The organism is Scandinavium sp. M-37 (genome assembly GCF_043558715.1).
GTDB lineage: Bacteria > Pseudomonadota > Gammaproteobacteria > Enterobacterales > Enterobacteriaceae > Scandinavium > Scandinavium vulneris_A.
The window spans coordinates 1-56,587 of record NZ_JBIGIN010000026.1 but is presented as its reverse complement, the minus strand read 5'-3'; the positions used below and the strand labels follow the sequence as shown (position 1 = coordinate 56,587).

Below are 56,587 nucleotides of genomic sequence, written 5' to 3'. Positions count from 1 at the left end.
CAGCCGCATCTCTAACGCCATCTTATAAAACACGGTCTGGTGCTGGTCAGCGGGTAAGTCATCCAGAACAAACTGCCAGAGATCGTTCCGGGTCCAGTCGGGCCTGCCGCAGACTTTCAGCCTCTGCGCGAGACTGTCCTGTCCGCTATTTTCCAGATGCTGTAACAGACATAGCATCCCGTAACGAAGCTCGGGGGCATACTCGCTGAATTCAGGTATCAGCGTCGGATCCAGCCCCAGCAGCGGCGTGGAGGCATCCGTGAACCCGTAGCGCCCCCAGAGTTCGTCAGGTGAATCGCTTGCCTGTAACATCTGCTCCATCGCGGCCAGCAACCGTTCAGCCACAGACAAATCGCGGCACTGACAGTCCTGTTTTGGATGCGCAACCAGGTCATACAGGCGATGACCGAATCGATCGGCGCCGCGGGTCATGACAGATTCAGCCGGGATTTTCATTACCGGGCAGCCTTTGGTAAAACTGAAGCCGGGATGCAGGGTCACCCCCTGTAGCTCGTCCGGCGTGAAGCGGCGATTAATACGGGTGGGCATCAGCGTATATTCGTACAACTCATCAATATTACGCTCAACCGGCGCGCGCATATAGACGTAGCGTCCGTCGGTAATATTGACATGACAACCATGGTAACCAAACAGCGCATGCTCGCGCACGGCGACGTCACTGATAATGGCCGGTTTCAGCGAAACGCCCTGCATATCAGCCGGTTTATCCAGCCCGAAGAAATCCAGCAGGGTCGCAGGGATATCGATGGTCTGCGCCAGTGCTTCCCGGGATTCGCCGGCCTGGCCACACTGCGGATGCCAGATGAAGAAGGGGATACTGGCGACCTCGTTATACAGCGGCATGATATTTTTGCCCCACCAGTCATGCTCACCCAGCAGGAAGCCATGATCGGTGTTCACGATAAGCATGGTGTCCTTCCACAGATCATATTCATCCATGTGATCGAGCACCTTACCGACATAGGCATCCACCATGGTCAGGAGCGCTTTGTAGTATTTCTGAATAACGCTCTTACGTTCTTCACTTTCCGTCACGAAGTAGTACGGCGGCCAGCCATCGAAAACGGAAGGATCGTCAATACCGTACATCTTCAGATATTTTTCCGGCACAAAGAACGGCTCATGCGGATCAAAACACTCCAGCTGGAGGAACCAGTTATCAGCAGACTGGTTAGTCCGGATAAATTCCAGCCCACTGTTAATGGTCCGCGCCAGATGGTGGTCATCCTCGTTTTTCATGAACTGTACATTGATCTGGTGCTGAGTCCGGCTGGTGATACGCCGCTGTTTGATTTCCTCCGGCTCGCCGGATTCATACTGATAATCCGGCTTATTGACCACCCCTTTCCAGGCATCCCCTTCCTGACCACGAATAAATTCGTAGGTGTTATAACGTGAGTGGTAGGTCGCGCCACCGTCGCGCCAGTAATGCTTGTGATCGGTCACCAGGTGGGTATGAATGCCGTGTTTTTTGAGGATCTCCGGCATGGAATCATCAAACGGCTCAAGCGGTGACCAGGAGCGGTGCAGGAAATTGTATCGCCCGGTATGGATTTCCCGTCGTGCCGGCATGCAGGGCATACTGCCCACATAGAAATTGTTAAAGCGAACCGTCTTTTCTCTCAGCCGCTTAAAATTGGGCGTAATGGTCTCATCACAGCCATAAGCCGACAGCATGTGCTTATTAAGTGAATCGAACATCAGCATGATGGCTTTCATATTTCTTCTCCGTCCTTCCGGTTAATGCTTCATTCAGGCCACAGCGATTTCTTTATCGTAACCGCGTACTTTTCCTGTGGCATAGGTCAGTACAAAGGCGGCCAGACACCCGACCAGCCAGGCAAGGATATACTGCAGATACTTGCCGTCTGCGATAAGTGGAAGGGCTGATAATCCAGCAGCCCCCACCCCGTTAGTCGTGACCCCCAGCAACACAATCATCATGCCGCCAAACCCGGCGCCAATAGAGCCGGTGATAAAGGCAAACCCCACGGGAATATTCACCCCAAAAATGGTGGGTTCACCCACGGCGAGGATGGAGGTCGGGATTGCCCCCCGGGCAATTTTTTTCATCATCGGATCTTTCGTCAGCAACAGAACGGCGGTTGCCGCACCCACCATACCGGCGTTGGACATAATCTGAATGGCAAACAGCGGCGCATGACCCGTGGCGTTGATCATCTCCAGATGGATAGGGAACAGACCGTGGTGCAGCCCCAGAGAAATCAGGAACGGGAATAATGCGGCCAGCACAAAACCGGCGGCCATCCCGCCCGTGGACAGCAGACCGTTCATACCATGCAGGATGGCATCTGACAGCACACCTGCGACGGGCATAATGGCGAACAGCAGTACGGCGGCCATCACGCTCAGTACAATGGTCGGCGTCAGCACAACGTCCAGAACATCAGGAATAAACTGACGCACCCGTTTCTCCAGCCAGCACATCAGCCAGACCGCAAAAATAACGCCAATCAGGCCGCCCTGTCCGGGAATGAGCCCCAGCTGTGGCAGCTGTGGGGCAATTGTGATGGCGCCCAGCAAGCCTCCCATCACGATGGTACCGTCAAACTCTTTGGCTGACGTCACCCCGGTATAGATTGCGAGGAAACTGAACAGCGCCTTCGAGACCAGGCCGAGGAATTCACTGATGCCCAGTAAATGGCGCTGATCCAGCACCACCTGTGCCGGAGATAAATCGCCGATTGCAGCAATATGGTGGGTCAGTGCAAAAGAGGCGGCCGAGTTAACCAGCACATTATTTATCCCCATCAGAATCCCCGCGGCAATCAGCGGCGGCAGAATGGGAACAAAAATATTGGCGATATGCTTCAGAATGGCTTTGACGGGCGTTTGTTTTTTCGCTTTTTCACGCGCCAGCTTTGCTTTCAGTTCAACTTCGCTCACTGGCGTCGCTGCCGGGGAACCTTTCATCAGGTCGTTGATGATGGTTGCCACTTTCGAGGATTTTCCCGGGCCGACGATGACCTGCAGGGTGTCGTCTTCCACGACCCCCAACACGCCATCAATGGCTTTCAACGCTGACATATCGACCTTTGAGGTATCGTCGATTGTCATGCGCACACGCGTCATGCAGTTCGTCACATGGACCAGGTTTCCCGGCCCCCCACAGTGCTTCACAATGGTGTCAGCAACAAGGTTGTAGTTCATTTTGATGTCCTGTGTTGTAGTTTTCACCTTTGTTATAACAATATAATGATATCATTAACGTGAGGGCGATCATACTCAGTAAAATGGAACAGTGGATACCCTGATTGCTAACGACTGTAGACAGAAGGGAAACAACGGGTGAATGTAATAGCTTAAAACGCTTGTCTTACACAGACATTATTAAATGGGGTAAAAATGCCAGACTGTGCTGGCATTGGTGTTATTAAATCTGATGATTTGATTGATGCCGGGCATTATAGTTCTGCGTCGGAGTGACTCATTCGTTCGGCCGGTACGGGCTGGTCGTGGTCATTTTTATAACGGTAGCTGTCCTGTCAGTAGCGCCACCACAATGAAAATGGCGAACATCGGCAGCGACCACTTAAAGAATTCCTTCTGATATTGCCCCAGCGTCATTTCGGTGCGGTTCATCAACAGGAACAGCCAGGCGACCGTCGGGCTGGCGTAGCGCAGGGCCTGCCCCATAAAAGAGGCTACGCCAATCTCGGTAGGCGTAATACCAAACGAATAGGCGACAGGCGCAATAACCGGCAGAATGCCAAAGTAATAGGCATCCACGGGCAGGGCGAAGCAGGCAAGGGCGCCAATAAAAGCAAATATCAGCGCGGTGTGGGTGCCCATGGACGGCGGAATAAGTCCGGCCAGGCTGTTGGCGACAGCCGCTGCCATGCCGCTGCCGTTGAAAATTCCCAGAAAGCAACCCGCAGCCATAATGATGGAGGCCACCGCAATCGCATCGCCGCCATTGGCCGTGATGCGTTCACGCTGCTCTGCTGCGGTATAGTTGACGGTCAGCGCAATCGCGGTTCCGGCAAGGAAGGTCAGCGCCCCGCTGGCCCAGCCCATCAACAGTGTTACCAGCAGCGTGGCCGTGAGGGCCAGGTTAAACCAGAACAGGTGCGGGCGCTTCAGTTCCTTTTCATGGTGACGGATGGCATCGGTCATCTGCCGTATCTGCGCCGGCGTGACGATGGCCTGCTTTCCGCGGACATATCCCAGGCGCTTGCGCTCTTTGATGCCCATGAAATATGCCATGCCGAAGACATAGATGAAGGACACGGCAAGAATGGGCAAGATTGCCACAAACAGGGCGTTCACCTCCAGATTGAGCACGGCTGCCGCGCGTGCCAGCGGGCCGCCCCAGGGCAGGCAGTTCCCCAGCCCGCAGGGCAGAATAATCAGCATGGCGAGATTTGAGAGCTTCAGCCCCATCTGTTTATACAGGGGGACAAAGGCGGAGGTGATGATGAGTATGGTGGTGGTGCCGTCACCATCCAGGGTCACCACCGAAGAGGTGAAGGCTGTCACCATCATGATTTTCAGCGGGTCACCGTTGGCCTTGCGGATAAGCCAGGTACAGAGCGGGTCAAAAAGACCGACATTCATCATCAGGCTGAAATACAGAATGGCAAATAATATCATGACGGTGGGGTTTATCGTCCCCAGCTTTATTTTTTCGTCGGCCTTATATGAATAAAACAGACCTTCCTTTATCCAGCCGATGATATTATCCAGCGGAATGTTACTGGTCAGGCATAATACGGTCCCGATGGCCAGTGAGACGATAATCAGTCCGCTGAAGGGCGAGAGTTTTTGCCGTATGACCAGCACCAGAAATGCAGCGATAAGCAGGTAGCCCAGAATTGTAACCATTCCGGTGTCTCCATAGTAATTATTGTGATTGCAGTGTGATTAAGGGGCGACAGTCGCCCCTGGATGATTATTTTTCGTCCGGTTTGCCGAAGAGAATATCGGTGACCCATTCCGGGGCGAGAGCCGGGAGGGGACCGCCGCACTCACGTCCCTGCTGATAAGCCTCAATGACTTCCCGGCGCTGAATTTCATAGGCGAGTTTTTCCTCGGCACTGACCAGCACTTCTTCCAGGCGGCGCCGGGGCACCACCACCACCCCATCTGAATCCCCGAAGACCAGGTCACCGGGGGTGACCACCACGCCGGCACACTGCACCGGGGTGTTGATTTCTCCACGCTTCTCCTTCACCGGTCCCCGAGGCATAAAGCCTCTGGCGTATACCGGGATATCCAGCCTGGCCAGCGCCTGCTTATCCCGCACGCATCCATCGACGATGAGGCCGTCAAGCCCTGTCGCCTGCGCTGCACCCGCCAGCAGGTCACCCAGGTACGCCCTTTCGGTATCGTTTCTGCCCGCCACCACCAGGACATAGCCGGGGCATCCCTGATAAATGGCGACGTGAACCGGAAAGTTGTCGCCGCCGGATGTCTCCACGGTGCAGGCGGTTCCCAGCAATATCTTGTTTTCATCCACGGGCACGATATCCGCATCCATACAGCCGTTACGCGCAATGCCACTGTTCTGCATCCCGTCACACAGCAGTGCCGGGCTGAGTCTGCGGATCCGTTCCAGCAGGTCAGGCGCAATTGGCTCCGGTAGCGGATGGTAATTTTTATTGTTCATCACAGACTCCTCGTTCATGTTTCACCAGACGGACAATGGTGTCCTGCCAGCCAGACGCGGCGCCTTCAGGCTCCAGGGCGGCTGCCACCCCATTGATATACAGGTCATTGAGTTTTTGCAGTGTTGCTTCTGACATGCTCGCGTCCACTTTCAGCGCATGCAGGGTGTCCACCACATCACGCATTTCGGCGCTGCGCCGTCCGGCGTGTATCACCGTGCGGGCGCAGAATGTCTGCGCGAGCTGCGCCACGGTTTTACCGTCGAGTGCCGCGCCAAGGGAGGCGACCAGTGCTTCCAGTGCGCCCACTTTTTCAGCTGCGCAGAAGGCTTCAATGAACAGCTGGGGTAACCCTTTCATCACCACGCTGCGCAGCATTTTGATGGCGGAAGCGGCACCCGGCTCTGCATCGAGTACCGTCAGGTTCATGCCACAGGGAGAAAGTGCCCGGGCGAAACCCGGTGCTGCACTACCGGCCAGCAGCACCGGGACCCGATGGCCGTGTTCAGGTACCGTTCCCATTACCGCCGCATCGCAGAACCCCACGTCTGCATGGCGGGGAAGAGCATTGATGGCCTGTTTGATAGCGGGGGAGGTGGAGTTCATGTCTATATAATGTTGCCCCTTGCCAAGCCGCGGGATAACCTGCTTCGCTACGGGCAGGGCGCTGTCTGCGCTGGTGAGACAGATGATATAGCGGGCCGTGGCGATGGCATCCGGTAACGTGCGATGAAGCGTCACGCCTGAAGCCTGCGCCCGGGCATGTAACGACGCACCCCGTTCAGGATGGTTATCATCCCGGTCAAAGGCGCTGAGTTTGAGTGTTTCACAGGCTTTCAGCCCGAGACTTATGTGGTACGCGGCTTCACCAAAGCCGATAAAAACAATTTCCATTCTTTCCTCCGTCAGATAGCGGGCAGGGAATAACATTCAGCAATGAGTGTCATGCTGAGCTGCTGTGCCAGAAAATAGTGGTGGTATGTATGACTGAAATAATGAAAATAAGACTTCATTACTTCATTACTTCATTACTTCATTACTTCATTACTTCATTACTTCATTATGTCTTTATTTCCTTGATTCAGTATTTCATGCATAAATGCAGCGCCGGCTATTTTATTTTTCCTGGGATATACAGGTATCCGGGAATGCACAGATTCACTTCTGTCAGCCGGGCAGTTCAATCGCGCCGGTTGTTATGGCGATGCCCAGCATCAGCAGAGCAACCGCCCAGATAGCCGGAAGTGAATAGCGGATATGCTGGCCGAGACTGACACCGCCCAGACTGCTCAGCAGCCAGGCGCTGCCCACCATCGGGCTGATGGAGAATCCAACGTTTTCCCCCAGCATCATGGCCCGTGCGACGGACTCTGGTGCAATGCCGTGTGCTTCACCAATGGCGGTGACCACGGGCATAATGCCGAAATACCATGGATCGGCCCCGAACATCATCCCGAGCGGCAGGGCCAGAACGCCGACGATCAGGTAGAGGTAACGTGACAGGGTTTCCGGCAGCAGCGCGATGGCCTGTCGAGTGACCTGATCGAGCATACCGCTGTGGCTCAGAATGCCGAGGAACACGGCAGCGCTGAACAGGATGGTGGCCAGCAGCAGCGCCTCCCCGGCATTTTCCCGGATGCACTGCAGCTGTGTCCGCGCGTCAGAAAAATTGATCACCAGCGCCAGAGCCAGTGCCACCATAAACACTAACAGACCGGGCAGGCCGCTGGTCAGCAGAACAATCACCAGCACGGTGGTCAGAAGAGCATTGCTCCAGTACCGCCAGCGTGGTGATGCGGTAACGGTATTCTCTGTGACGGCGGTATGCGAACGGGGGCCAGTGAGTTCCGGGCGACGATAACGCTGACCCCGCCACCATGCCATGACAAGACAACAGCCGATCCCCGCCAGCTGCACCGGTAATAACGGCTTCCACAGGAGTACCGGATCGATGTTCACCACGCTGGACGCACGCAGCACCGGTCCGGTCCAGGGGACGAGATTCATGATGCCGGCGGTACACCCGGTCAGCAGCGTCAGATGTAACACATTGATGCCCAGGCGCTGGTACACCGGCAACAGTGCCGTAATGGTGATCAGATAGGTGGTGGCCCCCGCCCCGTCGAGATGGGTGAGGGCGGTCACCAGCACGCTGATCATCATGATGCGGGTCGGGTTGTTTCCGGCAAGCGCCAGCAATCTGTCCACCAGGGGGTTAAACAATCCCTGCTTATGCATAATGCTGAAAAACAGAATGGCACAGATAAACAGGGCGACTACGGGGGCCAGCGTCGTGATCCCTTTGGTGATAAACCCTTTGATCTCCCCGACCGGAAAGCCGGCAAATAGTGCCGCTGCCAGCGGGATCAGGATCAGGGTGACGACCGGCGAGACCCGTCCGCTCATCAGGAGCACGACGCAGAGCAGCACGGTCGCGAGTGCAATGAGACTTAACATGTTCTGCTCCTTATCCGTCAGTGCCACGGTCCGGCAGGGACAGGCGTGAACGCAGCCAGGTTGTGACGCCTGCCAGCAGCATATCTGAGTTGTTATCCAGCATCAGGAAATGCGAATTACCATGAATATCCAGCGCCGGCAGATCCCGTTCATCCACCCGGGCACCGGCCAGACGTAGCTGCGAACAGTGTTTTTCCACGGTGCCGCGGTAATCGCGCCAGATCGCGTGTTCACTGAAGTGGTCTCCCCAGAGCACCAGGTGAGGTGGACAGAGGCGCGGGATCAGGAGATCATCTGGCGCACCTGATGGCTCCAGCGCAACCACGGCCTGTACATCCTCCGGACGCTGCATGGCAAGCCTCAGCGCAAATCCGCCCCCCTGGCTGTGGCCAATCACGATGGCGGGACCGGTTATATCCAGCAGGGCTTCATACGCTGCGGTGGTGATCGTTTCATGGCCGCTCCAGCGAGGCACCCACTGGCAGGCAAAATAGTCAAATTCTGCCACCGGAAAACGACTGCCAGGAAAAGCCCGTCGGCGGAGGGGATCCGTATGGTAACCGTCTGTGGGGCCAACACGAAACATCTGCCAGGCCTCGTTTTTGGTGCGAAACAGCGGGGGCTGTGACCAGACCTCGGGATACGGACTCCATCCTGCACGACCCCGTTCAACGGCGTCGCATACATACACATTCCAGCCGTCATTCGGCAGCCCCTGCAGCCAGCCGGGGCGCCCGTCAGGCATGGTTTCCCAGTTAACGCCGGTCATACCGCCCCCGTGCCAGAGTAAGACCGGGATATCAGAGCAGGGATTGCGCTGAATAAAGGCCTGGACATACATCTGCCCGGTCATGATGTCACCGTTCATATTGATATGCCGTTCTGTGGCACCCTGCGCCAGGCGCTGCCTGAGTACCGGTTGCCGGCGTAGTGTGACCGGGTTTCCGCCCACAAAAAAGCTGCGGATTTCTTTCAGATCCATAACATGTTCCGGTTTAGTTTCTGGCGTAAAGCTGCTCAGGGGTGAACGGGAAGCAGCGGATGCGGGGGGCCGGAGCCCGGCAGTGGCGGACGAGAGTGCCTTCCGGCTGCTGCATAAACAATGCCATCAGTTCACCGTCACGGTGTGTCTGGTGACGATATTTGACGTCGGCATACACCACCCTGCCCAAGGGGATTTTGCAGGTGGTCACCACCTGGATTTGAATATTTACAGGAGCCGCGTCAAGCAACTGAATACACAGGTAATGACAATCCTGCTGAAGCTGCTGAATATCGACTTCTGCAGACCCGCCGGAATTATCCGGTGGGAGGTAGAGTGTAATTACGGGCATAAAGCCTCCTCGTCAACTGAACTCGACATTATTTATGGTGGTGGTATTTCCCTGGCGTGGCGCTTTTCTGGAAAAATAGAATGCTGTTCACCTCCTGGAAAAACAGAGGCTACAGAATTGATTTTCACCAGATAAAAATACGATAAATTTATTTTAATTATATTTCAGTACAGATCTGTTACGTGCTTTTGTTATTAATGACATACCTCCTTGTTTTGTGTCATATGCTTTTTTATTTCCTGTAACGTAAAAAATAAATATCCTTCTTTATGTCATTTTTTGCATCAGCGCTGATTGCCCGATGGCACTGTTTTATAGTGTTGTGTGGTATTCATTTTTCGCTATCGTCAGCAGAATAATATTTTCGGCAGATATTCTGCTGACAGGGACTGGCATCATTACTGGCGGCGATACATTTACTTTCCGCCTGACATAATGCGTGACTGCTGATCCTGTTCTGCCTTTCTACGCTGTGTGACGTGTTCGGATGCCTCTTTTGCCAGCGCCAGGATCGTTGCCATTGCCCGGGGAGCCGCAACAGGATCGCGATTTTTCAGTGCCTGATACAGGACTTCGTGTGCTGGCACGCTCTGCGGCAGTACGCCTGCTTCATTGACTTCTGCAATGAAGGCGAGAAAATCGCCCCGGAGCGCACCGGCTGCCCTGATCCAGGCATTGCTGTGTGTGGCGGCAATCAGGGCAAAATGAAAATCGCATTCTGCCCGTGAGAAGACCGCCGGATCGTTCTGGCTGGCTTTCATTGCCTCCAGTGCTGCAGACATAGCAAGAAGATCGGCGCCTGTAGCTCTGTCGGCAGCCAGCGATGCACATATCAGTTCTATAGTGTGTCGAAATTCGAGCATGTCACTAAACTCCCCCGGTTCAAGTCGGATCACCAGGTTCAGATCATCCCTGAGCATATAAGGATGAAAATCTTTCGCGACCCATGTTCCACTCCCCTTTTCAGCTTCAAGGGCGCCTTTGGCGATAAGTTGTTTCCTGGCGTGATCATACGAGTTACGGCTGACATCATATTTCTGGCAGATTTCAGCCTCCGGAGGTAAACGTTCACTGGGTTTCCATCGTTCTTCCAGTAACCCGATGGAAAGTTGCCAGCGGATCCAGTTTGCGACGCCCATTTTCTCACGTTCATCATTCACCAGACCCGGGTTTTGTTGCCCTTCAGTGCCCTTTTTACTCATTACATTCACCCGGTTACATGCCTACAGAATTTCACTGTATAGCATTTAACACTTGCAGGTTAAAGCGCCTCTCCCTAGGAGTGTCGGGTTGATCCTGCAGGATTCATTCCGGTGATGTTCAGCCGTTGCCTGATGCAGTGAGCTCCGGTGTTGTCTGGTTCATACAGATTTTATCCTCTGAGGTTTAATTTAAATGTTAAATGCACTAGGTGTTATTTAAGATTGAAATGTAGCCATCCTGTTACGACACCGCAACAGCGGATAGACAATACCGGGATCAATATCACGGTAAGTCAGCAGGACGAAAGGGCGAGGAACAGCATGGAAGTCTGTTAACGTATTAATCGTTAACGGTTTTTATTGATATCTCTGCTGCCAATTTATTTATCCTCTCACCTGGGGATGTTTGCTTTCTGAACATGCATCGAATCAGACAGGCTTTTGAACAGAGGGAGGCGACTGCGGCGAAAGGCCGGATATCGGTACAGATAAGAGGTTACCGTACCGGGTTCATCATTGCAGAGGAAGTGTTTGTCAGCATGCGGGAGAGGTAAGGGGTGAACGCGCGTAAGTCCCGGGAGAAAAAGGGATTGATGTGCCATCAGGGATTGACTTTCGGGTAACCGGTGTATACGTTTTAATCAGTTTGCGGATTATTTATAGCGCAGATAAGCGACGTGCCGGTGTGCGCTAACACCCCGGCGCGCCTGACCACAAACCGTTATACGGAGTAACAGTTATGGCTGAGAAACAGCATACCCAAACTCGCCCCAAAGATCGCGGTTTTCCGTGTTTTACCTCACCGCCCGGTGCGGAGGTGCATCATACCTGACTCCGACAGCTGTCTGGCGGCGGGTGAGCCGCTGATCATGCCTGAGCCACTGGTCAAGGCGGATTCGCCGGAACGCGCCAAAGTGATGGCGGGGTATCACGCATCGCTGCTCGAATGTATACACATCATCAATACGCGCATGGACGAACCGCTGGGCGCCTGTATTCCCGATTTGATACATACTGCCAGCGGTCTCGCTGATTTACTGGACGACAGTGTGAACAGCATTCTTTCCCTTTATCATGATGCGCGATCGCATCCTTTTTGCTGCTGTCCGCCCCCTGCGAAGTACGCCGCCCGTGATTTCACACCACCGCCCCCGGAGCGCCGGACGGTGAACTATCATAACTCGCTGGAGCGTACTCTGCAGGTCGCAGCTCTGAACCGTTCGTTGCTGTTTTGTATCAGCGAAATTACCCGGCGTAAAAATGACCGACTGAGAAACTATCTTGATGATCTGATTGATATCGCCTGGGAAATCGCCCTGACACTCAGCCACTGTGTGGAGGAGAATATGGGGAGTGATGATCTGATTCCGGTCATCTGTAGTGAATGCAGAGGGGAAATCCTCCGTGGCTGATGAGGCCAGGCAGGTCCGGTAGGCTCTGCAGGGAATGCAGAGCCTAACTTTATGATGGCAAACGGTATTATCTGACATATCGCCAGACGTCTTTGGGCACTTTATCAAAAAAACTGCTTCATCACCATTTCAGTGCGACGGTGGTCCGCTGCCGCCTGCAATATTAAACCTTCATCAGCAGATAATTTACCGCCCATGTGGTCGACGACCCGTTCCAGATGTGTGGCATCATTAAGGCGACGCAGCTGTCGCCCATACTCCATCTTTGATTTCATGGCTTACTCCGTTGTTTCAGTCAGAAACAGTGCATCCGTGGCAAGGACTTTCCCACGAAGGTGAACGCAGAGAATAAATGTATTTTACTGTGCGAATAAAGACTGGCTTGAGTAGAGAGCCTGACGGGCCTGTTTTTCTGCCGGACGGCGCCAACACTATTGTGAAGGCGGTATTATCTCATAATGCCTTATCCTCCCTTTAATTGATGATATTCGTTGCGCATTGCCTTAAACAGGGGCGGGTATATCTGAAAAGGACAGTGTGCATTCCCCGCAATCTATAACATTTTGCCATGCCGTCAATAATTATCTGCAGGGTAATGATCAGGAGGCTATTAGTCAGGTGACTTATATCACATATGACTAATTATCACGGAAAATTTAACATTTTATTTTTGAAAACTGGCTATTTCTCATTTTAACTTTATGTCTGACAATACTGAGGAGCGGGATGCCTTGCCGGACGATTGAGCGTTTCTGAAAACTAGGATGGCGTAAAAATGCTGTTGTAGTCCGTCTGTTGACGAGAACAGGAACAATGGCAGGCACATATGTAACGGGTGGCCGCCCGTTACATATGCTGACCACAACCTGAATGAGAAAAAGTTATGGCTTATTATGATTCTATTAAGGATTTGAGTCAGTATTCTGATATGTATCAAAGAAAGGTAAGATTGCTTCAGCAATGGGGGCGCTCGTCACTGAAGAGGAGAGGTTGTTTATTCAGCATGCTGTTGTTGCTGATACTGATACCAGCAGTCTGTAAACTGAATTGTTGTTTGCCTCAGAACCTTATTGCATCCCTGGTTATTTCCTGGCTGTATCCTGTCTTCTCGCTGAATGATGAAATATTTCGGTACCATCCCGAGATTGTCTGGCTGATAATATTTTTTACCCGCGGGGTCGGAGATATACACACTCAGCTTATTTTCTGCAAAGGCATACCTTCTTTCATTCCCCCCCGGCGCTGGTTACGGCGTGGTTATCGCCGTCTGCATCAGGCAACCGAGCCCATACACTCTCCTGTCCGCTTAACTGAAAAATAAATTTTATTTTCAGATCAGAGTTTTTTATCGCGTCAGTTGATCGCCTCCTGAAGAATCGTCCATGAGCCGGAGCGGTGGCATTGATATGCACCGTTTCTTTCACTGACTGATGACAGGAGGATGCCATGGTATCCGATAAATTCCTGCGCCTGCGGCAGGTTATTGAAATTACCGGGCTGAAACGCGCACAGATTTACCGTTATATGCGGGCCGGGGAGTTTCCCCGGCAGATTAAAATCGGTCACGCCAGCGTGGCATGGCTGGCATCAGAAATCGATGAATGGATCATCCGCAAATAAAATCAACGCTGACTGACGTTATTTTTTGTCCGCTTATTAACGATGGAGCATCATTGTGAGTAATGACCAGAAAAAACTCATTTCACTGACGCTGGAAGCGCTCAGACCGTTTGATCTCAATCCCCGGATTAACCGTAATCCTGCGTATGATGAAATTAAAGCGTCCATTCGCCAGCGTGGTCTGGAACATCCTCCGGTTATCACCCGGCGGCCTGATGAACCTTTTTATATTATCGCCAGTGGCGGTAATACCCGGCTGGAAATCCTGAATGAGCTCTGGCTGGAGACGCGGGATCAAAAATTCTGGAATATCGATTGTTATTATCAGCCCTGGGACACAGCTAAAAGCCTGGATGAGGGAAACCTTGACTGTTTGCTGGGGCATCTGATTGAGAATGAAAAAAGGGGAGCGCTGACTTTTATTGAGCGGGCTTTGGGCGTGCAACGTGCAACTGATATTTACCGGAAGATCCATATTCATTGTTCGCAAAATGAGCTGACAATGATGCTGGTACAGCAGGGCTATTGTGTTTCACAGCCTACATTGAGCGTGATGATTTCCACCATCCGGTATCTTTTACCCTATATACCCGATCAGTTGTATGGTGGCATGTCACGCACCACCATTAATCAGCTTCTGGCGCTGCGATCGCTTGCTGAGAAGTTCTGGGATGCCTTTACAGAGGCAACATCCGCTCCCTCCGGCCAGCCTTACCCTCTGTTTGAGGATGTGTTTGCTCTGGCGCTTTTCCATTTTGGCGATCCGGCAGCGGGTTTTTCTGTGAGCCAGGTTCAGGACGAGCTCACCGGGCTGATAAGCGAGAAACTGAACCTTCATTACAATGTCGTGGCGCTGGAGCTGGACACAGGAGCGCACAAACGCCGCGCTTTTTTTGGCGCCGAACCCGTTCCCGTATTACCGGATATCAGTGAGCAACGTCCCATTGAACTCAGCCCGACCGATAAAAAGATAACTGAAAAAAACAGCGTGGCCGAGCAGGAGGCCGCTGACACGGATGATGGTTATGTTTCCCCAGTAGCGGAACCTTGCCGGGAAGACAGCAGTACGGGTATGGATGAGCCGCCGCCCACGCAGCCTGCAACGTCATCAGCCAGCCGGAAAGACGACCTGACTGAAATAACCTCCGTAGATATTGATTCTGTGGCTTCCCTGATTGACCAGATGGCCTGGGAGCTTGCTGAGCGGGCAGGACTTGAATTTTTGATCTCACCAACCGGGAATGGCGTGTTTGACATTGCCGATCCGCCGTCCGGGCTCACCAACGAAGACAAAATTTACTGGCAGGCCCTCGCGTTTCTCGCCGGAAAACTACCCGGAAGTGCGATTATCTGGCGTCAGATGTTGATCGGTTCACCTCAGACGCCAGCCGGATTCAGCGACGCTACGCTGAATACCTTTTTTCGGTTGCTTGGCAATATCCGTTATCTCTACACACTGCAACGGCCGGAGGAATGAAACTATGAGCCAGTCACTTAATTATGCGATCCTGAACGATGCCCTGAATGCACTGAAGGAGGGGAATCTTCGCCGGTGCGAAGCTCTCGGTTTTACGTTTAATGAGATTGAAGCCATACGGCGACTGTCGGTGGATGAACTGACTGTCCTCAGCGATACAACAACCGGATTTGTTGATGTCAGCGTTCAGCATGATGTTCTGAGCAGGATGCTTGCCCGGGCGGGCCAGAAGGTACTTGAGGACCAGAGGATCACCCGGGCGGTCAACCTTGGAGGATCGATTGAGCTTCTTGGGCATTTTTTTGGTTTATCATCGGGGGAAGTCAGTATCCGACGGCGGATCTGCGGTACACAGATCCCTCAGGGCAGAACACGAATCCCTGATGAGGAAACCGATAAACAGATCTGGCTGGAATGGATGTCGCGCCGTCCGGACAATCTGATGTCCGTTGACGCACTGGATGCGATGATGGATATCACGGAGACGCTGTCGTCTATGACCAGAAACGGGGCATTATCATTGACGGTAGTCTGGAACCGGATCATGGCCTGTGAAAAAGACATTTCAGAGGGTGAACAGTTGCACCAGTAGTGTTTTTTCCCTGCTGTATGCGCTCTTTACTTTCGTTTTTTTGTAATCAATTGAATTTTAAATAAATATCAACACTGGCAAAGAAATGGTTTTGACCATTGCTCATTTGAGCGGAAATTGCCGGTTTCTATTCAGGCCTGAATAGAAATCGGCTCTTTTATATCAACCCCCATCATTTGATTTGTTTTACCTATCAATCAGGAAGGGCTCAGGTTCCGTCGAAAGTGCCTGCGTTCGGACTGCCTGCATAACTGATAATCTCCAGCCCGTCATTCTGGTTTCATATTGTGAGTCAACCGCCCACTCACCATGATCAGCACTTCGTGTATCACAAACGGAGTGTAATGTATGAACGAGAGCGAACAACAATTTAGTCTGACCAGTGGTCCGCTACGTAGCTCCATCATTATTGAGCTTCATACCCATCATGCCACACAGGCCTGGGTGGGGCGTCTGCCTAATCGTGACGAGAATATTTACGGCATCATCGGGGTCCCCCGCTTTATCACCATCATGAATGTCATTCGCCTTGATGCCCTGGCGGACAATCCTTATGCCGACATGTGGATGCTTTTGCTTGAAGAGCGATTGCAGACCGCCCGTGAAGGGATGAATGCGCTGACCGACAGCATGCAAAGTGTGTTTGACAACGTACCGGAGATGATGACGGTGGAAGGTACAGCCAGTATTAAACCCGCCCGCTTTCCTGTTTTTGCCTCAACTCAGCTTGGTTTTATCGCCGTTTATCTTCTCACCGATTTTGACAGCCTGATGCGGAAGGCTCTGCTGGCACATCATATGGCCCTGCTGACACGCGCAGAGATGAATGAACTGCGCCAGAAAGCGGGTAATTTTTTGCGCAGCATTCTCGTACAGGCCCAGAAATACCGCCGGATTGCCGTTACCCGTCAGGATATTCGGGAAGGAAATGCGCGTGCTGTAGCCGCTGCGGAGCAGGCCGGACCCGTGCCGGAAGATATTCTGGATGGGTCACGGCGTGCGGTTTATGCACCACCCCTGCGGCTGAGCGACGACAGCCCGGTGGTTGCGGTGGATAACCTCGCCACGCTGTCCGATGGTGCACCTGTCGGAGAGGAGCGTGATGATGAAGGCATTGCCTGAAAGCGGTCCTGGTTACCGTCCTCTGTCACCCAGAGACTGGCTTGCTTACGAAAGCTCGCTAAAAGGCCTTTTAAGGGTAAGGGAGCCGCAGGCTCTGGCGCGTTATGCGACAGAGGCGGAGGCGACCCTGCACCAGATACAGACGCTGATCCTGCATCGTTCCTGGCGCTGGCCGCTGCGATATCTTCCCCTGATGTTATGTCGTGGGCCAGCCCGATCTGGTGCAAACTTTCTGCGCTGGCGCAATCAGCAGAATACGCGTTCAGGCACGATGGCCTGGATGTCGCTGATGGAGATGCCGGACTGTCCGGCAGCAGTACGTGAGGCGCTGCATGCGATTGAACGTGACAGGATCATGTTCAACATGCAGATGTCGGTAATGACCTTTATTTTGCGCCAGATCCGGGAATGTCGCGCAAAAATGACGGATGCCCGCCTGGTAATGGCATCGGTATCTGCCTGCAACAGCAACAGACGAGGTACATGAATATGGCCCAGCGTGGTTTAAATAAAGTCTCCCTGATTGGCTTTGTCGGTCAGGATCCGGAAGTGCGTTACACTCAGGATAAGCAACCTGTCGCCGTTTTTTCCGTGGCAACCGGGGAGTCCTGGAAAGATAAAGCGACGGGAGAAACCAAAGAACGGACACAATGGCACCGGGTGGTGGTGTACAACAGACTGGCGGAGATTGCGGCAACCCATCTGAAAAAAGGGACACAGGTCTATCTTGAGGGGCGCCTGCAAATCCGGAGGTGGACAGATAATCTGGGAGCTGAACGGCAGTCAACGGAAGTGGTGGTGGATATTAATGGCACATTACAAATGCTGGGCACTAAACCGGTATCAGAAAATACAGCTGAGCCGGAATTACCTTTTGGGGATAATGAACCGGCTGAATAACCGTTTATTCATCACGACATAATATATCAAAGGGTGCCTGATTTCATCAGGCACCCTTTTTTTAAATCTCACAAGTGAGTCAGGAATAAATCCCTGTCAGTGAAAGTGTTTTTTGTGGAAAATATTTTATGGTGGCATGCCTGGAGGCGGCGGTATTTACTGTGCTGGCATATGTACCATTGTAAATGGTGCCTGGTAATGCAGGCTGAGAGTTACCCACGGTATTACTGTGATGCCTGACCCTTTAAACACCTGTGACGACTGGAAACAGGTAGTGCAGACAATATTGCATCTGTCATTATGGTATTAACGTCTGACAGGATAACTTTATGAATTATGCAAATAATGAGGTATTGCGGCAGGATATTGCCCAACTCAGTAATAGTATGAAGGCACTGGAACTGCAATTGAAAAGACTCGAGCGAAAATATCGCTGGAACAGTGACAATTTATCATAGGCACTGGCAGGGCAGTTATTACGCCAGGCGGTCAGTCAGTACCAGACTGTGTATAAACAGATATGGGAACTGGACCTGATCTTTTTTGACTGACCCTTCCCGCTAACGTCAGGGGATTTCGCCATTCACTGAGGATTATGTTATGCATCATGAAATTAGTGTGCTGTTTATCGCCGAAACACTTATTCCTGTTATTCAGGAAGCACGTCAGAATAGGTGTGATATTTACCTGGTCAAAGATGATGGCCTGTATATGATGGCTGAGGAGGGGGAGATCCTTCCGGATACCGGACGACGACGGGTGGCCTATGCTGTTGGCTTTAATCCGGCGATTGTCGCATTTGATGAGTGGTATCACTCACTGCACGATATTTGTGGCGGCGATGATTTTGCTGAGACGCTTCAGGCAGACTCACGGATATTCGATCTGGTGGTAAAACACCATATCAATCTGAAGATTGAGTTTACGCCGGAAGCCTTCAGTATCATCCCTGTGACGCCCTGATAAAAATCCCCTGTGCAGTTCTGGCAGGGGATTTTTTTTATTGTATATAGATGAAAATTTTCCCTGAAATAAATATCGGTACAAATTCTCTGTTTTTCGTTTTTCTGACGAAAACAGTTTTGCCTGTCAATACATATCCAGCTGTTATTTACTGTGCCGGCTATATCCATCCGTGTGATGGCCTTTTAGACAGCCTGGCTGAAAGTTGTCCACACTGCGGTGTGATGCCTGCCCTTTGATCCCCGAGACGACTGAAACGGGGACTGTACCTGAGGTACCTGTCGTAATGATTACATCCTTTTTCATTCATCCCGTCGGGAGCGTTTCCCTCCCGGGAAGCGCTCCGTATCTTATATTCCGGAGATAATCATGAATACTGAACGTTCATATTTTGATCTGCATACCCGTGGTATTGGTTATGTCAATCGTCTGCGTACCGTCACGCCTAAAAAGAGCAATCCGTTTATGGCCTGTACTATTGCGGCATTGCACGGGGAAACCCGTGCGCCGGAATACACGTATATCGATGTTCGCGTGTATAACGACAAAGCCTGCGAATTACTGGAAAGATGCCAGGAGGCGCTGGAAAATAAGCAGAAAGTGCTGATCGGTTTTACTGTCGGTGATATTTATCCCGAGAGTTTTACCTATGAGAAAGGTGAGAAAAAAGGGTTGACGGGCTGCAGTATTAAAGGCCGTCTGATCAGGATCTCGATGATTAAAATTGACGGGCACGAGGTGTACCGCGAAAACGCGGCAACACGTCAATCCGCTGATACCAACGCCAGCGCGGATGCTGCTGCTCGTACTGAATCAGAGGCTGGAGCCGACGCCTGACCCCTCTTTTGATCTCGCCGGAGAAGAATGCCCTTGGGCATATATTCTCCGACTTCTCTTTTTCTGGCTACAGGATGCAAACCCATGACAGCAACAACTCAATCGCCGGTTATTCTGCCCGGTAAACTGGTCATTAAAACCATCAACGGACGCAATGGTGCGTTCAATGTCGGTCTGCTGGAAACATCCATTGGTAGTTTTTCAGTCAAAGACCGGGAGCTGGAGCAGTACTCTGCCGGTGTTTATCAGGGGCAGTTCGTTATCGGTCGCATTTTTATGCATGCATGGACCTATGGTGCCAATTCGGGTACGGAGATCCGCGCCCGGCTGGATGCAATGACCATCGAAACCAATGACTCGCTGAACCCGGGAGATGAACAGAAGCTGGTGCCGCCCGTGCATGATCCTCTTGATGAGGAGGTCGGTGTGACCGAACAGCCTGTATCAACCTCACCGTCCACGACTTCTGCCGTAGCAGAGGGCAATAAGGCGACATCTGTTACACCTGCAGTCCCTGAAAGGGGTAAACGCTCTCCGTATCCGTTTACGGTGCCGACCCCTGCTGAGCAGGAAAGCGGCGACCAGGCGCTGTTCAGTGAGCTATGGCCGCTCGGTGATATCGTCAGACTTGATGCGACAGCACCGCGACAGGTGTTACGTCAGCAGAAGGCGCGTCTGAGCCAGTTGGGTTATGGCTTTAACGCACAGGAGCAGCATTTCGTCAAAGCCGACGGCGTGGCATTGCCTGAGCCAGAAGCGGAGCCTGTGCTGCACTAATGTACTGATTTCATTCACCCACTGTCGGGTTTTCCCGGCAAGGAAGCCCGCCTTTACCAGAGGTATTTTCAATGAACTGGGCTTATCTGCATCACTCTCGTGCTGCCCTTATCCGGCTGCTGACGGAAACTGAAGACAATGAACATCTTCGTTTTGAAACGTTACGGTACGCACTGCGTGACAACGTTTTGTTGTCCGTGGTGCGGATCACCACAAAAGATGAGACTTCCACGTCTGGTGCAGGTGCAACGGTTACGCTGCTCCAGTGTTATGTGCTGTGTCAGGCTGAAAAAAAAATGGGGATACAGGGCGATGAGCGAAAGCGATGGTCTTTTACATTATACCTGCCCGCTGTGCTATCTGCGTCTGGCACCGGAACGTTCTGCTGTCTGGCGTGAACAGGTGCTGAGATGTCATCAGGCGAATGGCAGCCGATAATGATCAACAGGCTGTGTTCTGAACTGAACCCATAACCACACCATCACCACCCGCTGCCGGGTTTTCCCGACAGAGGAAAACCCGCATGCATTACATGAGGAGTTTTCCATGGGCTGGTCGTTTACATATATATCACGCGATGATCTTGTCCGGTCGCTGATCGCACCACAACAAAACAGATATCTTCATCGCAGAGTGCTGACTTACGCTCTGCATGACAATGTTTTGTGGCTGCTGGTGCGTATCACTGCCAGAGCGGATACGCCAGTACTTGCTGCCGGTGGTTCTGTTACACGGATCCATTGCCACGTACTGCAATGTGCTTCGGGGATGTGGGGTTACAAACCGCTTCGTGAAACCGATGCGCCGCACTATTACACCTGTCCGATGAGCGCACCACTGCTGTCTGTTCTGTGGCATTCGCATACCCGATTGATGGGACTGGCGCGGGAGGTTATGGCATGAATACCCTTCTGACGCTGACTGATGTTCCCAACATTATGGCCGATGGCTATCTTTGTGATGAGCGTCGCTCGCTGCTGTTTCTCTCCGTCTGGGGCAGGGATACAGCCATTCAGGAATTGCTGGGCAGGTTGTCGCTCAAAAACGACGAAGGGTTGTCGCAGCTCATGCTGATGGATGATGCGCTTCATGAGCATCTGCTGTTTCCGGGCGATACGGATAATCTCGACAAACGCACTTCGCGCCATCAGCGAACCCGCTTTGGCACCCTCATCCATCTGTGGTTGTTTGATAAGCGCTGCCTCACGCCTGACAGGGCGAACGGGCAGGCGTTTATGCTGCCACCACCGGATGATCCTCACTGGCACGACAGGGCCTGGACTCTGCTCAGGGAGACCACCTCATTGCCGTTGCTCGATCACTGGCAGGAGAGGGTTCTGGCCTATCTTGATACCGCACAGATGCTGACTCCGGTGCATGGCTTCGGTGCACTCACCGGCTGGCAGCTATCACTCGACACGCCCGCGCTGACGGACTTTATCAGTCGTTCAATCAGAACGGGTGAGCTGCGTATTGTGGCTCAGGCATCCGGTGTTAATGCTTACCCGCGTGTCGCCTGACACCGACAGCACGGACGCATCCCTCGTGGATGCGTCCGGCATTTTCTCTAAAGCCAACTCTTATAAGGAGTATCCCTATGGCGCTGATGTTCCCCCGCCTTGCGCGCAACTTTGTGCGCAACGGCTATTTCCCGACCGATGAATCCACGTTACTTCGCATCCTGGCGGCACTGACCCCGGATGTACCGGGAGAGCTTCGTATCCTTGATCCCTGTGCGGGTGAAGGCGTGGCGGTAACGGAAATTGCCTGTCATCTGGGCAATGAAGCCCTGGCGTATGCCGTTGAGTATGACGCAGAGCGCGCTGCGCCACTATGGCTGATGTGACGCTGCACAGTGACCTGATGGATACGGTGATGTCGCAGCAAGCGTTCTCTCTGCTGTTTCTCAACCCGCCTTACGGTGACCTGGTTAAAGGCAACAGCACTGACCGGGAAGAGAAAGGCCGCGGTCGCCTGGAAAAGCAGTTTTACCGGCGCGCCGTGGACTGCCTCATGTACAACGGCATTCTGGTGCTGGTTATTCCGTACTACACCCTGGATAAAGCATTTTGTGGCTGGATCGCAAACGGCTTTACCGATGTGCAGGTGTTCGCCGCTGAAACCGACCAGTTTAAGCAGGTTGTGATTTTTGGCCGGCGGATCCGCCAGCATCAGCAGAAGGCTGAAGATATCAGGGATGTTTTTCAGACCCTGATGGCAATTGGCAGGGGCGATGAGACTGCGGTGTCACTCCCTCATATCTGGTCGCTGCCGTATCGCGTTCCTGTGGTGCGTCAGCCGCTGAAACACTTCTACCGGGTCACGCTAGAGCCATCGCAGCTTGCGGATGAAATCCGCCAGGTGCAGGGACTCTGGCCCGTCCTCGCTTCAACGGTGGGCGTTCAGCCTCAGTCTCCCCGTCCGCCAGCCCGACGTCTGTCACGCTGGCATCTTGCGCTGGCGCTGGCTGCAGGTGCGATAACCGGGGTGATCATCTCACCCGGAGGTCGCGCGTTGGTGGTTCGGGGTGATACCTACAAGGTAAAAGACCGCAGGACCACCTTTACCGAAGACGACGACGGCAATATCAGCGAAACCATCGTTCTGACCGATCGTTTTGTACCGGCGATCTCCGCCTGGGACATGACGCCGGATTCGGCGACGTTTGGTGAACTGCTGTCCATTCGCTGAGCTGAACATAACTGTCGTTCATGACTGAACAGGAGAAATACCATGACGAAGAAGACGATCCACATCACACCCGCAGTGGCGTTACTGATGGCGGAAGGGCTTGATTTGACTCCTTATTTGATTCGCCACTTCGGTGGTGACCGGGGGGAGGTCACGGAGGCGGAACAACGCAAAAACCGTGAGTCACTTCGCACCGACCAGGTGCTGTCGATCTATACCGTCACGCCCCGTATCACGCTGTGGGTAACCACCCGGGCGGGTAAAACCCTTGTGATGCTGTCGCAGGCATAAGCTTCACTTCTCTTTCTCACCCATGCGGGACAGCCTTCCCGCCGGGGAGTGGTCTGTCCCTTTTTTAAGGAATAAGACCATGACTGATACTTTCGCTCCTTCCTCAGCGCCGGTTTCCACTGCGGACTTTCTGCCCCTCAATGATTTTATTGAGGAGTTTGGCGACAGCCTGCTGGAGACCCTCAACCGTTCCCTGCCGCCGGTGTATGACGGCACCCCGGATTTGCGCCGCCAGGCGGTGATGGAGGCGCTCACGCGCAAACCCTTTGCTGCTCAGGCTGAGGTCATTCAGGCGGTGGCAAAATTGCTGGTTGACCGCAATGAACATGCCGCCATCATCAACGCGGAAATGGGGACGGGCAAGACGCTGATGGCGATTGCCACGGCTGCCGTGTTGTACCCCGAAGGCTACCGTCGCACACTGGTACTCTCGCCGCCCCATCTGGTGTACAAGTGGCGGCGTGAAATCCAGCAGACGGTGCCCGGTGCGCGGGTCTGGGTGCTGAATGGCCCTGATACGCTGCTCAAACTGATGCTGCTGCGTGAACAACTGCATGTTGCCGCCACCGGTCCGGAGTTCTTTGTGCTGGGCCGGGTCAGAATGCGGTTGGGTTATCACTGGAAACCGGCCTTTGCGCTACGGCGGCAGGGGGCATTTCACTTTGGTGTCTGCCCGGACTGTGGGCAGCGTATCCGGGATGCGGACGGTAACTGGCTACCGGCAGAATCGCTTCGTCATGAAGAACGCCCGCGCAAATGCCCGGATTGTGGTTCGCCATTGTGGGCGCTGATGCGCCCGCATACGGTCTCCGGGGATTTGCAGTCGGTGATGGTCAGCAAGGCACTGAAGCGGATCCCGACCATTGGGGATGCGACAGCAGGCCGACTGAAATCCACCTTTGGCGATGCCTTTCTGGCCTCAATGCTCGGCGATAACGTCCATGAGTTCATCAATCTGATGGATGGCGATGGTGAGCTGGTGTTCTCTGACCGCCAGGCACAGCGCATGGAGCGGGCAATGGGCAACATGGAGTTTGGCTTTGGCGAGGGAAATTATCAGGCCAGTGAATTCATCAAGAAATATCTTCCCAGAGGTACCTTTGACCTGATGGTGGTGGATGAATCGCATGAGTACAAAGGGGGCAGTTCGGCACAGGGGCAAGCCATGGGCGTACTGGCCTCACAGGCCCGCAAGGTTCTGCTGCTCACCGGTACGCTGATGGGCGGTTATGCTGACGATATATTTTTCCTTTTATTCCGTGTTCTCACGAAGCGGATGCTGGAGGAAGGGTATTGTCCGGGGCGTAACGGCAGTCTGAATGCCGCAGCCATGCAGTTCATGCGTGACCACGGTGTGCTCAAAGAAGTGATGTCTGAGCATACCGGCGATGCGCATAAAACCGCAAAGGGCAGAAAAACCTCGGTGCGCGTCTCAAAGGCTCCGGGTTTTGGCCCGGCAGGTGTGCTGCGCTGCCTGCTCCCCTGGACGGTGTTTCTCAAACTGAGCGACCTCGGGCACGGCATTTTACCGTCGTATACCGAAGAGTTTCGTGAGGTGGAGATGACGCCTGAGCAGCAGGGGGAGTTCCGTTCGTTGTCGGATTCCCTGACCACAATACTGCGCCAGGCACTGGCAAAACGCGATACCACTCTGACAGGCGTGGTGTTGAATGTGCTGCTGGCCTGGCCGGAGTGTTGTTTTCGTGCCGAGACGGTAAAACATCCGCGTACCCGCGAAACGCTGGCCTTTGTGCCTTCGATGTTTGGTGATATGCAGCCGACGCCCAAGGAAGCAGCGCTGACCGCGCTGTGTCTGGAGGAGAAAGCCGCAGGCCGTAAGGTACTGGCTTATTCCATTTACAGCGGGACGCGGGACACCACCTCCCGACTGAAAAATCTGCTGACACAGGCCGGGCTGAAAGCCGCAGTTCTGCGTGCCAGTGTCTCCCCGGAACAACGAGAGGACTGGGTGGCAGAGCAGGTGGGCCGGGGTGTGGACGTGGTGATCACCAATCCGGATCTCGTTAAAACCGGACTCGATCTGCTGGAGTTTCCGACCATCGTGTTTCTTCAGACGGGTTTCAACGTCTATACGCTGCTGCAGGCGGCCCGCCGTTCGTGGCGTATCGGGCAGACAGAGCCGGTCAGGGTGATATTCCTGGGCTATGCCGGCAGTTCACAGATAGCCTGTCTTGACCTGATGGCCCGAAAAATCGCGGTAGCGCAAAGCGCTGCCGGGGATGTCCCGGAGTCGGGGCTGGATGTGCTCAACTCGGACGGGGATTCGGTGGAAATTGCGCTGGCGAAGCAACTGCTTGCCTGAGCATGCCGCATTTCCTGTTTTCCTTTCTTCCTGCATTCATGAATGACCCACTCATGGCGGTTTCTGCTCAGGCAGAAACCGTCTTCATCACATCTTAATCTGTATCGATTAATGAGGAGCAACAGATGAGTATTTCTGTGACTGACCACGCCGGTAGTGGTGCGGAGTTTGAACATGACCGGATCATCGCTGAGCATCAGGCCTATATCATTGATGCGCTGATCTGCGAGTTTGATGAAAAGGTGACGTTCTGGATGGTGGACTGCGGCCATGACGAGGGGGAAATCCGTCGCTATCGCTGGTCTGAAATCGGCTATACCGCACGACACCTGTACCATCCATCGCTGGTGGCATTTGCGAAAAAAGTGGCCTGGACGCATATCTGAGTCGGTGACGTAATTTCTGTAACGACAAAATCAGTTTTGTGTATTTATCCGGCACAGGCATTCCTATGCTGGCGGGGCAGTTCTCTCCCGTCAGACATGGGTTCTCAACCCGTTCGGGCATCATCCTCTGATGCCCGTTTTTTTTAAACGGAGTGTCGATGAAACTCTTCTTATGTGAAAAGCCTTCCCAGGGGCGGGATATTGCCCGCGTACTGGGGGCGACCCGAAAAGGGGACGGTTGCGTTACCGGAAACGGAATTATCGTGACCTGGGCATTTGGTCATCTGCTGGAAATGGCCCCTCCTGAACACTACGATGCAAAATACAAAAAATGGACACTGGCTGATTTGCCTGTTATTCCGGCACGATGGCAATTACAGGTGAAACCGGAGGCGAAAAAGCAGTTTGCGATTATTCGTAAACTGCTTAAAAAAGCGCAGTCGGTGGTGATTGCCACCGATGCCGACCGCGAAGGGGAAATGATCGCCCGTGAAATTCTGGAGGCATGTCAGTACCGCGGCCCGCTCTCGCGGCTGTGGCTATCTGCCCTGGATGATGCCAGTGTTCATAAGGCGCTGAGCGAGATCAGGGCCGGGGGATCCACCGAAGCGTTGTATCAGGCCGGGCTGGGGCGTGCCAGAGCTGACTGGATGGTCGGCATGAACCTGAGCCGGCTGTACACTCTCAAAGGCCGCAAGCCAGGCGAAAAGGGGGTCTGTTCCGTGGGGCGTGTCCAGACGCCAACGCTGCGCCTCATTGTTGAGCGTGATCAGGAGATAGCGAATTTTGTCCCCCGGGATTACTGGACACTGAAGGTTATGCTGGGGGCGGGTAACAGTACCACCACATTTCAGGCGGACTGGCTGGGGCCGGAAGCCGTGTGCGATGAGGAAGGGCGCTGCATTCGTGTGGATGCTGCACAGCAGGCGGCCAGTGACATTCGCCAGACGGCCTGCGCCCGTATCACCAGCACAGAGATAAAACGGGTGAAAGTGTCAGCACCTCTGCCTTTTGACCTCGGCACACTGCAACAGTACTGTTCAAAAAAATGGGGCATGGGGGCGCAGCAGGTTCTGGATATCGCGCAGTCGTTGTATGAAACCCACAAAGTCACCAGCTACCCGCGCACCGACTGTGGCTATCTGCCGCTGTCAATGCTGAGCGGGGCACCGGCGATACTGCACGCCATAGCGACGGGCATACCGGATTTTAAGCCGTGCCTTGCTGCCTGCAATACACAGCAAAAGAGTCGTTCCTGGAATGACGGTAAAATCACCGCTCACCATGGCATCATCCCGACGGCGAGGCCGGCTGATAGCAGCAGAATGTCGGATGATGAGCGCCGGGTGTATGACCTGATTTGCCGACACTATATTGCGCAGTTTTTACCGGTGCATGAGGCTGACAGCACCGAGATACAGCTTACCTGTGGCAGCCACCGTCTTATTGCGCGTGGCAATGTGGCCGTGGTGTCGGGCTGGAAACAGGTACTCAACGGGGGAGACGAGTCTGTTATGGATAACCAGACGCTGCCTCACCTGACTGAGGGAACGATGTGTCCGGTCACCGGTGCAACGGTGACACCACGCAAAACCCGGGCACCGGAGCACTACACCGAAGGTACCCTGATTGCGGCCATGAAGAATGCCGCCCGGTTTGTGACTGATGAGCGTCTGAAGCAACGCCTGAAAGACAGCGCCGGGCTTGGCACCGAAGCCACACGGGCAGGGATCATTGAAACGTTGCTTAAGCGTGGCTATATCCGCAGACATAAGCGCCATCTGATCGCCACCGAGAGTGCCGCACGATTGATGGTGATGTTACCGGGTATCGTAAAAGATCCGGGGATGACCGCTCTGTGGGAGCAGGCGCTGGATGAGATTGCCGCAGGCAAACTGTCGCTGGCGGTGTTTTTACAAAAACAATCGGCCTGGATAACGGCAATGGTGGCGCAGTCTGCAGGTCAACGAAATGGATAAACTGAGTCCGTTTAAGGCTCTGCTCAGGGTGATTTTCTTGTGTCTTTTCAGGATATTGATATATTGACTGGCGGGACATGTTGGCTGGTGCCTCCTGGTCAACAGCCCGGTTTCGCGCTACATTTTTGATAGGTTATCTATGCTCCCTTCGCGCCAGCCATGACGGCTGGCTTTTTTTGCTGATAATTCAGTTATCCGGACGATGTTTTTTCCTTTGCAAGAAAATCAGTTATATGCGGAAAGCCGCTGACAGTAGTTGCATACTGAGCGGACAAGGCTGATGTCAATTCTGCCCTGTGCCGGGGCCGACCGGCAACCAAACGGAGCCTTTTGTGCGAAAGCGCCATGTCATAGATCCGTGGCCTCGTAAGCGGATCGGTATGATCAGCATGATCATATTCGGGGCAGACTTTCACATTATCTTTATCTTTCCGGTCAATGCCGCCAGCGCCCCATGTGGGAGCTTTCCTTTTTATACCACAGTACATTTTCACTCGCGGAAGAGGGGGGCAGGCCGCATTATGCTGCTTCGTCTTAATCCTGCTGATCGTGAGGTGCGATGACCGAAAAGAAAAATGAACGACCACTGCGTTGCGGGCAGTGTCAGCGTCTGCTGGCCATCGCCGGCGCATTTACGCATCTGCACATCAAGTGTCCGCGCTGTAAAACGCTTAACCATTTTACCCACAGCCGCTGAGCTGTCTGCCCGAATGCCTCAGAGCATCCCCACCTTTCCGGAGGGGAATGATGACCAACAAAATATTCACTTATGGTTCTGTCTGTAGCGGTATTGAGGCCGTCAGCGCTGCCTGGCATTCGCTGCTGCTCACCCCGTTGTGGTTCAGTGAGATTGACCCGTTTCCATCTGCAGTGCTGAAACAGCGCTGGCCGCGGGTCCCCAATCTTGGGGATATGACAACCCTTGCGCAGCGGATAATGGATGAAGAAATCCGGGCCCCCGATATCCTGGTCGGGGGAACCCCCTGCCAGAGCTTTAGTATTGCGGGTCTGCGCCATGGGCTGGCGGACAGTCGCGGACAACTGACAATTGCTTTTGTGGAGCTTGCCGATGCGATCGACAAAAAACGCAGCGAACGCGGAGAATCACCCTGTCTCATCATCTGGGAAAATGTGCCCGGTGTACTCAGCAGCAAGGACAACGCGTTCGGCTGCTTTACTGGCGCGCTTGCCGGCGAAAGCTGTGCATTGCAGCCAACAGGGAAGCGCTGGACAAACGCGGGTTGTATTTATGGCCCCACACGCACTGTCGCCTTCAGACTGCTCGACGCTCAATTTTTCGGCCTGGCCCAACGACGCAAGCGTGTGTTTGTTGTCGCAAGTGCTCGAAATGACATCAATCCCGCCGAAATATTATTTGAGTGGGAGAGCGTGCGCCGGCATTCTCCGCCGGGCCGGGAAAAGGGGAAAGAAACTGCCGGAAATGCTGGCGCTGGCATTGCAAACTGTAGTCACTGGGATGGTGCAGAACACCCCCACCCGACGCTGACCCAGTCTTTCAATACCGGGGGAATTGGCCAGTCCGGGCAGGAACTTTTCAGTCAGCGTGGCGCCGGGATCGTGATGGGGAGCACCGGTATTGATGAGGAGAACAACGCCAGCGATGAGCTTTTCGGGACGCTGAAAGCGCACGGGAGTTGCGGTTTTCAGGGGGCGGTGATATCCCGGTCCGTAAACGGTGATATCACCCATGCTCTGACCGCGGCAGGACGCGGTGGCAGTGAAGACGGTACCGGGCGTGGTACTCCCGTCATCAGCACTTTTCGGATGCAGGCTTTCGGCGAATACAGCGGTGATAATACGGCATACACCTGTAAAGCGCGCGATGGCAGGGGGGCAACAGATCTGGCTGTGATATCAGCCAGCCATTCAGCAGAAAACACCGACAGCACTGGCGGCAACCGCAACGGTAACGCACCGGAGCATGGCGTGCATACAGAAACCCCACCCTGCGGTCAGGCAAGCGCCTTCAAAGCCGGCCAGGGGGCGAAAGCCCGTGGTATCGGTTTTGCTGAGGAGCAGTCACCGACACTGACCAACGCCAGCAGCGGCTCTTGTCTGGCCCCGGCGGTATTGCTCCAAGCTGCTGAGGCTCACCCGGGGATGGCCTTTGCGCAGAATACCCGGGATGAGGTGCGCTACGAGGGGCATGACGGACAGATTTCTGGTGCAGTTTGCGCGATGCCAGGTGCCAGACAGACCACACACTGGTGCGGGGGGGATTTGGCCGTTCGTCGTCTGCTCCCGGTGGAGTGTGAGCGGCTCCAGGGTTTTCCGGCTGCCGGACTGGTCTGCACTGTCACAGTGATGCCTCCGGAAGAGACCGTATCATCGCAAACAGTGGTGCCTGTTCTGATGCATATCCATGTTGATGCGGAACTCAGTATACTGCGTCTCGAGCGGTCATCCTCGTATAGCGTGCCTGGCGGAAGCCATAACGAGACGGCGTGTCAGCAATTACCTGCTGCCAGCGGGGACATGATACGGCTAATCACGCTGATGCTGACGGAGATGGAAAGGGTGATGTATGACCGCTCTGAAATGATAAAGCCTGTGTTTTCCTTCCGGCTTCAGCGCGGAGACGGGCATTACGCCGTCTGGCTGTCCGGGGGAACACATGAGGCGGGTATGCCCTGTGAAAGAGACCTGGCATTCAGGGTGAAAAATATGCTTCAGGCCACGTCGCGCAGACAAAAACGAGCCCGGCCTGGCGTTCCGGATTTGCCCTTACTGTTTCGCATGGTGGCTGAAATGGCAGAGGTGCTGCTTGCTGATGAGCGTCAGGATGGGCTGGCATGGGCTTTTACCCTCGACATGCGCAGGGGGTATACGCAAATACCCTGGCGCGGAAAATGCGCCCTCGACTGTCCGGATGGCCCGCGCTATAAAGCGCTGGGTAATGCGATGGCGGTTCCGGTTATCCACTGGCTGGGCAAGCGGATTTACCGGGTCTTCTGCTCTTTGGATTAATGTTGTACCGCCTGCTGTCGCAGGCGGCATTACCTTTGATGCACTTCGCAAAGAAAGCGCATTATGTACCGTGTCGTTGAACCGCCCCATTGAATAAGCATCATCCTGTCAGTCAGCGGAATTTATTTCAGGTTTAAGTATTGCCTGATACCAGCCATCCTCTGTTGATGCCAGGGTGAACGCCAGCCCGTTACTGCAGAACAGAGCTTCTGCCGGGTTTTGATCACCTGTCACCAGGAACACCACCTCACCCACCAGTTTTCCTTCCTGGGAGAACTGTGCCTGCAGCTGTGATTTTCTGACCAGCAACGCATCCGTCCCCTGATACTCTTCCCGCAGTGCCTTCGTTTCCCATTCAGCATCACTGACCACCGCATTTATCCAGCCCTGCGCACGCAGTTGCTCGATGACATAAGTCAGCCGGAATAAGTCCGACTGTTCTTTCAGCGGCTCGCTACAGGACTGCCAGAGATAATCCAGTCGCTGCTCAAGGTTAGCCGCAGGACCCTTTCGCCGCGCCAGGTCCAGCAAAGCCGTGATATCCAGTGTGACCGTTTTCGGGAAACGTCTCTGCTTCTGTGCGGTAGCAAGCCAGCGGTTGAGAAAATAGTGTGTCATCAGTGGTGACGATGCCTGGCCTTCGTTGCGGGCCAGCTTAAGCGCAACCAGACCACACCATGCCAGATGGGCAAGATCGGTCAGGGATTGCGACGGTGGTACTGCTGTGGGCATTTTTTTCATAGGAAGGGAAGTATAACAGTCTGCAGGGCGGAATAAAGCTCACTTCTGTTGGCGAAAAAGAACAACCGTACACTGACGTTTTTCTTTTGTGGCCGGTACTCAATTCCCGGTTATTTTCATAAAGCCGACCTGATGTACTCCTCCGGTCAGCTGCCGGTACCGGCAGCCCGTTAAACCTCACTAACCGGAGGCTGATATGACCCACATGAACACTGAAACAGAATACTGGCTGCGTTTTTTGCACAATGCAGAAAAGCAGGCGGTACAGGGGATGTTACTGACTGCGCTTCAGCATGGATTTCAGTTGGATGACCTTTTGCAGCTTGCAAAACAATATGATACCAGTGCGGCAATGATGGAATATCGCAGCGGCGAGTGTGTTGTCAGCTACGCCACGGCGAATGGCTATGCGCAACAAAATTTTGGCCTGCGTTATGAGGAGGCAGTGGAGTTTGTGGAGCAGTTTGACGCCTGGTGGTATCTGTAATACCTGCCGTTGAGGCCTCACCGAGGGTGGGGCTTTTTTATCTCACTCCCTCAGTTGTTATGTTTCGTTTTTTGCCCGTGCAGAGTTTTACAGCGTTTTCGCAGCCGTTTTTTTTCATGCTGTCCCGGTTCAAGTTAACCGGAGAAGCGAAATGCCCGTATTGCGAATTTATCTCCCCGTTGCAGTGCTGATGCTGTCGGCCTGCACCGCCAGGCAGCCTGCCAGTCTGGTGACCCCCGTTACTGCCATGATCACCAGACCCGGCTCACCTTCACCTGCGGAAGTGGTGCATACCGCCCGTTACACGCTGGTGAACATCACACCGGATGAGGTATTACGTCAGCCTTTGCGCCAGATAACGCGGCATACCCTGCCGGCGACAAAGCGTCACTCCGCCAGCACGCGCGGGGACGCCCTGAGAGCCTGGCTGGCAGGAACCGGTTATGGTTTGTGTCTGCCGGTCAGCCGTGAGGCACGGGGACTTTTCAGCAGCCCCCTGCCAGAAGTATGGCGCAGCACCGGGCCAATGCGCGTTGAGAGTGCGTTGCAGGCAATCGCCGGGTCAGCCTGGAAGATGAGCACGGATGAACTCACCCGTACGGTCTGCTTTCAGCCTGTCATGCCGGGGATGGCTGAGGAGGTGGTGCAATGAAAACCTGTTCCTTTTATTCCCTTCTTTTGCTCCTGGGGATCAGTTTGCCGGCCAGCAGCGCAGACACGAGATCGGTTGCCACAACCCGAAGCACAGACGCCCCGCTCGGAAACGCATCCACAGCCTCGTTGTGGGGGCTCTCCTCCACGGAGTGGAGCCGTTACCAGCAACTGAAGCTGGGGGAGAGGGGGATCTGGTCACCTTCCCTCGATCCGCTCACCACACTCGGGGTGGAGGCGTCCAGCGACGCTGAGCGGCGAAAATATGCTGACATGCTGGTTGAGAAAGAATATCAGCGGGTAGAAAAAGAGCTGGCGTTTCAGCGGGCTTACGATGCCGCCTGGCAACGGCGATTTCCACAACTGACGCCCGTTTCGGCCGCGGTCACATTATCCGATATTCCGACCCACCAGCGTCTTGCCGTGTTTGTTCGTGAAAACTGTACGGCCTGTGATGCCCGTGTTGAAACGCTGCTCAAGACCGGCAACCCTCTCGATATCTACATTGTGGACAGCCGGAACGATGATACCCGATTACGGCGCTGGGCGTTGATTCATCGTATTGATCGCGCCCGCGTTGGCCGACGTGAGATCACGCTCAATCATGATGGCGGACGCTGGCTGCAATATGGGCAGGGCCGGATGCCTGCGGTGCTGGAGAAACAGGGGGATACATGGTTGTCCGTTTTCCGTTGATCCTTATTCTGGCAGGCGCTGTTGCGTTACCTGCCCAGGCATCCCGTGATGTGCCGGAAGGTTACCGAAGGGTGGCAAATCAGGCCGGGATCCCTGCACAAATTTTGTATGCCGTGGCGCTGACGGAAAGTGGTGCCCGTGTCCGGCAACATACCAGGCCCTGGCCCTGGACGCTGAATGTTGCCGGACAGGGATACCGTTATGCGACGCGGGAAAATGCCTGCCGGGCGCTACGGCAATTTTTGCGCACCACGGCACCACGGCGGATTGATGTCGGGCTGGGGCAGATTAATCTCGGCTGGAATGGTCACTATTTCAGTACTCCCTGCGACATGCTGGCACCGTATCTGAATCTGAATGTTGCGGCCAGTTTATTGCGACAGCGGTTTGAGCGATGGCAGAACTGGCAGGAAGCGGTAGGGCGTTATCACCGTCCGGCGGGAGGCAAACCTGCCCAGCGATATCGTCAGACGGTGTTCCGGCATCTTCGGGGCCTCTCCTCATAACTTCATGAAAATCTGAATGAATGAAGGAATGCATGACATGCTGAAATCATTAATGGTTGTTGCGATAGTTTTCTCCGGACTACCAGCTGATGCCGCCTTCACGCAGTTGTCAGCGCCCGTGGTGCCAGAGAAAACAGATAAGGCTCCACATACTCAGTCCGTGGTACCGCTGTCTGAAGCGGTATTTCCTGTGGTCTCAACCCGGTTGAAACCGGGCCCGGTGGCGACGCGGGCGGTGGCATTGCCGGGAATAACGCCTGTGTTCCTGATCGGGGATGACCCCCGGTCTGTACAGTGGCTGGAGGCGCGACAGTCATATCTTCAGACCCTGAATGCTACGGGGCTAGTGGTGAACGTGGCCACGCCGGCTCGCTTTCGTTTTTTGCAGCAACGGGCTGGCGGGCTGACGCTGTTGCCCGTCAGTGGTGACGATTTTGCACAGCGACTGGGACTGGATGCGTATCCTGTGATGGTGACCGACAGCGAGGTATCGCAGTGAGTAATCGTTATGTGATTGAGACGTGGTTGCGTCCGGCGGTTGAATTCTGGAGCGCCATCACGGGAGTGGCGGCTGCCAGCCTTTGTGTTCTGGCTCCCTGGTCGCTGATGCTTGCACCTGCCGTCAGTTATCCTCTGGCCGCCGGTTTCATGGTGTTTGCCGCAGTGCGTGGCAGGCAGGGACTGATGGTGCTGCGCTTTCGTCGCAATATCCGGCGCCTGCCGCGTTATACCATGAGCAGCCATCAGATCCCGGTCAGCCGTCACGGATTGTTTATTGGCCGGGGGTTCCGCTGGGAACAGCGGCACACTCAGCGTCTGGTGGCCTGTCGCCACCCGCAGGTTGCGCATTATATTCGTCCCGGCGATTTGTATCGCCTGGCAAGACGACTGGAAAAAGCATCGGATCCCAGGCTCCCGCGTATCCGATCATTACTGGCCCGGGAACACTGGCTTAACCCGGTACGACCACTGCCACCGGTTGGGGGCAGTGCGCTGTTGCACGGCATCGAACTGGATGAAACGGATGTGACATTACCTTTGGTAGAGCGTGTCGGACATACGCTGGTTATGGGGACGACGCGGGTCGGGAAAACCCGCCTGGCAGAGGTGTTCATCACTCAGGATATCCGACGCGGGGAAGTGGTGGTGGCAATTGATCCGAAAGGTGACGCTGAGCTGCTCAGACGCATGTATACCGAGGCAAAACGGGCCGGTCGCGAGGATGAATTTTATGTTTTCCACCTTGGATGGCCCGATATCAGCGCCCGCTATAATGCAGTGGGGCGGTTTGGGCGAATTTCTGAAGTCGCCAGCCGTATCGCCGGGCAGCTTTCGGGCGAAGGCAACTCTGCGGCTTTTAAAGAGTTTGCCTGGCGGTTTGTGAACATAATCTCCCGCGCTTTGATTGCTCTGGGTCAGCGTCCGGATTACCTGCAGATCTCCCGCCATGTTATCAATATCGACGAGCTGTTTATTCGCTATGCACAGCATTGCCTGCCGGGTAAGGATCCAAAAGCCTGGCAGGTGATTGCGCAGATAGCCGGCAAAGTGAATGACCGTAACACTCCCCGCAATTTACTGGGGCGTGACCGCCATGTGGTCGCTCTGGAACTGTATCTGGCCGCCACCCGGATCCACGATCCGATCCTTGAAGGACTGCGTTCAGCAGTGCGCTATGATAAAACCTATTTTGATAAAATTGTGGCCTCACTGCTCCCTTTGCTCGAAAAACTGACTACCGGTAAAACCGCGCAATTACTGGCCCCGGCTTACAGCGATCTGGACGATCAACGTCCGGTTTTCGACTGGCAGCAAATCATCCGCCAGCGCGGGATTGTATATGTCGGGCTGGATGCGCTGTCCGATCCTGAAATTGCCGCCGCGGTGGGAAATTCCATGTTTGCCGATCTGGTGAGTGTGGCGGGATATATCTACAAATTTGGCATCAACGATGGTTTGCCTGCCAGCGGAGAGCCGGAAAAAATCCCCATCAATCTGCACTGCGATGAGTTCAGTGAACTGATGGGGGATGAATTTATTCCACTCATTAATAAAGGCGGTGGTGCCGGTATACAGGTCACTGCCTATACCCAGACGCTTTCTGATGTTGAAGCCGGAATTGGCAGCCGTGCCAAAGCCGGGCAGGTGATTGGGAATTTTAATAATCTGATCATGTTACGTGTGCGGGAGACGGCAACCGCTGAGCTGCTGACTGGCCAGTTACATAAAGTTGATGTGCAGACCAGTACGGTGGTTTCCGGAGTGACGGATTCATCGGATCCCGGGTCGGGGACGGATTTTACCAGTAATACCCAGGACAGGGTGAGCCTGATTAGTGTCCCCCTGATCGATCCGGCAGCTGTTATTCAGCTTCCAAAAGGGCAGGCGTTCGCGCTGCTGGAAGGCGGGCAGTTGTGGAAGGTCAGGATGCCGCTACCTGCTGCTGATAATGATACCATGATGCCGGACAATATTGCGCAACTGGCCGCTTCCATGGAGGCGCATTATCATACCGGCGAAAAATGGTGGAATAATGCGACACAGCCCGAGGCTGTGTCGGATAATGCCGCCCTGCTGAAAGCGTTGCAGGAGGGGCTTGATGAGTGAGTTATTGCCAGTTCAGCCACCGCAACAGGGGCTCATCAGCAAAGTGCTATCGTGGGCAGGGCGTGTGATAACCGCACTGGTGGTCTCATGGTTTTTCAGTCTGATGATGGAGTGGGTGGGGATCGCATTTATCTGGCCTGAACGGGGGGCTGAGCACAGTCGTCTTATGATGAATACCGAGCTTGCCTGGTTTGCCACCAATGTGCAACACAGCCTGTTGAGTGCTGATCCTGTCGGGCAACTGAACACACTGTTACAGCAGACCTGGCAGTGGTTGTTCGCCGATTCCCGGGCCATACTGTGGCTTGAAAAAATGAGCAGACGCCCTGACGGGGATATGTTGCGCGGACTCATCGTGTACGCGGAAGCGGCGGTTTATGTTACGCAGACCTTCGTGTTGCGGGTGTTTATTCTGTTGCTGACCGCACCGTTGTTTGTGCTCGCAGCCCTCACTGGGGTGATTGACGGACTGGTGCGCCGTGACATCAGGCGGTTTGGTTGTGGGTATGAATCAGGGTTTATTTACCACCATGCAAAACGGATCGTGTTACCGATATTTTTCCTGACGTGGATTATCTATCTGTCATTGCCTTTTTCCGTTGCCCCGTGGGTGATCCTGCTGCCATCGGCTTTTTTATTCGGTTTATCGGTTAGTATTGCCACGGGTTCATTTAAAAAATATTTGTGATTACTGCTTTTTATTAGATTTCCGTTTTCTTTTTTTCTCCTGTCTGTATTTCGCTTTTTCTTTCTGCGCTTCTTTGTTCCATAATTCCGCAATTTCCTCCAGAGAGTGTGGGAGTCCCAGCCTTACCAGCCATGGAGTCGCAAGCGCAGAGATAACAGGGGATATTTCTACTCGCTGCTTTTTTGCATAAAAAGTAATATGTTTCGCAATAAAATAAACTGTTAGTGAGACAGAAAAAATGGTGACCTGCATCCATAAAGACTGAATAAGGTTGTAATCGCCTTGTGCAACAAGGATGTTCTCATAAAGAAGATAAGCCGACAGTGAACCTGTGAATGCAAAAATCCAAAACGCACCTGCTTTGGGGTATTTCTGTCTCCCAATTTTGAAAGTGAATAACTTCAGCAGGGCAACATTACCAAATGCCAGCAACCCGAAACCCGCCATACTGATTTCAGTTGATGAGTTCGTAAGGTGCAGTCCGGCGAAATGGTAGAGGATGAAAAGATATAAAAACAATGCCATCAGTACACTCAGGTCGAACATTGTCTCCCTGTATAACTCACGCATATATTCTGAACTTTTTCCGAGCATTGCCATTATGGCATCATATAAGAATATTAACATGACAGTCCAGGTGGATGAAGGAAGTGTATACCTGAATGTACCTTCTGCAATATGCAAAAGCGAAGTGTTCATATCTTCCAGTGAGAAGGGCCAGGGGGAGTATCCGGGAAAAGCAAGCTCAGTCCATATTATGTTGACAAGGAGAACAATGATGATGACAGGAAATATCATGCTGTAACTGTACCTTTTATTCTGGTTTTATATATTCCGATTAAAATGTTGGGCTCATATGCGAACCGGAACGCATCACTGCGCTATTCTACAGGGATAGTGAAAATTATTCAGAGGTATTCTGACCACGGGTTTTGCTTTCGGGCATAACAAAGCGGCCCGGACCCGGTGTGTCGGGGCTGCGGTGGTTGTTTCGTGGCATTGTCAGCCGTTTTTGTACTGTGGTGGCCCTGGGACGGACTGGCGCATATTTCCGTTAAAACGTATAAAATGCCGCGCCAAATCTTTTCCAGGTTGCAAAGAGTTTACTACAGCATCCTTCCTATCATCACGGCACCCTGTGGCTCTTCTCTCACTGTCACCGGGGTGTTATATGAAAATCCCTTTCTTTTTTGTGCTGTCGGGTCTGCTGTTGGCCGGCACGGTATCGGTCGCTCATGCCACTGAGCAGGATAATCTGGCTCTGCTGCTGTCCCAGCTCCGATTACTTGATGCCACACTTCAGCGGGCTGAGAAGCAGGCTACCGTCGAGACGGACCCGCGTTTTTATTTCGATTACTCGCAGGCATATGCCGATATTCAGGCAATGCGAAACGGCATTAAGCACTACCTGACACCTTCACGTGCCCAGCCCCGTCAGGTTTTGCCTCTGGCTGGTGCGTACCGACAGGAGCGCAAACCATGACGGAGGTTCAGGAAACGGCATTCAGGGCCGGGAGTAGCGCAAAGTCTGCTGACGTGAATCTGGTGTTCCTTTCGCTGCTGTGCGCCGGGTTGTTTGTCTGGGCAGCCTGGGTCTGTCTGCGTGCCTATCGTGCATTTGCGCATGGCGCAATCTCCCTTAAACAGCTTGGTGGCATTGTGTCCCGCACAACCCTTCTGCTGCTGGTGTCTTTCTGGCTCGTTCTTGGCTGAGGAAAATTCTGATGAATAAACAAAATGGTGTGCATCGTCTGATGTATCTCATGGTGGTCCTTCCGCTTTCGGTTCGGGCTGATCTGCCCCAACTGGAAGATCCGTCGCGCGGCAAGGGCAGCGGCATTATGGATACGCTCAAAAACTATGGCTATGACATGGTGATCCTGATGTCGCTGGCCATTTGCGCTGTGGGTTTTCTGGTGGTCGCCAACAGCTGTATTTCAACCTATTCGGAGATCCAGAATGGCAGAAAACAGTGGAAGGATCTGGGTGCCATGGCGGGCGTGGGGGCGATTCTGTTGGTGATCATTATCTGGTTGTTGACCCAGGCCGGGGAGGTGTTGTGATGGGGCTGAGTATTGATTTTTTGCCCGATCGTCTGAACCGCGAGCCTGTGGTTTTTCGTGGGCTGACCACCACGGAGCTCTTTGCGGCCCTGTCCATCGGACTGGTTGTCGGGGCACTGTTGGGGAGTTTTCCTGCGATCACCCTGGGCATATGGGCGCTCATTCCCTCCGGTGCCGTGGGGGGAGGCGCTTTACTGGTTCTGACCGGGGGACGCTATATGGCCCGTCTGAAGCGGGGGCGACCTGATACCTGGCTTTATCGCAGTATTGATGCCTGGTTTTCCCGTCATGGGCTCGGGTCTGATGAACTGGTCCAGCGCAGTGCCGTCTGGTCTGTTCGAAGGAGGGCCTTGTGATGAGTCGCTTCAGACATGCGCTGGCTGCGCGTGATGCCCATATTCTGACACTGCGTTTTGCCCTGGGGACTGCTCTGGTGGTCTGTGGCGGCCTGTGGTACGGCTGGCAGAGTGCGCCTGAAGAACTGACCATTCATAACCCTCCTGATTTACGCACGGGCAGTACTCGTCCCTGGTGGCAGGTGGCGCCTGGCGAAGTGTATGCCTTCAGCTTTTATATTTTCCAGCAACTGAACCGCTGGCCGGTGAACGGCGAGACAGATTATTCGCGTAACCTTACGGCACTTTCACCCTATCTGACACCAGCCTGTGAGGTGCAGTTGCAGGAAGATTATCGCCAGCGTCGTGAACGGGGAGAACTGCGTGACCGTGTTCGTGGAGTGTATGAAATACCAGGCCGGGGCTTTCAGAACAGCCGGGTGACTGTGCATAGCCGTAACAGCTGGACGGTGTCGCTGGACCTGGCCGTGGATGAATATTATCAGGCTGAACCGGTGAAACGGGCACTGGTGCGTTTTCCTCTGCGCGTGGTGCGTTATGACGTGGATGCGGAGAAAAATCCATGGGGTCTCGCGCTGGATTGTTTTGACGGGCAACCACAAAAGCTGGAGGCAGCTTCTTCACCTTCACGACAGAGGCCCGGGGAGATACCTTCATGATAAAACGCCTTTTTATATTGTTCCTGCTGGTGGGGGGATATCATGCCAGCGTGAAGGCCACTGAAATGCTGCAGTGGAAACGCCTGCCGCTGTCGGTGACGCTGCACTCCGGGCATGAACGGGTGATTTTCGTCAACCGTAATGTACGGGTCGGTTTTCCGGCTGCTCTTGACAGTAAACTGCGGGTTCAGAGCAGTGGTGGTACGGTATATCTGCTCGCCCGTGACGATTTCCCGCAGACCCGTCTGCAACTGGTGGATATGGACAGCGGTGAACTGATCCTGCTGGATGTCAGTGCGGCTCCCGGTCCTGAGCTGGAACCTCTTGAACTCCGCTACAGCGGGACGGTATTTCGCAGTGATAAACCCACCCGTACTTTACCGGAGGAGCCGGCCACGACAGCCTCCACGCCGGATACCGACACGCTCCCCAGACCAGTGCAACTGACGCGCTATGCCGCCCAGAGCCTGTACGCGCCATTGCGTGCCGTGGAGCCGGTAGCCGGAATTACGCCTGTTCCGGTACGGTTACCGACGGTGGTATCCACACTTTTACCCGGTGAACCCGTTGTCAGCACTCCACTTGCGGCATGGCGCCTTGAGGACATGGTCGTGACGGCGATAAAACTACAGAACCAGGGGAGGAGTGTGGTGTCGCTTGACCCACGCAACCTTCAGGGGACATTCCTGACGTCCACATTCCAGCATTCCTGGCTGGGGGAAAAGGGGACCTCTGAGGATACGACGGTGCTCTATCTGGTCACTGAAGGTGAGGCTTCGCGGTCCCTGCTTCCGGAGCCCGGAGACGAACTGCCTGCGACGAAAAACGTGGGGAAATAATATGCGACTGAAATCAAACCCTTTACTGAAAATTCTCGGGCCGTTACTGCTGGGCGGCGCTGGTTTTGTTGGGTTGAAAGCCTGCTCGCCTCCGACGCCGGGGACGTCGGCTTCGACAGAAGCGGTGGTCGCCGATCTCAGTGACGATGAGCTGAAGGCCCTTGGCATCGACGGGGATACGCCACGGGACACGGTGGCCACCCTGGTGGGGCAGATGAAGCGCTATCGCAGGGAACTGGAAGCCGTACGTGCTGACAGTGCCAGTCTGGTAAAAGAAAATCAGCGTCTGCGACAGCGTGACAACAATGTCGATAATCGCATCAATCAGGCACTTAGCCGGGAGCGGGAAACGCTGAACAAGGCGATGCAAAAACAGCAGGCCTCACTGCTGGACAGTTTTCAGCAAAAACTGGCGCAACTGGATCCGGCAAAATCACCGTCTGCTGATGAGATCCCCGCAGGGCTGGGTCTGGATGACCAGAGTCTGCCTGAAGATGCCATTCGCTGGGTGGAGCCTGCTGACGCAATGCCGGTGGACAAGCGCGGGCAGAGTGTGCCGTCGGTCAGATTTCCGTCCACCTTTACTCTGGCTGACGATAACCCTGTTTCTGAGCAGAAAGCCGCATTGCTGGCGCAGGCGGAAGGTGATCGCCAGCCTGAGGAGGCGAAGCCCGTTTACACTCTCGCACAGAACAGCACGCTGACCGGCTCGGTGGCGATGACGGCACTGCTGGGGCGGGTGCCGGTGGGAGGGACCGTCACCGATCCCTATCCTTTCAAAGTGCTGATTGGCCGTGACAACCTGATTGCCAATGGCATTGAACTGCCGGATGTGGAAGGGGCTGTCATGTCCGGTACCGCATCCGGCGACTGGACACTCTCCTGCGTGCGGGGCACGGTAAAATCCATCACCTTTGTGTTCCGTGACGGCACCATTCGCACCGTGCCGAAGGCCGATGAAAAGGCAGACGGCAGCAGTAGTCGTAAAGCCCAGGGCAGTGAAATTGGCTGGTTGTCCGATCCGCACGGGCTACCGTGTATTCCGGGTGAGCGTAAATCGAATGCGGCGGAATATCTTGGTTCGCAGTTTTTGCTGGCGGGGTCATCGGCGGCGGCCGATGCTTTTGCCAACGGGCAGACCACCACAACCGTGGACGGGGGCTCGGTAACCTCGGCGGTCACGGGGAGTAGTGGCCAGTATGTGCTGGGCCAGGCGCTGGGTGGCGGGCTGAAGGAATCCGCTGACTGGTTTAAACAGCGTTACGGGCAGACCTTCGATGCGATTTATGTTCCGCCTGGTCATCCGGTGGCTGTTCATATTACCCGCCAGCTTCCCATTGATTACGAACTGCAGGGCCGCAGGGTGAAATATTCACCGGTATCCTCCCGTAACAGGAGTCTTGACTGATGAAGATATTGTGTAAGTTCCCCTTTTGTTTCAGCACGTTTTTTATCGTGTGTGTGATAACAGGGTGCAGCACGTCGCAGGAAACGTTGCTGCCGGTGGATGAGAACACCACCATGCTGTCACTCTGGGGCCGACAAACGGGCGGTGCGCAGGCACTGTACGATGCCCGGCAACAGTTGCGGCGGCCTGTGGAGGATATTTCGGCCCCGGAGCAACAGCGTTACAGCCGCACGGCAGAAAATGACATTTATTCACAGTTTACCCGCCTGCCGGATCCCGACATGGTGATGTACGTGTATCCGCATCTGACGAGTGAGAGGGGCATACCGGTGCCGGGTTACAGCACCGTGTTTCCGTTCTATGGGAAGGTTCATTATGCCCTGCCGGGCGAACGCACGGAGGCATTGTGATGATACAACGTACGGCACGCCCACGAACCGGGCGACTGACGCAGCAGGAAGTCGATGCTGGCTACCACAAAGGCCCGTCGTTTGCCGATCATTTGCCGTGGGTGGAGTTTTTGCCCGATTCAAAATCACTGTTGCTTGATGACGGGCGCTCGGTCGCCGCGGTTTATGACATTCGACCGGTTGGCACGGAAGGGCGCTCACAGCAGTATCTGGCAGAGATCCGTGATACGGTGAAAGATACACTGCAGGACAGCTTCGAAGAGACAGATACGCATCCGTGGGTGGTGCAGTTTTTTTGCCAGAACGAGGATGACCTCAGCAGCTATTTGCAGCAGTTGCGCAACTACGTGACGCCTGCCGCCAGAGGTTCAGTGTTTACCGAGGCCTGGCTGTCGGTGATGGAACAGCATCTGGGCGGTATCAGCAAACCCGGTGGGCTGTTTTTTGATGATGTGGTGACACAGACGCCGTGGCGCGGACAGGTTCGTCGTATCCGGATGGTGATATATCGCCACGTTCCGGCCAGGCCATTACGTACTGACGAATCACCGGAACTGGCGCTGAATGATGTCTGTGAGCGTGTGGTGGCGGCACTTAGTGGCGCTGGACTGCAGATGGTGCGCCAGAATAAAACAGACATTCAGCGCTGGCTGGTACGCTGGTTTAATCCGGCCCCGCAGGCTGATGACTACCAGGCGTTTTATGATGCAGTGACGCAGTCTGATGAAGACGAGACTGATGCTCAGTCCCGCCGCTACTGGCAGATTTTGCTGAATCCCTGCTGTTCAGTGAGCCGGTCTCGGATGTGGTAACCGGCACCTGGTCCTTTGATGCCCGGCCCCACAAAGTGGTGGTAGTTGACCGGCTGCGCAAGGTGCCATCAGTCGGTCATCTGACCGGTGAGAGTCGTAAGGGCAAGGGAATTAATGCCCTGTTTGATTCGCTGCCTGAGTCCACCATCATGTCGCTTACAATGGTGGTGCATCCTCAGGATGTGCTGGAAGCGCACCTTAGCCGTCTTTCTGACAGGGCTATTGGTGAAAACAGCGAGTCGGAGTACACAAAACGAGACTGCCATGAGGTTAAAGCCTGGCTAAAGGACGGGCACAAGATGTACCGCAGTACGCTGGCGTTTTACCTCTCGGCATCCGATATGCCGGCGCTGAATAAACAGGCCCGGGAACTGAACAGCGTACTGCTGAACGCGGGTCTGGTCCCCGTGCAGGACAACGACGAAGTGGCCCCACTCAGCAGTTACCTGCGCTGGCTACCGGCAAACTTTGATCCGGCGCGGGATAAGCGGCATCTCTACACTCGATTTAACTTCGTCCAGCATATTGCTAACCTGCTGCCCGTGTTTGGCCGCGAAACGGGCACCGGACATCCTGGTAACAGCTACTTCAACCGTGGCGGTGAGCCGCTGGTTTTTGATCCGCTCAATAAAGCTGACCGCGCCAAAAATGCACATCTGCTTTTGCTGGGGCCCACCGGGGCCGGAAAGTCCGCGACCCTGAACGGTAAAATTGCGCAGCTGATGGCGTTGCACCGCCCCAGGTTGTTTATCATTGAGGCCGGTAACAGTTTCGGGCTGATGGCGGACTATGCCGCCCGCCATGGGCTCACCGTCAACAAAATCAGCCTCAGACCGGGCAGTGGCGTGACGTTACCGCTGTTCGCCGATGCCTGGCGGCTGGTGGACGGCGGGGTCAGCGCCGAGGTGCCGGAAGACGAAGATCCTACGGAGCAGGAGGGCGATGACCAGCGCGACATTCTCGGTGAAATGGAGATCACCGCCCGGTTGATGATTACCGGCGGAGAGGCCAGAGAGGATGCGCGTCTCACCCGCCCTGACAGGGCGATGATCCGCCAGGCTATTCTGGATGCGGCTGCTGTTTGCCACCGGTCCGGTCGCCAGACGCTGACGCAGGACGTGCGCGATGCGCTGTTTACGCTTGCGAAAGACGCAACGCTGCCGGAAAGTCGCCGAAGCCGGGCGTATGAGATGGCTGAGTCCATGAACCTGTTCTGCTCCGGGTTCGAAGGTGAGTTGTTTAACCGTGAGGGACAGTCCTGGCCGGAGGCGGACATCACCCTGGTGGATCTGGCGACCTTTGCCCGGGAAGGGTATGAGGCGCAGCTTGCCATCAGCTACATCTCGCTGATTAACCACATCAACAACCTCGGGGAACGTGACCAGCATCTGACCCGGCCCATTGTTAATATCACCGATGAATCGCACATCATCACCGTCAATCCGCTGCTTGCGCGTTTTCTGACCAAAGGCTCCAAAATGTGGCGCAAACTCGGTATCTGGCTGTGGCTGGCGACACAGAACCTCAGTGATTTCCCGGATGAGGCGAAGAAGTTGCTCAATATGATTGAGTGGTGGGAATTGCTGGTCATGCCCCCGGAAGAAGTGGAGCAGCTTGAGCGCTTTAAGACGCTGACGCAAGCGCAGCGGCAGCTGCTGCTTTCCGCCAGCAAGGCCCCGGATAAGTATACCGAGGGGGTGGTGCTGGCGAACAATATTGAGGCACTGTTCCGGGTAGTCCCCCCCAGCCTGTATCTGGCGCTCGGGATGACCGAAAAGCATGAGAAGGCAGAGCGGGCGCAACTGATGCGTGAGTTGGGACTCAGTGAACTGGATGCTGCGATTGCGGTGGCCCGCAGGCTTGACCGGGAGAGAGGAATACAGGATGTTTGCGATCAATCTTAAATGGCATTGATCTGAATTAATTAAATTTCGATTGGGAGGTTTCTCGTAGAAGGCGCTTTTTGCGTGCGTAAACTTCACACGACGTTAACTGCCGTATACGGACCCGTATGTACGATGGTGCGGGATCCGCTTCCGGCGTCCTGTATTGACAGAACGGTTGAGCACACAGGGGGCCTGCTCAGTAAAACTCAAATACGCTCTTCCGCTCCAGTTCTTCACGCCATGGGACAAGGTATTGTCGCAGTACTTTCAGCGAGCGCAACGTGGCATGCTGCTGGTTTTGTTCTTCTGTCATACGTAACAGAGCACTGGCATGCTTTTTGAACCGGTTATTGATGGCCCTGTCTGTTTTACCGCCCAGTTTGTCCCAGATAATGCCGGGCAGTGTGTGGACATCGGAGATGTTTGCCAGTTCATGCTGAAGCTCCTCAACGCGACGCTGTAGCAGCACATTGATAGCCGGCAGGGCGGTATCGCTGAAGGCATAGTCTGGATCAACGTGTTCGCGGAACATCTCAATGAGGGTCCAGATATCATTTGTCTGACGGGCTTTTGACAGCGTGACCATGAGATCGTGGCGGTGCGCTTTTTTTATCGGATCGGGTTCACGATCCGGATGTAACTGGCTTGCCAGCTTTTTATACATACGGGTGATTTCTGCCGATTTCAGCGTGATGTCGGGAACATCCACAGGTTCGTGTTCACCAAAGAAACGGGCATCGTCGAAAACATCCTCATCACGGGGTTCGCCCGTGTTTTCTGGCTGGTGGCGCATCGTATCGAAGATAATGTCCGGGTCATTCATCATTCTGAACAGGTCATCGTCGCTGAGACCATTATCGCTGCCAAAGATCTCCCTGAGCTCCTGGCGAAAATCATCGATGTCACCGTCGACGGGTTTGTTCTCCGGGACGTCACTCAGGGCACTGAGTTGCTGGCGCAGCGCATCTAAATCCAGCCGATCGTTAAACGGGTGATAAAAGAGTTCTTCAAGCTCTTCGTCAAGCCAGATAAACAGGGCTGCCCTGTCGCGTTGGCTCAGGGATTTTTTGCCGGCAAAGGCGAGTAACCGGGATGTTTTGTCATAAACAGCCTGAAGGTACTGATGCTCCAGCGGCAGAATGTCCTGCATAAAGCGGGCGACAACCCGCTCCTGTTGCTGACCGCGACGGGAAATCTCCGCTGTCAGACGGTCAATCGTTTCCTGAAGCGTATGGTATTGCTGTCGGGGACCGCTGAGCGGAACGCTCTGTTCCTGTGAGGTATTGACGAGTCTGCTTTGTGCCATCCGTTCGCTCTGTTGTGCCTGTGAGGAAGATAGTGTCCTCAGCATACAGGTTACCATAAAACGTCAGGCCATGGCCGGAAAGGAACAAAACTTTTGCAGGCCAGACTGAGTTTTCTGCTGCAACCCCTGTGCATTACGCATTCAATCCCCGGACAGACACACTGACCGGGAGACATTACATGACGCGTCATTTTTTCATTTCACTGCTGGTTTTAGTTTTTACCGCCTCATCCGTGCCGGCGCAGACGGTGATTTACACCACCCCGGACCATCCGGTGCAGGCGCCTGAACAGGGCGTGGTGGTCCAGGTACTTGAGGATGTGGCACAACTTGAGCGGTCGCTGTTTCCGACGCTCTCCGATAATCCACAGCAGGCAGAGCAACAGGCCCGGCTGCGGATGCAGCAGCCGGACTGGAAAACGCAGGAGGCCCGTCTGACGCGGGCATATCAGGCACAGATGGATGCGCGTGCAGCCGGGGTCACCCGCGTGCCGGCAGTGGTGTTTGATAATCAGTCGGTGGTGTACGGCACCACGGATGTGGCGCTGGCCCGAAAGATGCGGGACGCCGGACTGGAGGCGACGCCATGAAATGTCGCCGTCAATTGCTCATGACATTGCTGATGGTGACCCTGCCCGCTGGGGCCATCACCACGCCGCAGATTATTGCCTCCGCGTTGTCAACGGACTGTCTGCAGTACCGGGTAGTGGGCGTCTGCTACTGGCTGCTGTGCACGCCGTTTGGCTGCGCGGTGAAAACGTCGGTGAAAGTGAAGCACAATCTGCCGGAACTGGTGGTGTCGGCCTATAACTTTCCGGGTGATAACCCGTGGCGGGAGATGGCGTTTGCCGGCAATCCGGTGCCGGGGGCCGAAGGTGGCGGTAACACAACTTCGCGCATCACAAACAGCCAGACGAATATTCGCTTTAAAAATGCCGATGCGTTCGGACATCCGGCTGACGGGGCCTTTTACCGCTTTCTCAGCAGTTTTGGATACAGTTGCAGTGGCAGCAGCGTGCCGTTGCAGCCCTATTTTGTCAGCACGCCAGACAGCCTGGCCTGGCGAAGTGGTATCCCGGAAATACTGTATCCGGAGGCGCTGACGCCTGGCCTGCGTGAACTGGGTGAACCGGGCGACCTGTGGGGCAATATTTATCCCCGAAGCGGGGCGCTGGGGCAGACGAATGATTACAAAGCGGCAGCGGTCATGGCACAGCGAGCGGCGGATATCGTCACCCGGACCGGGCAGCCGCATGTCTATCTGCCGTTGACTGCCTCATCTCGTCCGGGTTACTGGCCGCCCGTGCCCGTACTGGAAGGGAAACAGGGTAACCATACCTGGCAACGCCTTGCCCCGAAGATAAGCACCACCTGCGCCGTTTTTCCTGACCATCCCGCGACCATTGACTGGACTGACCGTTATTCCGAAAACGGCAGTTACGCCTGGGCGTTGTGGCGGCCTTATGCCTGCTGTCAGCGCCGCGGGCAGACCTTCCTTGGCAGTACCGGAGGATAATGATGAAAACCACGAAATGTACATCTGTCCGCCCGGGGATAACCCCCGTTCCGGCACTGACCGGAATACTGCTCTGCCTCTTTGTTCAGAGTGCACTGGCGGCAGAGGAGCACTATGGCCTTGATGAGAAAGGGGCGATTGCTGATGCGCTGTACTACCAGATTGGTGGCGGGTCAGTTATCACCCCGGCGCTGACCCGGCGAAAGCCGTCATTGCTGAATATGCGGGCGGGCTGGAACGCTGACCTGACCTGCGGCAATTTTGATATCAGCACCACGGTGCGCAACCAGCTTAACGGCGTGACAGAGGGGTTTCAGCAACTGATGGGCAGTGTCATTCAGAATGCCACCGGAGCTGTCGCCAGCCTCCCGGCGATGATAATCCAGCGCGCCAATCCCCAGCTTTACGATTTACTGACCAACGGGGTGCTGCAGGCGCGGGTGGACTTCGACAAGGCCAAACTCTCCTGTCAGGCGATGGCGGAGAAGATGACCGACTTTGCTTACGGTGCCGGCTGGACCCAGAGCGCCAGAGCCGAGAACTACCAGTCGGTAGCGGCAACGGAAACCGACGCCGTCCGGGCACAGAAGAAAGTGGAGAAAGAGGCGGCCAGCAGGGGCAAAACCTGGGTGGGCGGACAGCGCCGCGGCGGCAGTGGCCAGCCACCGATCAAGCTCACCGCCGACACCACAAAAGCCGGCTATAACATCCTGAACCAGCGCAGTGTGACGGACAGCAGCAGTATCCCTGAGTCCGACTGCCAGGGGGAACTCTGCCGGGTCTGGCATACCCCGGAGGCCGCGGCTGCATGGATGACCCGTGTCGTGGGGGAGCAGAACATCAATGTGGCACCGGATAACGACGCTTCCGGGAATGGCAGCCAGAAAACCGGCGCACAGGCCGGCGTGGGGCTTACCCCTTTGATAGCGGAAGAACAAAAGAACATCTCCACTGTCCTGGCAGACCTGGTCGGTGGCCGCCTGAGACCCACCCCGGAAAATCTGGCAAAAGTCTCCGGCGGCAGTCTGCAACTGACTCGTGGGGTGGTGGAATCCCTGCGTGATGAACCGGATGCACCGGTACTGGCTGAGCGTCTTTCCGGCGAGATGGCGCTGGCCCGGGTGATGGAGCAGGCGCTGATGGCCCGACGCACGCTGCTTGCGGGGATGCGAGAACCTAATATTGCGGCAGAGAAGGAGGCACAGACCCAGTTGAGCCAGACCACGGCACAGCTGGACCGGGAGCTGGACCAGTTGCGGCTGGAGCTTGAAATGCGGCGGATGCTGACAGAGAACGCCGGGACCACCATTCTGGCCCGCAGGGCGGAACGGGATATGACCCGGGGCAGGGATGTCCGCACTGAAGATGACGGTGATGTCCGCGTCCGCGACCTCAGCACTCCGCAGGAGGCGAAATGATGCGGCGGAAACTCAGAATGATGCTGATAACGCTGACACTGCTGACCGGAGCCCTGTTTCTGAACGCTGCGGTACTGCGTTATCTTGCCCCGGCCCTTTCCGTACCGCAGTTGTTGTATCAGGCCCGTTACGGCCTGCTGGCCTGGCGGCTCTGTCTGTATGCCGCCATCACGGCGCTCTGGTGGCGTCTGTATCACGGCGAAACACCGCTTTCCCGGCGGCAGATGAAACGCACCATGGCCTGTTTTCTGGTGCTGGTGGCACTGAGCGAATTCAGCACGCTGCAACAGACCGGAGGTGAAAGATGACGGCGAACAGCTATCTGGAATATGTGCTCACGGTGCTGGGGTGGGTGGTCAGTAACGGTATCTGGGATACCATCACGTCCACCGGGCTGTTTGCCCTGCCGCTGCTGATGAAACTTATCGCTCACGTGCTGAAAGCCCGTGAGCAGGGGGCGGATGAGGGAGATGCGGGCGGTCTGACGCTGGCCTGGATGGAAAATACAGTCTATATGGCGATGCTGGTGGTGATGTTCACCTGCGTACCGCTGCTGGATGTGGACATCACCCAGATGCGGCTGAATACGGAACGCGCCAGACAATGCAATATCACCGTGCCGGCGGCACCGGAACGTTCCGGTTACGCCCCGCTGGTGAATGATATTAGCGGACAGGTTGCCCGTGTGCCGATGTGGTGGTATCTGGTGCATGCCATTTCAAAAGGCATCACCCAGGCCGCCACCGCCACGCTACCCTGTAAACCGGATTTGCGGCAACTGCGGTTTGATGTGCAGCATACCAGTATCAATGACCGTATTCTGAGCCAGGAATTACAGGATTTTACGTTTGAATGCTACGCCCCGTCGCTGGTTCGCCTGAAGCAGCGCGGTGGCGAACTGACGTATGATGACGACCAGAATGTGTCCTGGCCGGGTTCATCACTTTTTCTGACGCAGCCGGGGTTTTATGACACCGATCATGCCCGTACACCCAGAAGCCGCTGGTCGTATGACAGTGAGCGTGATGCGGGACTGGTGAACAACGGACAGGGAGGTTATCCGACCTGCAAACAGTGGTGGTCGGACGCTGATATCGGGCTGAAGGCTCGTCTGCTGGCGAAGGTCAAACCGGATGTGTGGCAGACGTTTCGCAGCATGGGAGCCCCGAAAGCGGTTCAGGAAGAAGTGGTGCTGCGTTCCCTTGTCAGTGGGCGCAATACGCAGGTATCACAGGACGGGCAGGTTTATGCCGGCTACGGCGGTGATGTGGGGGGCTCCTTTTTCCACGGTATTACCCGGGGGATAGCCACCGTGGGCAACCGGCTGACCGCGATAGCGGCTTTTCCGGCGTTTGATTCACTGCGCCAGGCGCTGCCGATGGTACAGGCGATACTGCAGATGGCGCTGGTGATCTGCATCCCGCTGGTAACAGTGTTCTCCGCCTACAGCGTGAGAACCGTGATGAGTCTGACGTTTGCGCAGTTTGGCCTGATATTTCTGACGTTCTGGTGGGAGCTGGCACGCTGGCTGGACAGTACGATGCTGTCACTGCTTTATGACAGTGACACCCATAGTGGCTGGAACCTGGCCGGGATACAGAATGTGCAGGACAATATGATCCTGCAGTTTGTGATGGCGACGATGTTTCTGGTGCTGCCGGCCTTCTGGATTGGAGCCATGGGTTGGGCTGGAATACAACTGGGTGACGTTGTTAATAGTGCAATGAAAGTGGGAAGCCTTCCAGCACAGCAGGCGGGAGGGAAAGGTGGAGAGGCAATAAAGGGAGCACTAACAAGTCTGATCAACAAACTCCGGTAATATTGCTTATAACCTTATTAGTGACTGATTTTCATTCCATCAATATATGCAGCAGGGCCATTTGGCCCTGCGACTTCATAGCCGTCACGGGTTTCATCATATGGGTCATACACCTCAGTTGGTTTAACCATTTCAACCAATAGATCCCGGGCAAGATCACCGGGCGTGTAATTCTCTGTGCCGGGCACCTTCTGGCTGAGCCATTCCATCGCATTACGAGTCTGCTGGTGTAATATATCGCTGAGTGTTTTTTGTGACATGATGATGTGCCCCCGATTTCGTTGCATAACATCACTGTAGCGATAGGTCGAAAAATAGCCAGTGTTTTTTCTTGTTTCCGCGATATGATTATGAAACACAATTCTCACAGGGTGCCGATCCGCGTTTTCTGCCTGAAACGCTGGGGATTGCCAATGCCAGTTACTGGCAGGAATATCGTGGTGAAAATGACGGAGATAAACGTCCGATTGATTCTGTCCGCGCAATATCGGCAGAAAAACGAACGAATACGACGTAGAAAATGGGAGATCTCCTTCATAATAAATCGGCATCTGAATGCAGACATATTACCGCGTCAGATGCCGGATAGTATGGCGGGCCCATTATTATCTTTTCTGATTTATTCCCAACAAACAACATACAACAAACCAAAAGGTAAAAGCCAAAAGGCTAAAATCAAAGGGAAAGGCTATTAAGGGATAACAGGCTTACCCGAAAAGGTTTAAAAACCAAAAGGCATCCTCTCCGGCAACATTTCCTGTTTTCATTAAACTCGCACTTCATTAATTGTTTCTTTGTGAAGGTGAGTTTATTGACGAGATTCTGCTGATTTTTCGTCAGAGTGTTCCTGCATTCATTCTTATTGTTTCTCATGAAAGCAGGAGATAACCATGATTATCAGTTTTATCAGCCAGAAAGGCGGAGTGGGGCGTTCAACATTAGCCCGTGCTACCGCAGTCGAAAGTGTCCGCGCAGGAAATGATACTCACCTCGCAGATCTGGACGGTCAGCAACAGACCAGTGCCAAGTGGGGGGAACGCCGCGATAAGGCGGCAATTTATCCGTCGGTGGAAACAGGTGTATACCGTCGCCACGATGTGGCGTTGAAAGCTGCCAGCAATTATTCGTGTCTTATTGTTGATACCCGCCCGTTTGCTGATATTTCCTCACTGGAGATCGCCCGACAGTCTGATTTGGTGGTGCTCACGACCGGCACATCCGTGGACGATCTGGAACCCTCTCTGCTGCTCGGGCATGAGCTGGTGCATAAAGGTGTGGCACATCACCGACTGCTTTTTGTTGTGGGGAAGGCACCAAGCCTGGCTGAGGGACGTCGCGCCATTGAGACCATTACCGCCTGGCAATTTTCCTGCCTCGGTACATTTCTGGTCTTTAAAGCAGGCTACAGCATTACGCTGGATGCCGGGCAGGCTATCACTGAGACGTCCTGGAAAACCCTGAACCGCCGGGCCAGAAATATTGTGAACGATATTCTTGCGCGCGCCAGACAAACAGGCTGCTGAGCCGTATCTATTGACATCATGAATTGCGCAATATTTGTATTCATGAATTTCGTGTTTCATTCACTTGGAGGCTGAGTCTGTGCCCAAAAAAGCATCGCTGAAAATATCACCGGTTGTTCCCCGACCTCTGACCGCTACGCTGACAGACTATCGTGCAGGGACGACCCGACCGCTACAGATTCGTATTGATCCTGCTCTGCACCGCGAAATCAAACTGGTGGCGACCGAACAGGGAAAAAGCATGACGGTGTTTCTGCTGGAGTGTTATCACTTCTGGCGCAGCATGAACAAATGAAAGGTTGTTTTCATGAAAGAGTGCTTTACAGGCTTATGGGCGCAGATCAAAGGGAGGGGAGGCAAACTTTCATCGGAAGCGGTTCCGGACGAAGGCGCTGGGGAAACGCATCCATCTGGCTGGTTTCGCCCTCAGAATGCCGGTGTTCTGCTTTCAACACCGCTGCGACGCCAGTTAATCAGGGTAATCTGGCAACGTACTTCACTCCCTGCACCCTTGTTCGGGCAACTGTACCATAAGCCACTTGCCCGTTTTGCCGAGCGGGTACAACTTCTGCCTGCCTCTGAGTATCACCATCACGCTTATCCGGGAGGATTGCTGGATCATTCTCTGGAGGTGATGGCATTTGCGGCAAAGTTACGCCAGCGCTGTTTGCTGCCACCGGGTGCTGAACCGGAGGATCAGGCCCGGGATGCAGAAGCCTGGACGGCAGGAGTGTTATATGCCGCGCTGTTGCACGATTTGGGGAAGGTGACGGCAGACATGGAGATTGTCACCGGGAGTGGCGCCTCCTGGTATCCATGGATGGGGGCACCGGCAGAGCCATACCGACTGACTTACCGCCGTCCGCGTGATTATCATCTGCATCCGGTCGCAGGCAGTATAATGGTGACGCAAATTCTTCCTGTCTGCGCGCTGAACTGGCTCGCCCGGCAGCCGGACCTGTACGCTTTATTTTTATACTGCATCAGCGGTCATTATGAGCGTGCGGGTGTAATTGGTGAGCTGGTTCAGGAAGCTGATAAAGCGTCGGTGGCAAAGTTTATGGGCGGGAAGGCAGAGAATGTGCTGAACCATCCGCAGCCCTCACTGGCGAAACAGATGCTGATGGCGTTACGTGACCTGGTACTGACGCAGTACAGGCTGAATAACCCGGAGTCGGGATCTGATGGATGGCTGACTGATGATGCCCTGTGGCTTATCAGCAAGACAACCGCCGACAGGATCAGAGCTTGGTTGTTGCAGCATGGTGTGATAAGCGTGCCGGACAACAATATCCGTCTGTTTGATGAGATGCAGTCATATGGTCTGATAATACCAACCCCGGAAGGGAGGGCCATCTGGTCCTGTGATATACGGGCCGATAAGGGGTGGGCACCTTCCATGCCACTGACGGTGCTGAAACTTTCTCCCGACCGGATATGGCCTGATCCCTCGCAACGACCCGCCGTATTTTCCGGGCAGGTCGTTCCGGCCAGTGCCCCGTCTGATGTTCCCGGCGAACCTGTATCTGATACCGTCCTGACAGAAGAGGAGGAGGATGCCTGTACTTCTCTTGCGCTGTCGCTTTTTACGCCGGCAGAAGATGTAAAACCGGAGCTGCTTTCAGCGAAGTCTCAGCGAGCTGAAACACTCGCTTCGACAACATCGCCCGCTACGGCAGCCCCCTCAGCTTTAAAGACATCGTACACTACCGGGGCAACAGTTCCCCCTCAGATGTCTGAATCTACAGGCGGTCAATTTATCAGATGGTTGCAGGACAGGGTGCAAAAGCAACAGATACTGGTGAATGACCCGAAGGCTGCGCTGCATATGGTCGACGGCCTGGTATTTCTTGTGACTCCGGAGATTTTTAAGCTCTATATGAGCAGCACTGATGGCACGGCTGGTGAAGAATGGCGATCGGTTCAGCGAAGCTTTCAGCGGCTGAGGTTACATTCCCGAAATGACGAAGGCCTGAATATTTTTACCTGCATTGTGGAGGGACCACGTAAAATCCGGTACGTCAAAGGGTATCTTCTGTCTGAGCCGGGGATGATTTTCGGTGACACCATTCCGGAAGATAACCCCTTCCTGTCGGTGTGGAACAGGCAGGCCGATGGCTCTGTATCATTACATGCATAGCTGGTAGGGTGATATGGGCAGAAAAGCAGGTGCCGGCGCACCTGCTGAGATATCAAAACGGCATTAACGAGGGGAATGTTGCCGTGCATGGAGATAGGGGGCGACATAACTGATCTTGACCCGCAATATCCAAACTAACCCCGCTTTGCCACGGGACTGCCTGCGTTGCCTAGATGATGCGTGATCTGATCCTGCCATTCAGCAAAAGTTCGATTTATTCATAGATGGTCGCCTCCTGTTTGCCTGGCTAAATATGTTGTGGTGGGTTTGCAGGTCATCAATTGCAGCCATAGATCCGGACTTTGCCGAGGTGATGTGAAACACCTCTGTTCCTGATGGTGTAGTGGTTTACTGAATTTGGCCACCTGAACAGAGGTCATAGAGACCATGCGTATTGGTAACTTTAAACGTTTTTTCGCCAGGTTAGGCGGCGCGGATTTTGCTGTCAGTCAAAGCCATTGCGGGTTTCTCAGTTTATCGAACTGAGATGAACCCGTAATCTGACCCAAAAAATTTGAGTTACATAGCCATAACTGGATTTGTATCGAGAAGATTTCCCCATGCTAACCTATTGAATAAAAAGACATAGAAAAGCATAGGAACAAAAAATTGGTGCCCGGACTCGGAATCATACCCGAGCTTAACCCATTGTTCCATTTTGGTTTCATTGAGAAGTTGTTGGAACAGCGCCCCCACTAAAGCCCCCATAAAAAATCGCTTTGTTTTTGCGATGATTGTCACGACAATATCATTTTTGTTGCCGGATGGTCGTGATCCTAAATAGCGGCGTCTAATACCGCTACACTTTTGCCAGACCATGCTTTCTTCCGGGGAACGGGCTGGCGGTTTCCATAAAATGACGAACTTTCCTCAGTAGTTGCCGCATTAGAACGACACTGATGATTGCGCGTTATTGTGTCGTGAAGCGCCTGCCACAGTCGCTCTACGTGGTTCACCCACGGCGAATAAACCGGCTGGTAAATCACGCTGAACTTCGGGTTCTCTTTCAGCCAGCGCTGCGTTTCCTGGCTTTTGTGAATGATGTAGTTATCCACGA

General features: G+C 54.3%; 57 protein-coding genes and 3 pseudogenes (1 of these 60 cut by a window edge). 44 read left to right on the top strand and 16 right to left on the bottom strand.

Features of this window, described 5'->3' with window-relative positions:
• From ACG0Z5_RS17580 to ACG0Z5_RS17540, 9 genes are all read right to left on the bottom strand, one after another.
• A protein-coding gene (locus tag ACG0Z5_RS17580; protein ID WP_394449750.1) for a sulfatase crosses the window boundary here: on the bottom strand, positions 1-1,740 show its 5' portion. 6 nt of this gene lie to the left of the window's left edge; 1,740 of the gene's 1,746 nt are visible here — the first part of the coding sequence; its start codon is at positions 1,738-1,740; the stop codon falls past the left edge of the window.
• A gap of 33 nt (positions 1,741-1,773) precedes the next feature.
• Entirely contained in the window at positions 1,774-3,192 is a 1,419-nt protein-coding gene (locus ACG0Z5_RS17575; RefSeq protein ID WP_394449748.1) for a PTS transporter subunit EIIC, read from the bottom strand.
• 315 nt (positions 3,193-3,507) lie between these two features.
• The gene (locus ACG0Z5_RS17570; protein ID WP_394449746.1) at positions 3,508-4,866 is read right to left on the bottom strand and encodes a CitMHS family transporter; all 1,359 of its coding nucleotides are present in this window, start codon (positions 4,864-4,866) and stop codon (positions 3,508-3,510) included.
• 67 nt (positions 4,867-4,933) lie between these two features.
• The gene (locus ACG0Z5_RS17565) at positions 4,934-5,650 is read right to left on the bottom strand and encodes an RraA family protein (RefSeq protein WP_394449744.1); all 717 of its coding nucleotides are present in this window, start codon (positions 5,648-5,650) and stop codon (positions 4,934-4,936) included.
• Positions 5,640-6,542: a DUF1932 domain-containing protein gene (locus tag ACG0Z5_RS17560; protein ID WP_394449742.1), complete on the bottom strand. Its 903-nt coding sequence runs from the start codon at positions 6,540-6,542 to the stop codon at positions 5,640-5,642. Before ACG0Z5_RS17560 ends, ACG0Z5_RS17565 begins: the two co-directional genes overlap by 11 nt.
• 273 nt (positions 6,543-6,815) lie before the next feature.
• A complete protein-coding gene (locus ACG0Z5_RS17555) occupies positions 6,816-8,105 on the bottom strand; it encodes a CitMHS family transporter (RefSeq protein WP_394449740.1) in 1,290 nt (429 codons plus the stop codon).
• 10 nt (positions 8,106-8,115) lie between these two features.
• Positions 8,116-9,087: an alpha/beta fold hydrolase gene (locus ACG0Z5_RS17550; RefSeq protein WP_394449739.1), complete on the bottom strand. Its 972-nt coding sequence runs from the start codon at positions 9,085-9,087 to the stop codon at positions 8,116-8,118.
• Between the two features lie 13 nt (positions 9,088-9,100).
• Positions 9,101-9,439, bottom strand: coding sequence for a hypothetical protein (locus tag ACG0Z5_RS17545; RefSeq protein WP_394449737.1), 339 nt, complete (start codon positions 9,437-9,439; stop codon positions 9,101-9,103).
• Positions 9,440-9,855: 416 nt separating this feature from the next.
• Positions 9,856-10,641 (bottom strand): FadR/GntR family transcriptional regulator, encoded by a 786-nt coding sequence (locus ACG0Z5_RS17540; RefSeq protein WP_394449735.1) that lies wholly within the window; start codon positions 10,639-10,641, stop codon positions 9,856-9,858.
• An 869-nt stretch (positions 10,642-11,510) separates the two neighbouring features.
• Here ACG0Z5_RS17540 and ACG0Z5_RS17535 point away from each other — a divergent pair.
• Entirely contained in the window at positions 11,511-12,053 is a 543-nt protein-coding gene (locus tag ACG0Z5_RS17535; RefSeq protein WP_394449733.1) for a hypothetical protein, read from the top strand.
• A 104-nt stretch (positions 12,054-12,157) separates the two neighbouring features.
• Here ACG0Z5_RS17535 and ACG0Z5_RS17530 read toward each other — a convergent pair whose 3' ends face one another.
• Positions 12,158-12,328: an Hha/YmoA family nucleoid-associated regulatory protein gene (locus ACG0Z5_RS17530; RefSeq protein WP_394449731.1), complete on the bottom strand. Its 171-nt coding sequence runs from the start codon at positions 12,326-12,328 to the stop codon at positions 12,158-12,160.
• Positions 12,329-13,499: 1,171 nt separating this feature from the next.
• Here ACG0Z5_RS17530 and ACG0Z5_RS17525 point away from each other — a divergent pair.
• From ACG0Z5_RS17525 to ACG0Z5_RS17435, 19 genes and pseudogenes are all read left to right on the top strand, one after another.
• Entirely contained in the window at positions 13,500-13,673 is a 174-nt protein-coding gene (locus ACG0Z5_RS17525; RefSeq protein ID WP_394449729.1) for an AlpA family transcriptional regulator, read from the top strand.
• A 55-nt stretch (positions 13,674-13,728) separates the two neighbouring features.
• Positions 13,729-15,150 carry a ParB family protein gene (locus ACG0Z5_RS17520; RefSeq protein WP_394449727.1) on the top strand — a complete coding sequence of 474 codons (1,422 nt, stop codon included), beginning with the start codon at positions 13,729-13,731 and terminating at the stop codon, positions 15,148-15,150.
• Positions 15,151-15,154: 4 nt separating this feature from the next.
• Positions 15,155-15,742 carry a DUF2857 domain-containing protein gene (locus ACG0Z5_RS17515; RefSeq protein WP_394449725.1) on the top strand — a complete coding sequence of 196 codons (588 nt, stop codon included), beginning with the start codon at positions 15,155-15,157 and terminating at the stop codon, positions 15,740-15,742.
• A 348-nt stretch (positions 15,743-16,090) separates the two neighbouring features.
• Positions 16,091-16,864 carry a PFL_4669 family integrating conjugative element protein gene (locus ACG0Z5_RS17510; RefSeq protein WP_394449723.1) on the top strand — a complete coding sequence of 258 codons (774 nt, stop codon included), beginning with the start codon at positions 16,091-16,093 and terminating at the stop codon, positions 16,862-16,864.
• Positions 16,845-17,351 (top strand): DUF3158 family protein, encoded by a 507-nt coding sequence (locus ACG0Z5_RS17505; protein WP_394449721.1) that lies wholly within the window; start codon positions 16,845-16,847, stop codon positions 17,349-17,351. Before ACG0Z5_RS17510 ends, ACG0Z5_RS17505 begins: the two co-directional genes overlap by 20 nt.
• Complete coding sequence (gene ssb, locus ACG0Z5_RS17500; RefSeq protein WP_394449719.1) at positions 17,348-17,764, top strand: single-stranded DNA-binding protein; 417 nt, start codon at positions 17,348-17,350, stop codon at positions 17,762-17,764. The genes ACG0Z5_RS17505 and ssb overlap by 4 nt, the downstream gene beginning before the upstream one ends.
• A 600-nt stretch (positions 17,765-18,364) precedes the next feature.
• Entirely contained in the window at positions 18,365-18,727 is a 363-nt protein-coding gene (locus ACG0Z5_RS17495; protein WP_394449717.1) for a DUF3085 domain-containing protein, read from the top strand.
• A gap of 369 nt (positions 18,728-19,096) precedes the next feature.
• Positions 19,097-19,564 carry an STY4534 family ICE replication protein gene (locus ACG0Z5_RS17490; RefSeq protein ID WP_394449715.1) on the top strand — a complete coding sequence of 156 codons (468 nt, stop codon included), beginning with the start codon at positions 19,097-19,099 and terminating at the stop codon, positions 19,562-19,564.
• 84 nt (positions 19,565-19,648) lie between these two features.
• A complete protein-coding gene (locus tag ACG0Z5_RS17485; protein WP_394449713.1) occupies positions 19,649-20,341 on the top strand; it encodes a DUF3275 family protein in 693 nt (230 codons plus the stop codon).
• 71 nt (positions 20,342-20,412) lie between these two features.
• Positions 20,413-20,739, top strand: coding sequence for a hypothetical protein (locus ACG0Z5_RS17480; RefSeq protein WP_394449711.1), 327 nt, complete (start codon positions 20,413-20,415; stop codon positions 20,737-20,739).
• A 148-nt stretch (positions 20,740-20,887) separates the two neighbouring features.
• Positions 20,888-21,244 carry a hypothetical protein gene (locus tag ACG0Z5_RS17475; RefSeq protein ID WP_394449709.1) on the top strand — a complete coding sequence of 119 codons (357 nt, stop codon included), beginning with the start codon at positions 20,888-20,890 and terminating at the stop codon, positions 21,242-21,244.
• On the top strand, positions 21,241-21,861 hold the full coding sequence (locus ACG0Z5_RS17470; RefSeq protein WP_394449707.1) for a hypothetical protein: 621 nt from the start codon (positions 21,241-21,243) through the stop codon (positions 21,859-21,861). Before ACG0Z5_RS17475 ends, ACG0Z5_RS17470 begins: the two co-directional genes overlap by 4 nt.
• A 77-nt stretch (positions 21,862-21,938) precedes the next feature.
• A pseudogene (locus tag ACG0Z5_RS17465) lies at positions 21,939-23,032 on the top strand (DUF6094 domain-containing protein).
• Positions 23,033-23,074: 42 nt separating this feature from the next.
• Entirely contained in the window at positions 23,075-23,323 is a 249-nt protein-coding gene (locus ACG0Z5_RS17460; RefSeq protein ID WP_394449705.1) for a hypothetical protein, read from the top strand.
• Positions 23,324-23,402: 79 nt separating this feature from the next.
• Positions 23,403-25,646 carry a DEAD/DEAH box helicase family protein gene (locus ACG0Z5_RS17455; RefSeq protein WP_394449703.1) on the top strand — a complete coding sequence of 748 codons (2,244 nt, stop codon included), beginning with the start codon at positions 23,403-23,405 and terminating at the stop codon, positions 25,644-25,646.
• Positions 25,647-25,771: 125 nt separating this feature from the next.
• Positions 25,772-26,032: a hypothetical protein gene (locus ACG0Z5_RS17450; RefSeq protein ID WP_394449701.1), complete on the top strand. Its 261-nt coding sequence runs from the start codon at positions 25,772-25,774 to the stop codon at positions 26,030-26,032.
• Between the two features lie 158 nt (positions 26,033-26,190).
• A complete protein-coding gene (locus ACG0Z5_RS17445) occupies positions 26,191-28,011 on the top strand; it encodes a DNA topoisomerase III (protein ID WP_394449699.1) in 1,821 nt (606 codons plus the stop codon).
• A gap of 559 nt (positions 28,012-28,570) precedes the next feature.
• The gene (locus ACG0Z5_RS17440) at positions 28,571-28,708 is read left to right on the top strand and encodes a Com family DNA-binding transcriptional regulator (protein ID WP_394449697.1); all 138 of its coding nucleotides are present in this window, start codon (positions 28,571-28,573) and stop codon (positions 28,706-28,708) included.
• 47 nt (positions 28,709-28,755) lie between these two features.
• The gene (locus ACG0Z5_RS17435; RefSeq protein WP_394449695.1) at positions 28,756-30,999 is read left to right on the top strand and encodes a DNA cytosine methyltransferase; all 2,244 of its coding nucleotides are present in this window, start codon (positions 28,756-28,758) and stop codon (positions 30,997-30,999) included.
• A gap of 108 nt (positions 31,000-31,107) precedes the next feature.
• On the opposite strand, the gene ACG0Z5_RS17430 is transcribed toward ACG0Z5_RS17435, so the two are convergent.
• The gene (locus ACG0Z5_RS17430; RefSeq protein WP_394449693.1) at positions 31,108-31,731 is read right to left on the bottom strand and encodes a DUF2913 family protein; all 624 of its coding nucleotides are present in this window, start codon (positions 31,729-31,731) and stop codon (positions 31,108-31,110) included.
• 205 nt (positions 31,732-31,936) lie between these two features.
• Here ACG0Z5_RS17430 and ACG0Z5_RS17425 point away from each other — a divergent pair, with 205 nt between their 5' ends.
• The 7 genes from ACG0Z5_RS17425 to ACG0Z5_RS17395 all read left to right on the top strand — a co-directional run bounded on the left by ACG0Z5_RS17425 (position 31,937) and on the right by ACG0Z5_RS17395 (position 37,375).
• Positions 31,937-32,227 carry a hypothetical protein gene (locus ACG0Z5_RS17425; RefSeq protein WP_394449691.1) on the top strand — a complete coding sequence of 97 codons (291 nt, stop codon included), beginning with the start codon at positions 31,937-31,939 and terminating at the stop codon, positions 32,225-32,227.
• 151 nt (positions 32,228-32,378) lie between these two features.
• Complete coding sequence (locus tag ACG0Z5_RS17420) at positions 32,379-32,879, top strand: response regulator (RefSeq protein ID WP_394449689.1); 501 nt, start codon at positions 32,379-32,381, stop codon at positions 32,877-32,879.
• Positions 32,876-33,574 carry a TIGR03759 family integrating conjugative element protein gene (locus ACG0Z5_RS17415; RefSeq protein WP_394449687.1) on the top strand — a complete coding sequence of 233 codons (699 nt, stop codon included), beginning with the start codon at positions 32,876-32,878 and terminating at the stop codon, positions 33,572-33,574. The genes ACG0Z5_RS17420 and ACG0Z5_RS17415 overlap by 4 nt, the downstream gene beginning before the upstream one ends.
• Complete coding sequence (locus tag ACG0Z5_RS17410; protein ID WP_394449685.1) at positions 33,553-34,080, top strand: transglycosylase SLT domain-containing protein; 528 nt, start codon at positions 33,553-33,555, stop codon at positions 34,078-34,080. Before ACG0Z5_RS17415 ends, ACG0Z5_RS17410 begins: the two co-directional genes overlap by 22 nt.
• 37 nt (positions 34,081-34,117) lie before the next feature.
• Complete coding sequence (locus ACG0Z5_RS17405; protein ID WP_394449683.1) at positions 34,118-34,579, top strand: integrating conjugative element protein; 462 nt, start codon at positions 34,118-34,120, stop codon at positions 34,577-34,579.
• A complete protein-coding gene (gene traD / locus ACG0Z5_RS17400) occupies positions 34,576-36,687 on the top strand; it encodes a type IV conjugative transfer system coupling protein TraD (protein ID WP_394449681.1) in 2,112 nt (703 codons plus the stop codon). Before ACG0Z5_RS17405 ends, traD begins: the two co-directional genes overlap by 4 nt.
• Positions 36,680-37,375, top strand: coding sequence for a TIGR03747 family integrating conjugative element membrane protein (locus ACG0Z5_RS17395; protein ID WP_394449679.1), 696 nt, complete (start codon positions 36,680-36,682; stop codon positions 37,373-37,375). The genes traD and ACG0Z5_RS17395 overlap by 8 nt, the downstream gene beginning before the upstream one ends.
• Here the strand turns inward: ACG0Z5_RS17395 and ACG0Z5_RS17390 are convergent, their stop codons facing one another.
• Positions 37,376-38,074, bottom strand: a complete 699-nt coding sequence (locus ACG0Z5_RS17390; RefSeq protein WP_394449677.1) for a hypothetical protein — start codon at positions 38,072-38,074, stop codon at positions 37,376-37,378.
• Positions 38,075-38,546: 472 nt separating this feature from the next.
• Here ACG0Z5_RS17390 and ACG0Z5_RS17385 point away from each other — a divergent pair, with 472 nt between their 5' ends.
• The 9 genes and pseudogenes from ACG0Z5_RS17385 to ACG0Z5_RS17345 all read left to right on the top strand — a co-directional run bounded on the left by ACG0Z5_RS17385 (position 38,547) and on the right by ACG0Z5_RS17345 (position 45,826).
• Positions 38,547-38,858, top strand: coding sequence for an RAQPRD family integrative conjugative element protein (locus ACG0Z5_RS17385; RefSeq protein ID WP_394449675.1), 312 nt, complete (start codon positions 38,547-38,549; stop codon positions 38,856-38,858).
• Positions 38,855-39,088, top strand: a complete 234-nt coding sequence (locus tag ACG0Z5_RS17380; protein WP_394449673.1) for a TIGR03758 family integrating conjugative element protein — start codon at positions 38,855-38,857, stop codon at positions 39,086-39,088. Before ACG0Z5_RS17385 ends, ACG0Z5_RS17380 begins: the two co-directional genes overlap by 4 nt.
• 41 nt (positions 39,089-39,129) lie before the next feature.
• The gene (locus tag ACG0Z5_RS17375) at positions 39,130-39,438 is read left to right on the top strand and encodes a TIGR03745 family integrating conjugative element membrane protein (RefSeq protein WP_394449770.1); all 309 of its coding nucleotides are present in this window, start codon (positions 39,130-39,132) and stop codon (positions 39,436-39,438) included.
• Positions 39,438-39,794, top strand: coding sequence for a TIGR03750 family conjugal transfer protein (locus ACG0Z5_RS17370; RefSeq protein WP_394449671.1), 357 nt, complete (start codon positions 39,438-39,440; stop codon positions 39,792-39,794). The genes ACG0Z5_RS17375 and ACG0Z5_RS17370 overlap by 1 nt, the downstream gene beginning before the upstream one ends.
• Positions 39,794-40,453, top strand: a complete 660-nt coding sequence (locus ACG0Z5_RS17365) for a PFL_4703 family integrating conjugative element protein (RefSeq protein WP_394449669.1) — start codon at positions 39,794-39,796, stop codon at positions 40,451-40,453. Before ACG0Z5_RS17370 ends, ACG0Z5_RS17365 begins: the two co-directional genes overlap by 1 nt.
• Entirely contained in the window at positions 40,450-41,292 is an 843-nt protein-coding gene (locus tag ACG0Z5_RS17360) for a TIGR03749 family integrating conjugative element protein (RefSeq protein WP_394449667.1), read from the top strand. Before ACG0Z5_RS17365 ends, ACG0Z5_RS17360 begins: the two co-directional genes overlap by 4 nt.
• 1 nt (position 41,293) lies before the next feature.
• Complete coding sequence (locus tag ACG0Z5_RS17355; RefSeq protein ID WP_394449665.1) at positions 41,294-42,700, top strand: TIGR03752 family integrating conjugative element protein; 1,407 nt, start codon at positions 41,294-41,296, stop codon at positions 42,698-42,700.
• A complete protein-coding gene (locus ACG0Z5_RS17350) occupies positions 42,700-43,110 on the top strand; it encodes a TIGR03751 family conjugal transfer lipoprotein (protein WP_394449663.1) in 411 nt (136 codons plus the stop codon). The genes ACG0Z5_RS17355 and ACG0Z5_RS17350 overlap by 1 nt, the downstream gene beginning before the upstream one ends.
• A pseudogene (locus tag ACG0Z5_RS17345) lies at positions 43,110-45,826 on the top strand (conjugative transfer ATPase). Before ACG0Z5_RS17350 ends, ACG0Z5_RS17345 begins: the two are co-directional and overlap by 1 nt.
• Positions 45,827-46,004: 178 nt before the next feature.
• Here ACG0Z5_RS17345 and ACG0Z5_RS17340 read toward each other — a convergent pair.
• Positions 46,005-47,159, bottom strand: coding sequence for a hypothetical protein (locus tag ACG0Z5_RS17340; RefSeq protein WP_394449661.1), 1,155 nt, complete (start codon positions 47,157-47,159; stop codon positions 46,005-46,007).
• Between the two features lie 134 nt (positions 47,160-47,293).
• On the opposite strand from ACG0Z5_RS17340, the gene ACG0Z5_RS17335 reads away from it, so the two are divergent.
• Genes ACG0Z5_RS17335 through ACG0Z5_RS17315 form a run of 5 tightly spaced genes read left to right on the top strand, consistent with a single transcriptional unit; the run spans position 47,294 to position 51,867 of the window.
• Complete coding sequence (locus ACG0Z5_RS17335) at positions 47,294-47,704, top strand: TIGR03757 family integrating conjugative element protein (RefSeq protein ID WP_394449659.1); 411 nt, start codon at positions 47,294-47,296, stop codon at positions 47,702-47,704.
• Positions 47,701-48,630, top strand: coding sequence for a TIGR03756 family integrating conjugative element protein (locus ACG0Z5_RS17330; RefSeq protein ID WP_394449657.1), 930 nt, complete (start codon positions 47,701-47,703; stop codon positions 48,628-48,630). The genes ACG0Z5_RS17335 and ACG0Z5_RS17330 overlap by 4 nt, the downstream gene beginning before the upstream one ends.
• Complete coding sequence (locus tag ACG0Z5_RS17325; protein ID WP_394449655.1) at positions 48,630-50,048, top strand: integrating conjugative element protein; 1,419 nt, start codon at positions 48,630-48,632, stop codon at positions 50,046-50,048. Before ACG0Z5_RS17330 ends, ACG0Z5_RS17325 begins: the two co-directional genes overlap by 1 nt.
• 17 nt (positions 50,049-50,065) lie before the next feature.
• Positions 50,066-50,356, top strand: coding sequence for a hypothetical protein (locus tag ACG0Z5_RS17320; protein ID WP_394449653.1), 291 nt, complete (start codon positions 50,066-50,068; stop codon positions 50,354-50,356).
• On the top strand, positions 50,353-51,867 hold the full coding sequence (locus ACG0Z5_RS17315) for a conjugal transfer protein TraG N-terminal domain-containing protein (RefSeq protein WP_394449651.1): 1,515 nt from the start codon (positions 50,353-50,355) through the stop codon (positions 51,865-51,867). The genes ACG0Z5_RS17320 and ACG0Z5_RS17315 overlap by 4 nt, the downstream gene beginning before the upstream one ends.
• Positions 51,868-51,884: 17 nt before the next feature.
• On the opposite strand, the gene ACG0Z5_RS17310 is transcribed toward ACG0Z5_RS17315, so the two are convergent.
• Positions 51,885-52,418 carry a hypothetical protein gene (locus ACG0Z5_RS17310; protein ID WP_394449649.1) on the bottom strand — a complete coding sequence of 178 codons (534 nt, stop codon included), beginning with the start codon at positions 52,416-52,418 and terminating at the stop codon, positions 51,885-51,887.
• Between the two features lie 339 nt (positions 52,419-52,757).
• On the opposite strand from ACG0Z5_RS17310, the gene ACG0Z5_RS17305 reads away from it, so the two are divergent.
• The 3 genes from ACG0Z5_RS17305 (at position 52,758) to mobH (ending at position 55,530) form a co-directional block, all read left to right on the top strand.
• Entirely contained in the window at positions 52,758-53,390 is a 633-nt protein-coding gene (locus ACG0Z5_RS17305) for a ParA family protein (RefSeq protein WP_394449647.1), read from the top strand.
• Between the two features lie 79 nt (positions 53,391-53,469).
• Positions 53,470-53,685, top strand: a complete 216-nt coding sequence (locus ACG0Z5_RS17300) for a toxin-antitoxin system HicB family antitoxin (RefSeq protein ID WP_394449645.1) — start codon at positions 53,470-53,472, stop codon at positions 53,683-53,685.
• A 12-nt stretch (positions 53,686-53,697) separates the two neighbouring features.
• Positions 53,698-55,530, top strand: coding sequence for a MobH family relaxase (mobH, locus tag ACG0Z5_RS17295; protein ID WP_394449643.1), 1,833 nt, complete (start codon positions 53,698-53,700; stop codon positions 55,528-55,530).
• A gap of 519 nt (positions 55,531-56,049) precedes the next feature.
• On the opposite strand, the gene ACG0Z5_RS17290 is transcribed toward mobH, so the two are convergent.
• Positions 56,050-56,349: a hypothetical protein gene (locus tag ACG0Z5_RS17290; RefSeq protein ID WP_394449641.1), complete on the bottom strand. Its 300-nt coding sequence runs from the start codon at positions 56,347-56,349 to the stop codon at positions 56,050-56,052.
• Positions 56,330-56,587 (bottom strand): annotated as a pseudogene (locus ACG0Z5_RS17285) (transposase); the annotation flags it as partial. The gene ACG0Z5_RS17290 and the pseudogene ACG0Z5_RS17285, both read right to left, overlap by 20 nt.

Bases quoted from the DNA above. Each gene is read 5' to 3' on its own strand.
- ACG0Z5_RS17575 (WP_394449748.1), bottom strand. From the start codon at position 3,192: ATGAACTACAACCTTGTTGCTGACACCATTGTGAAGCACTGTGGGGGG.
- ACG0Z5_RS17570 (WP_394449746.1), bottom strand. From the start codon at position 4,866: ATGGTTACAATTCTGGGCTACCTGCTTATCGCTGCATTTCTGGTGCTG.
- ACG0Z5_RS17565 (WP_394449744.1), bottom strand. From the start codon at position 5,650: ATGAACAATAAAAATTACCATCCGCTACCGGAGCCAATTGCGCCTGAC.
- ACG0Z5_RS17560 (WP_394449742.1), bottom strand. From the start codon at position 6,542: ATGGAAATTGTTTTTATCGGCTTTGGTGAAGCCGCGTACCACATAAGT.
- ACG0Z5_RS17555 (WP_394449740.1), bottom strand. From the start codon at position 8,105: ATGTTAAGTCTCATTGCACTCGCGACCGTGCTGCTCTGCGTCGTGCTC.
- ACG0Z5_RS17550 (WP_394449739.1), bottom strand. From the start codon at position 9,087: ATGGATCTGAAAGAAATCCGCAGCTTTTTTGTGGGCGGAAACCCGGTC.
- ACG0Z5_RS17545 (WP_394449737.1), bottom strand. From the start codon at position 9,439: ATGCCCGTAATTACACTCTACCTCCCACCGGATAATTCCGGCGGGTCT.
- ACG0Z5_RS17540 (WP_394449735.1), bottom strand. From the start codon at position 10,641: ATGAGTAAAAAGGGCACTGAAGGGCAACAAAACCCGGGTCTGGTGAAT.
- ACG0Z5_RS17535 (WP_394449733.1), top strand. From the start codon at position 11,511: ATGCCTGAGCCACTGGTCAAGGCGGATTCGCCGGAACGCGCCAAAGTG.
- ACG0Z5_RS17530 (WP_394449731.1), bottom strand. From the start codon at position 12,328: ATGAAATCAAAGATGGAGTATGGGCGACAGCTGCGTCGCCTTAATGAT.
- ACG0Z5_RS17525 (WP_394449729.1), top strand. From the start codon at position 13,500: ATGGTATCCGATAAATTCCTGCGCCTGCGGCAGGTTATTGAAATTACC.
- ACG0Z5_RS17515 (WP_394449725.1), top strand. From the start codon at position 15,155: ATGAGCCAGTCACTTAATTATGCGATCCTGAACGATGCCCTGAATGCA.
- ACG0Z5_RS17510 (WP_394449723.1), top strand. From the start codon at position 16,091: ATGAACGAGAGCGAACAACAATTTAGTCTGACCAGTGGTCCGCTACGT.
- ACG0Z5_RS17505 (WP_394449721.1), top strand. From the start codon at position 16,845: ATGATGAAGGCATTGCCTGAAAGCGGTCCTGGTTACCGTCCTCTGTCA.
- ssb (WP_394449719.1), top strand. From the start codon at position 17,348: ATGAATATGGCCCAGCGTGGTTTAAATAAAGTCTCCCTGATTGGCTTT.
- ACG0Z5_RS17495 (WP_394449717.1), top strand. From the start codon at position 18,365: ATGCATCATGAAATTAGTGTGCTGTTTATCGCCGAAACACTTATTCCT.
- ACG0Z5_RS17490 (WP_394449715.1), top strand. From the start codon at position 19,097: ATGAATACTGAACGTTCATATTTTGATCTGCATACCCGTGGTATTGGT.
- ACG0Z5_RS17485 (WP_394449713.1), top strand. From the start codon at position 19,649: ATGACAGCAACAACTCAATCGCCGGTTATTCTGCCCGGTAAACTGGTC.
- ACG0Z5_RS17480 (WP_394449711.1), top strand. From the start codon at position 20,413: ATGAACTGGGCTTATCTGCATCACTCTCGTGCTGCCCTTATCCGGCTG.
- ACG0Z5_RS17475 (WP_394449709.1), top strand. From the start codon at position 20,888: ATGGGCTGGTCGTTTACATATATATCACGCGATGATCTTGTCCGGTCG.
- ACG0Z5_RS17470 (WP_394449707.1), top strand. From the start codon at position 21,241: ATGAATACCCTTCTGACGCTGACTGATGTTCCCAACATTATGGCCGAT.
- ACG0Z5_RS17460 (WP_394449705.1), top strand. From the start codon at position 23,075: ATGACGAAGAAGACGATCCACATCACACCCGCAGTGGCGTTACTGATG.
- ACG0Z5_RS17455 (WP_394449703.1), top strand. From the start codon at position 23,403: ATGACTGATACTTTCGCTCCTTCCTCAGCGCCGGTTTCCACTGCGGAC.
- ACG0Z5_RS17450 (WP_394449701.1), top strand. From the start codon at position 25,772: ATGAGTATTTCTGTGACTGACCACGCCGGTAGTGGTGCGGAGTTTGAA.
- ACG0Z5_RS17445 (WP_394449699.1), top strand. From the start codon at position 26,191: ATGAAACTCTTCTTATGTGAAAAGCCTTCCCAGGGGCGGGATATTGCC.
- ACG0Z5_RS17440 (WP_394449697.1), top strand. From the start codon at position 28,571: ATGACCGAAAAGAAAAATGAACGACCACTGCGTTGCGGGCAGTGTCAG.
- ACG0Z5_RS17435 (WP_394449695.1), top strand. From the start codon at position 28,756: ATGATGACCAACAAAATATTCACTTATGGTTCTGTCTGTAGCGGTATT.
- ACG0Z5_RS17430 (WP_394449693.1), bottom strand. From the start codon at position 31,731: ATGCCCACAGCAGTACCACCGTCGCAATCCCTGACCGATCTTGCCCAT.
- ACG0Z5_RS17425 (WP_394449691.1), top strand. From the start codon at position 31,937: ATGACCCACATGAACACTGAAACAGAATACTGGCTGCGTTTTTTGCAC.
- ACG0Z5_RS17420 (WP_394449689.1), top strand. From the start codon at position 32,379: ATGCCCGTATTGCGAATTTATCTCCCCGTTGCAGTGCTGATGCTGTCG.
- ACG0Z5_RS17415 (WP_394449687.1), top strand. From the start codon at position 32,876: ATGAAAACCTGTTCCTTTTATTCCCTTCTTTTGCTCCTGGGGATCAGT.
- ACG0Z5_RS17410 (WP_394449685.1), top strand. From the start codon at position 33,553: ATGGTTGTCCGTTTTCCGTTGATCCTTATTCTGGCAGGCGCTGTTGCG.
- ACG0Z5_RS17405 (WP_394449683.1), top strand. From the start codon at position 34,118: ATGCTGAAATCATTAATGGTTGTTGCGATAGTTTTCTCCGGACTACCA.
- ACG0Z5_RS17395 (WP_394449679.1), top strand. From the start codon at position 36,680: ATGAGTGAGTTATTGCCAGTTCAGCCACCGCAACAGGGGCTCATCAGC.
- ACG0Z5_RS17390 (WP_394449677.1), bottom strand. From the start codon at position 38,074: ATGAACACTTCGCTTTTGCATATTGCAGAAGGTACATTCAGGTATACA.
- ACG0Z5_RS17385 (WP_394449675.1), top strand. From the start codon at position 38,547: ATGAAAATCCCTTTCTTTTTTGTGCTGTCGGGTCTGCTGTTGGCCGGC.
- ACG0Z5_RS17380 (WP_394449673.1), top strand. From the start codon at position 38,855: ATGACGGAGGTTCAGGAAACGGCATTCAGGGCCGGGAGTAGCGCAAAG.
- ACG0Z5_RS17375 (WP_394449770.1), top strand. From the start codon at position 39,130: ATGTATCTCATGGTGGTCCTTCCGCTTTCGGTTCGGGCTGATCTGCCC.
- ACG0Z5_RS17370 (WP_394449671.1), top strand. From the start codon at position 39,438: ATGGGGCTGAGTATTGATTTTTTGCCCGATCGTCTGAACCGCGAGCCT.
- ACG0Z5_RS17365 (WP_394449669.1), top strand. From the start codon at position 39,794: ATGAGTCGCTTCAGACATGCGCTGGCTGCGCGTGATGCCCATATTCTG.
- ACG0Z5_RS17360 (WP_394449667.1), top strand. From the start codon at position 40,450: ATGATAAAACGCCTTTTTATATTGTTCCTGCTGGTGGGGGGATATCAT.
- ACG0Z5_RS17355 (WP_394449665.1), top strand. From the start codon at position 41,294: ATGCGACTGAAATCAAACCCTTTACTGAAAATTCTCGGGCCGTTACTG.
- ACG0Z5_RS17350 (WP_394449663.1), top strand. From the start codon at position 42,700: ATGAAGATATTGTGTAAGTTCCCCTTTTGTTTCAGCACGTTTTTTATC.
- ACG0Z5_RS17340 (WP_394449661.1), bottom strand. From the start codon at position 47,159: ATGCTGAGGACACTATCTTCCTCACAGGCACAACAGAGCGAACGGATG.
- ACG0Z5_RS17335 (WP_394449659.1), top strand. From the start codon at position 47,294: ATGACGCGTCATTTTTTCATTTCACTGCTGGTTTTAGTTTTTACCGCC.
- ACG0Z5_RS17330 (WP_394449657.1), top strand. From the start codon at position 47,701: ATGAAATGTCGCCGTCAATTGCTCATGACATTGCTGATGGTGACCCTG.
- ACG0Z5_RS17325 (WP_394449655.1), top strand. From the start codon at position 48,630: ATGATGAAAACCACGAAATGTACATCTGTCCGCCCGGGGATAACCCCC.
- ACG0Z5_RS17320 (WP_394449653.1), top strand. From the start codon at position 50,066: ATGATGCTGATAACGCTGACACTGCTGACCGGAGCCCTGTTTCTGAAC.
- ACG0Z5_RS17315 (WP_394449651.1), top strand. From the start codon at position 50,353: ATGACGGCGAACAGCTATCTGGAATATGTGCTCACGGTGCTGGGGTGG.
- ACG0Z5_RS17310 (WP_394449649.1), bottom strand. From the start codon at position 52,418: ATGCCGATTTATTATGAAGGAGATCTCCCATTTTCTACGTCGTATTCG.
- ACG0Z5_RS17305 (WP_394449647.1), top strand. From the start codon at position 52,758: ATGATTATCAGTTTTATCAGCCAGAAAGGCGGAGTGGGGCGTTCAACA.
- mobH (WP_394449643.1), top strand. From the start codon at position 53,698: ATGAAAGAGTGCTTTACAGGCTTATGGGCGCAGATCAAAGGGAGGGGA.
- ACG0Z5_RS17290 (WP_394449641.1), bottom strand. From the start codon at position 56,349: ATGGTCTGGCAAAAGTGTAGCGGTATTAGACGCCGCTATTTAGGATCA.